Raw genomic sequence first — 57,671 nt, 5'->3', positions numbered from 1 at the left:
GCGGGTGCCCGGAGCCCGGTTCGTGGTGCTGGAGGGCGCCGCCCACCTTCTGTCGTGGACGCACGCGGCCCGGGTCAACACGCTCATCACACAGCACCTGGCCGAGGCCGACCGCCGCGAAGCCGGGACACGGGTGCGTCGCGCCGTCCTCGGAGACGCCCACGTGGACCGGGCCGAGGCCCGCAGGACCGACTTCACCGAGCCGTTCCAGGACCTCATCACCCGATACGCGTGGGGTGAGGTGTGGACCCGGCCCGGGCTGGACCGACGCACCCGCAGCTGTATGGTGCTCACCGCCATGGTCGCCCAGGGGCACTGGGACGAGTTGGCCATGCATGTGCGGGCCGCCCTGCGCAACGGCCTGACCCCGGACGAGATCGGCGAGGTCCTCCTCCAGACCGCGGTCTACTGCGGGGTCCCGGCCGCGAACAAGGCGTTCGCGATCGCCCAGGGAGTCCTCGACGAGGGCCCGACGGAGTGAACGGTACGGAGTGAGGGCCGCCGCGCGGGGTGGGCGGCGAACGGCTCGGCGCACCCTGCCCGGTTCTGTCGGCGGCCTGGTGTACAAGGGAGGGCATGGACCAGAGCGCGCAGGAACTGACGGCCCGGGGCGAACGGCTGCGTGAGCTGCACAGGGGGCCCGATCCCTTCGTGATCGCCAACGCCTGGGACGCGGGGTCGGCGCGGCTGCTGGGCGGGCTCGGCTTCGCGGCGCTGGCCACCACCAGCGCGGGACTCGCGCACGGACTGGGAAGGGCGGACGGCGCCGGCCTGGTCTCGCGCGAGGAGACCCTGCGCAACGCCTCGGTGATCGCGGCCGCCACGGACCTGCCGGTCTCGGCGGACCTGGAGGACGGGTTCGGGAAGGCCCCCGAGGAGGTGGCCCGCACCATCGCGGAGGCCGGTGCCACGGGGATCGTGGGCGGTTCGGTGGAGGACACCACCGCCGACCCCCACGCACCGATCCACGGGTTCGAGCTGGCGGTCGAGCGGGTCCGTGCGGCCGTGGAGGCGGCACGGACCCTGCCCTTCCCGTTCACGCTGACCGCCCGCGCGGAGAACTTCCTCCACGGCCGACCGGACCTCGCGGACACCATCCGTCGGCTCAGGGCCTTCGAGGAGGCCGGGGCCGACGTCCTGTTCGCTCCCGGGCTGCCGGACGCCGAGGCCATCCGAGCCGTGTGCTCCTCGGTGGAGCGCCCGGTCAACGTGCTCGCCTCCGGAGCGGCGGCGGGGATGTCCGTGGCGGAGCTGGGTGCCCTGGGCGCCCGGCGGATCAGCCTCGGCTCGGGGCTGTCGAGATCCGCGCTGGCCGGTGCCCTGGCAGCGGCCGGGGAGGTCGCGGATCGGGGGACCTTCGCACGGATGACGGAGGCGGTGTCGAAGTCCGAGGTCGACGAATGGCTCCGGGACTGACGGCCCGCCGGATCAGTGCTTGAAGGCGACCCCGGCCATCTCCCACCGCTTGGTGTCGGCGTCGTCAGGGCGGAAGAGCGGGTCGCGCTCGGGATGGCGCCAGGTGGCGCAGTCCACCGCCTGTGGTCCCTGGTCGCGCCCGTCCGTCCAGGGACTGACCAACTCCAGCCCGTCGAAGACCGTGGCCACCTCCTCGGGGGCGCGCACCCGGCCCCAGGGGGTGCCGAAGGACAGGATCTTCTCGGTCATCCACGCCCCCGCGGCGTGGTCGTCCGAGACGATGTGGGACAGGATCACGCAGGAACCCGGGGCGAGCCGGTCCACCAGGCCGCGCACCAGGCCGAAGGGGTCGCTCTCGTCGGGCAGGCAGTGCAGCAGGGAGACCAGCATGACGCACACCGGAAGATCGGGATCGATCAGCCCCTCCGCCTCGGGGGAGTTCAGGATGTCGTCGACGTCCCGGACGTCCGCTCCCAGGAACGCCGTCCCGGCGCTGTCGGTGACCAGGGCCCGGCCGTGGGCGAGCACGATGGGGTCGTGGTCCACGTAGAGGACGCGCGCCCCCGGGTTGATCGCCTGAGCCACCTGGTGGGTGTTCTCCCCCGTGGGCAGTCCGGCCCCGAGGTCGAGGAACTGCTCCACCCCCCGGGAACTCACACACTCGACGGCCCGGCCCAGGAACGCCCTGTTGTCGCGGGCGAAGGCGACGAGTTCGGGGATGCCCTCGGCCAGCGACTCACAGGCCTTGCGGTCCGCCTCGAAGTTGTCTTTCCCTCCCAACAGGTAGTCGTACATCCGCGCGATGCTCGGAGTGTCCATGTCGAGGTGTGGAGGGAAGCGATCGGCCATAGGAGAGGTACCAATCAGGACTAGTCGTGCGGGGTCATCTCCAGGCGAATCGTAACCGTGTTTCGGCGTTCTTACCGGCGTTTTCCACAAGAAAATCGATCGGACACCTCACGGGTCAGCTCCGTCTCCGAATGGCGCTTCACGGAACGGTCGAAACCGGGCAGGTGATCGGCGACACGCCCTGGGGCGACGGCCCTCACGCGGTCTCCGATTCCCTCCGGCAGCGGTGGTGGCGGGGGTGTCACGGGGTGGGACCAGAAGCCCGCAGGGGAAAGGGGATTGGTTGTTTGTGCCTGGGCGGCGAAAACGTCGATTCCGGTTTCACTGAGTTCCCGGGAATGGTCCGTCGTCCCGTCCTCCCCGAACTGCGCGCCCCCGGCCGAGGGGACCTTCGGGCCGATGGGCGGCGTCCGGACCAGTTCCACCAACGCGCGCCGTTCCCGGCCCGCCCATCGGGTGAGCACGAAGGGATCGCGGTCGGCCTCGGCCCCCAGCGCGGTCGCGACCGCAGCCAGGTGCGCGCACCGTCCGTCCCAGTGGTCGCAGGAGCACGTCGCGACCAGGCCTCCCCACCCCTCCGGCACCAGGTCCAGGCCGAGCAGAGCGAACACCTGTGCCGCGGCCTCGGGCAGTTCACCGGCGAGCAGACGCGCCCGGAACAGCGGCTGCGAGGCCAGTGCCGCGCCCACCCGCTCCCAGTCCGCGCCCTCCCACACGGTCCGGATCAGGCTCACCTCGTGCCCCCGGACCCTGGCGCCCACCTCACCGGCCCGCACGGAGAACCGCTCCACCGCCCCGGGATCGGTACCGACCGTTCCCAGGGCCCCGCTCACCAGTTCCGACCAGCTCATCCCGAGACCGCCTCCGGCGCCAGCCGCACCACCTCGCGCAGGTCCTCCACCGACAACCCGCCCAGCCACCCCTCCCCGGTGGCCACCGCGCCGTCGGCCAGCACGCTCTTGCGTTCGATCATCTCGTCCACCCGCTCCTCCACGGTGCCCACGCACACCAGCTTGCGTACCTGCACATTCCTGCGCTGACCGATCCGGAAGGCCCGGTCCGTGGCCTGGTTCTCCACCGCCGGATTCCACCAGCGGTCCACGTGCACCACGTGGTTGGCGGCGGTCAGGTTCAGTCCGGTCCCGGCCGCCTTGAGCGACAGCAGGAACACCACCGGGCCCGCCACCGTCTGGAAGTGTTCGGTCATCCGCTCGCGGTCGGCGCGTGAGGTGCCGCCGTGCAACCACAGCACGGGCACGCCCAGCCGGGACCGCAGGTAGGGCGCCAGCCGTTCACCCCAGCGCGCGTACTGGGTGAAGCACAGCGCCTTGTCGCCCTCGGCCACCGCCTCGCCCAGGATCGACTCCAGGCGGTCGAGCTTGCCGGACCGGCCCGCGAGCGCCGAACCGTCCCCGAGGAACTGGGCCGGGTGGTTGCAGATCTGCTTGAGCCGGGACATGGACGACAGCACCAGCCCCTTGCGCTCCTTCTCGTCGGCCTCGGCCATCCGCTCGGCGAGGTCGTCCACCACCGCCTTGTACAGGGAGGCCTGCTCGGGGGTGAGCGTGCACCAGGTACGCATCTCCTGCTTCTCCGGCAGATCCGCGATGATCGAACGGTCCGTCTTCAGGCGACGCAGCACGAACGGCCCGGTCAGCCTCCGCACCAGGTCAGTGCCCTCGCCCGATCCCTCCTCCGCCTCGGCCCGGTCGGCCACCGCGCGCTGGAAGTCGGCCGCCGTCCCGAGCAGCCCGGGGTTGGCGAACTCCATCACCGACCACAGCTCGCCCAGGTTGTTCTCCACCGGGGTCCCGGTGAGCGCGATCCGTGTGGCGGCGGGCAGCGAACGCACCGCCCGCGCCTGCGCCGTGGCATGGTTCTTCAGCGCCTGGGCCTCGTCGCAGACCACCCGGTGCCAGGGCATCCCCGACAGCTCCTCGGCGTCGCGCGTCACCACCCCGTAGGTGGTGACCACCAGGTCGCAGGCGCCCACGATCCGCGCCAGCGCGTTGCCGGTCGGCCGGTCCGGCCCGTGCTGGACGTGCACCCGCAGCCCCGGGGCGAACTTCCCCGCCTCCTTGCGCCAGTTGCCGACCAGCGACACCGGGCACACCAGCAGGGTCGGACCGGGCGCCGGACCCCCGGCGCGCTCGTCGGTGAGCAGGGCCAGCAGCTGCACGGTCTTGCCCAGCCCCATGTCGTCGGCGAGCACCGCGCCCAGCCCCAGCTCGCCCAAAAACCGCAGCCAGGCCGAACCCCGGTCCTGGTAGGGGCGCAGCGCCCCCTCGAACCCGGGCGGGGCGCCCATGGGACGGGGCGCGGCCTTGGCCCCGCCGTCCAACAGGGCGCCCAGCGGCCCTCCGGCCACGACATCGGCCACAGGCAACGGGGTGGGCTCCGCGCCGATCGCCGTCCGCAGCGCCTCCTCGCGGCGGATCGGGCCCCGACCGCTCCGCCGCATCAGGTCCAGGGCGGCCTCGACGCGTTCGGGGTCCATCTCCATCCACCTGCCGCGCACCTGGACCAGGGAGCGCTTGAGCCGGGCCAGTTCGGCGAGCTCGTCCAGTTCCTCCTCGTCCAGTGGCTCCCGCGCTCCGGGGCCGCCCAACAGTGCCTCGAAGGACACGTCGACCAGTTCGGTGGGGCCCACCCCGCCGCGCCCGCGCCGCTTCGGTTCCTCGCTGACCGTCATGCGCAGTGTGAGGGCACCGCGGCCGCTCCACTCGGGCAGGACCACGCCGAACCCCGCCGAGGTGAGGCGAGCGGCGGTCTGCCCGACGAAGGCCTGCGCCCGTGCGGTGTCCATGGTGAGGCGGGTCGGGGCCAGGTCGCCCAGGGCGCGCTGGAGACCGGGCATGTGGCGAGCGGCCCGGCGCAGGTCGGCCAGGGCGGTGGTGGCGACGTCCTCGGGCAGCCAGGCGGCGCCCTCGCCCAACCACACCTGTTCCAGCGGCAGGCGCAGACCGGGATCGGTGGTGGAACGCACCCAGAACTCCACCGTCCAGGGACGCGGACCGCCCTGGGCGCTCTCGGGTTCGGGTTCGCGCAGGACGAAGAGGAGCTGGGCCCGGCCGCCTCCGCGCACCCGGGACCGCCACTCCCGCAGGGGGCCGCGCAGGTCCCTGGCGGTGTCGGGGTCCACCCGGGAGTGGTCTCCGGTGAGCGCGGACGCCAGCCGTGCGGCCGCTGGTACCTCGGCGTCCGGGCGCGCGTCCCCACGGGCTCCGGGCGCGGCCGTGGCGAGTCGCCGGGCGACAGCGTCGGTGAGGAGTTCGAGCGGGGCCAGCACGCACTGGCGGGGCGCCTCCCCACGGTCCTCGGGGGCCAGGTGCGCGACGGCAGCCGGGGGAAGCGCCGCGGTGAGCGCGGACAGGTGCTCCTCCGCTGTGTCGAGGGGGGCGGGCCGCCACCGGGCACGGGGTGGGTCGCCGACCAGATCGGGCAGGACGCATCCGGCTCGGACCAGCCCTTCGGCGAGGGTGTGCACCGCCCGCAGGTGGGTCAGGGCGGGGCCGAGTGCCACGGGGAGGGCCTCCGCCGCCGACAGCAGGGTGTCGGCCCGAGCGGCGGACAGCTCCAGCCCCGGGACCGACCAGGCGCGGAACTCCGCGGGAGCGGTGTCGTCGGTGTCGGACGGGGCGGGGGCCTCCCGGGTCCCCGGCAGCCACAGGACCGGAGTGACGGAGCCGGGGGAGTCGGGGTCGATCCCGGCCTTGGCGGCCATCGCGCGCAGCTCCTCCACCCCGGCGGCGCCGGGGTGGGTCCCCGTCGCCGGGACGGCGGGGGTTTCCCGCTCCTCGGCCTCTCCCCAGAGCACCAGCGTGTCCCTGGACCACACCGCGTGCAGAACCCGCACCACACCCCCCGCACCGAACACGAACGTCGTCGGCACCCAGTATCACCGGGGCCGACGACGTTCCGGGACGTGCGGGTCAGAGGTTGTTCGGCACCGTGTTGCCCACGGACTCGATGCCCTTCCTCAGGTCGGTGCGCCACAGCAGCACACCGCCGATGATGAAGAAGACCACCAGCGAGAAGATGGCGGTACGGAATCCGCCGGTCAGGTTGACGACCAGGGTGATCGAGGCCGCGCCCAGCAGCACCGAGCCCCGGTCGGCCAGCTGGAACAGGCTGAAGTACTCCGCCTCGTGCCCGCGCGGGATGAGCAGCGAGTACAGCGCCCTCGCGAGGGACTGCGTGCCGCCCAGCACCATGCCGATGCCCGCGCCCAGGAGCAGGAACAGTACCGGATCGTCGGGCGGCAGGTAGTAGCCGCAGGTGACCAGGGCGCACCAGGCGACCAGGCTCGCCAGGACGGTGTTCTTGGTGCCGAACCGGCGGCCGATCCACCCCATGAGGAGCGCGCCCGCGAAGGCGACGAACTGGATGAGCAGGATGGTGGCGCTCAGGATCGCCAACGACAGGTTGAGGTCCTGGCTGGCGAAGCTGCCCGCGAAGTAGATGACCGCCTGGATGCCGTTGTTGAACAGCACGAACGCGATGAGGAACTTCAGCGTGTTCGGGAATCGGCGCATCTCCCGCAGTGTGCGCCAGTACTGCTTCAGCGACGCGCCCAACCTCGGCGGACCCGGCTCGGCCGCGAGCCTGCCGTAGCGGTTGCGCAGCAGACGGATACCGATCACCGAGAACACGAACCACCACAGGCCCACCGAGGCGAAGGCGATGCGGACCGCGTGCCCCTCCGAGACTCCCAGAGTGTCGGCGGAGGCGAGCAGGCCCATGTGCGCGGCCAGGAGGAGACCGCCGCCCAGGTAGGCCATCGCCCACCCCGTCACCGACACGCGGTTGCGTTCGTCGGCCGTGGCGATCTCCGGCAGGAAGGCGTTGAACACCACCAGGGACATCCCGTAGAAGGTGTTGCCCGCCACGAAGAGCAGCACGGCGACCTGGTAGTCGCTGGTGAAGTACAGCGAGCTGACACACAGGGAACCGGCGGCGGCCAGCCAGAACAGCCAGCGCTTCTTGTGCTGGGTGTGGTCGGCCAGGGCTCCCACGACCGGCAGCATCACCAGGAGGATGAGCCCGGCGACCGTGGTGACCATCGGGTGCAGGGAGTTCGGGTGCAGGCTGAACCACTCGACCCCGAGCGGGTACAGCACCAGGCCCGGCTGGGAGCAGTCGCCGGCCGCACCCGCCTCCGCACAGGCCAGCCCCGACAGGTAGGGGCCGATGAGCACGGTGACCACCGAGGTGATGAACACCTGGTTGGCCCAGTCGTAGGTGTACCAGCCGCGCTGTTCGCGTCTGCGCAGCGCGGGGTCGGACGCGGGGGAGTTGTCCGCCGCCGGAGGTGGGGGTGTGGTGGACATCGAGGGGGGCTATCCGATCTTCGTGGTTCTGGGGGGCTGGTTCCAACGGCCGCGTCGGAGGAGAACCTCGCGCAGCGCGACGGTGTTGTCGGTGATGATGCCGTCCACGCCCGCGTCCAGCAGGCGCTCCATCACCTCGGGCTCGTTGACGGTCCAGACGTGCACCTGCATGCCGATCCGGTGCGCGGCGCTGATCACGTCCCGGCTGAGGATCGGGAAACCGCCGTGGCTCATCGGGATCTGCGCGCAGACCGGGGTGCGGCTGGCGGTGGGGCGCAGGAGCGGGGAGAGCGAGGCCAGCCGGAGGCGGGCCACGTCGACGGGGCCGCAGGAGGTGGCCACGCGGGGGCCGTAGATCCGTCGGGCCCGCTCCAGGCGGTTCTGGTCGAAGGAGCCCACGCACACGCGGTCCCACGCCTGGGTGCGGCGGAGCACCTCCAGAAGCGGAAGGACGGCGCCGTCCGCCTTGAGGTCGATGTTGAAGCGTGCCTCCGGCCAGGCGCCGAGCAGATCCTCCAGGAGGGGGACGGGTTCCTTGCCCGCCACCCGGGCCCGGGCGACCTCCCGGTGGGGGAGCGCGGAGATGGCGCCGTCCCGGTCGGTGGTGCGGTCCAGGGTGCGGTCGTGGAAGGCCATGAGCACGCCGTCGCTGGTGGCGTGCACGTCCGTCTCCAGGTACGTGTAGCCCAGGTCTACGGCGTGTTGGAAGGCCACCGCCGTGTTCTCCAGCTCGGTGCGGCGCACACCCTGGTCGTCGGTGAGCCACCCGCCCCGGTGGGCGAGGGCGACGGGCACGGGGGAGGAAAGGTACGCGTGAGTCACGTCTTGAAGTATGACGGTTCCCAGGTGGGGCCGCTCGCCGAGGGGCGGCCGTGTCGACGGTCGTGAGAAACCTGGAATGCCAGGTGGCACGGGAGTGCGCCCGCCCGCTCCTTGACGGGCGTCAGGGTGTCGTCCCCCCGGAAGGAATCCGTTCATGTCGCACTCCTCTCACCGCCACCCCTGCCAGCACCCGGTCTGCGCCCGCGGCGCGGCCAACCCGTGGCGACCGGTGCGGACCCCCGCCCGCTCTCCGCGCCGTGGGATGACCTCGGGCCGGTGCGCGGCGTCCCCGCTGGCGGGCCACCGGACCCCCGGCGACGTGCACCGGCTGGCGCAGCAGATGGCGGAGGTCCTGGTCGGCAGGCGGGCTCCGGAGGTGCTGCGGAACCACGTGACGGTCCCGGTGCGGGAGGAACTGCGTCGCCTGCGCGGATCGGTGCACTGCGCGATGGCGCCCCGGCTGACCCGGGTGTTCCACCAGCCGCTCGGCGCGGGCGGGATGGAGGCCAGCGCCGTGATCGCCTGCGACAGCCGTACCCGGGTGTTCGCCTTCCGTCTCCGTCGCGAGGGAGAACGCTGGGTCTGCACCCGCCTGGAGACCGACAGGACCCGCTGACGGGGGCGCGCTGGGGGCCCGCGTGCGCGGGTGCCCCGGCGGCGGCCGCCGAGCCGGGCCCTTCCGGCCTGATCGTGGGGGACGGCTACCGGCTCGTGGGTGAGGGGAGGACCACCGGTGGATCCCGGTGCTCGCATGCGGGGGCTCCAGGGCACCTCGGGTGTCGAGGGTGTGGCGGCGTCGCCGAAGTGCGGCGGGGGAGAGGGGGAGAGCGCGGCTCCCGCGCGGACCACGGGTACCGATCGGCTCGAATACGCACCAATGGTGCAAAAGCTATGGATGCGGCCGATCGCGCGTCGATAGGGTCCGTGTGGGATGACCCCCTGACCGGGGGGCGCCTTCGGTCATCGGCATCCCCGTACCCATGGGAAGGAGAAGGCGGACCGCGCCCGCGCGCGGCCGCCACTCGTGTATGAAACCCGTTGACATCGCTCGCCTGCACAGCCTCAGCGCACCGTCACTGTCCCCGGACGGTGCCCTGGCGGTCCTCGCCGTGTCCCGCCCCGACCTGGAGGAGGACGCCCACCTCGGTTCCCTCTGGAGCGTTGCCACCGACGGCTCCGCACCCGCCCGCAGGATCACCCGGGGCACGCGCGACAGCGCCCCCGCCTTCTCGCCCGACGGTCGCTGGATCGCCTTCCTCCGCCCCGATGAGGACAAACGCCCCCAGATCCACGTCCTGCCCTCGGACGGTGGCGAGCCGTGGAAGATCACCGACCACCCGCTCGGCACCGGAGCGTTCACGTGGAGCCCCGACTCCTCCCGCCTGGCCTACAACGCGCGGGTGCCCGAGGAGAACCGCTACGTGGAGGGAGCCCCGGACCAGGAGCCGCCACGCCGGATCACCACGCTGAAGTACCGCCGTGACGACTTCGGGTTCACCAACGACCGCCGCCAGCACGTCTTCGTCAGCGCCCCCGTCGACCCGTCGGGCGAGACGGGCGAGCCGGTCCAGGTCACGGAGGGGGACGCCGACCACGGTCGCCCGTCGTGGACCCCGGACGGCACGGGGCTGGTCTTCGACGCCTCCCTGCACGGGACGCGCGACACCGATCTGGTCCGCGACGTGTGGGCCTGCCTTCCCGAGGCCGGGGCCGAACCGCGCCGGATCACCCGGGGCGACCTGGGCGCCGGGACGGCGAGCCTGTCCGAGGACGGCGCCACCGTGTACTTCCTCGGTGACGAGCTCGGCCCGGACCGCGACGACTTCGTGGGGCGGGTGACGGGCCTGTGGTCGGTGCCCTTCGACGGCTCCGAGGCTCCCCGGAGGCTGACCGGGACCGAGGACCCCCGCATGGCTCTGCGCACCCAGGTGACCGACGAGGGCGTGCTCGTCGCCGGTGAGAACCGGGGCGCGGTCGAGCTGTACCTGGTCACCCCCGGCGGCGTGCGCACCACGCTGTTCGGCGGTCGCGTGCAGGTGACCTCCTTCGACCACGCGGGCGGGGTCACCGTGGTGGCGGCCGCCGGAGAGCGCCACAGCGGCGAGCTGTACGTGGTCACCGGGGACGGCGCCCGGGCCCTGACCTCGTTCGCGGACCAGGATCTGGACCCGCTTCCGGTGACCGAGCTGACCGCCCGCACCGAGGACGGCAACGAGGTCCACGGCTGGTTGGCGGTGCCCGAGGGCGAGGGGCCGCACCCGGTGGTGCTGATGATCCACGGAGGCCCGTTCGCCCAGTACGGCTGGCAGCTCTTCGACGAGACCCAGGTGTACGCGGCGGCCGGGTACGCGGTGGTCTACTGCAACCCGCGCGGTTCGTCGGGCTACGGACAGGAGCACGGCCGGGCGGTCATCGGTTCGGTGGGCGCCACCACCTCCGTCGACGTCCTGGCCATCCTTGACGAGGCCCTCGGGGACGACCGGCTGGACGCCTCCAGGGTGGGGGTCATGGGCGGCTCGCACGGCGGGTTCATGACCACGTGGATCGCGGCCCACCACGGCGAGCGCTTCCGCGCCGCCATCAGTGAGCGCGCGGTCAACGCGATCGACAGCTTCCAGGGGTCCTCCGACATCGGGGCGTTCTTCCCGGAGCCGCTGTACGGTCCGCCGGAGACCTGGGCCGAGGAGAGCCCGCTCAGCCACGCGGACCGCATCGACAAGCCGTTCCTGATCATCCACTCCGAGCAGGACTGGCGCTGCCCCGTGGAGCAGGCCCAGCGTCTGTTCGTGGCGCTCAGGAAGCGGGGACACGAGGCCGAGATGCTGCTGTTCCCGGGAGAGGGGCACGAGCTCTCGCGCTCTGGTCTGCCCAGCCACCGGGTGGCCCGATTCGAGGCGATCCTCGACTGGTGGGACCGCCACCTGTGACGCGGCCGGGTCGGACACCCCCGGGTGTCCGACCCCCTTCCCCGTGCGGGAGTGAGACGCGTCACGGTCAAGTCCGCGCTTGGTCCGGTTTTGACTCGACGTCCACGGGAAGAACGAAGCGCCACCCGCGCCCCCGGCGGGGTTCCGGGACGGGGCGTGCCCGGTTCGGGAGGACCGGGTTGCCCATCGGCAAGTAACGAAAGGGTCGCTTCGGGTCCGGGGGATGAATTAGTGTTCCCCCAGGTCGGAACGCCCCAGTTCGTCACCACCAGGGTGACAGCGTACGACCTGCCGTTGCACCCCGCTCAGCAGCTGTCCTTGTCCCAGGAGCGGGGGCCGTCACGACGCCCGGCGAGTTCCCGCGACCCTTCCCGTCGCCGCCGGTATCCCCCCACCACGCATCCCCGCGCCGTCCCTCGGCGTGCCTTCGGGATGCCCGAGTGTCGGTAAACGGGTGTGGGAGAAAGGCAGTCGGTGCTTTGACTCGCAACCCCGAACCCACCCGTCGCCTGACGACGGTCGGCTTCGTCGCTCTCGGTGCCGTGGTCCTGTCCTCCGGCGTAGCCCTGGCCGACCAGACCGAGTCGGAGGCCCGTGAGCGCTACGAGGAGCTCCAGGAGGAGCTCTCCGGGCTGAACGCGGACTTCAACGAGGCCAAGGAGGACCACGCCGCGGCCGAGGCCGAACTCGAGGACCTCCAGGAACGCCTGGAGGACGCCGAGGAGGAGCTGGACGCCAAGTCCGGCCAGGTCTCCGTCATCGTGCAGGGCGCCTACACCGGCGCCACCCACAGCTCGATGGGCGTGCTGTTCGGCGCGGACGCCGACAACGCGCTCCAGAACATCGCCGACCTCGACTACCTGTCCGAGGGGCAGCAGGCGACCCTGGCCGACTACGTGACCGAGGTCGAGAACGCCGAGGAGCTGTACAACGCGGCGGGGGCGACCGAGCAGGCGGCGGCCCAGTCCATGGAGGCCGCCGAGGAGGCCGTGGCCCAGAGCGAGGCCGCGCTGGAGGAACAGGCCGCTGTCCTGGAGAGTCTGGGCGGTGTCGACCCGACCGTGGGCGAGGCCGCCGACACCGGCGGCGGTTCCGCCGCGGAGACCGCCGCCGTCTCCGGTGACGTCCAGGCCGTCCTGGACTTCGCCCGCGCGCAGATCGGCAAGCCCTACGTCTGGGGCGGTACCGGGCCCGACGGCTACGACTGCTCCGGTCTGACCCAGGCCGCGTGGGCCCAGGCGGGCGTGAGCCTGCCGCGCACCACCTACGACCAGGTCAACGCCGGGACCCCGGTCTCGCGTGACCAGCTCCAGCCCGGCGACCTGATGTTCTTCTACGACGTCTCGGCGCCGAGCCACGTGGGCATCTACGCCGGCAACGGGATGATGATCCACGGGTCGAACCCGTCCAAGCCGCTGGAGGAGGTCTCGCTGGCCGCCTACTGGGACGGTGTCTTCACCAGCGCCGTCCGTCCGGGCTAGGAAACGCCGCGCGCGGTGCGCCCCGGTCCGTCCTCCCCGAGGGTGGACCGGGGTTCCGCCCGAAGCGGTGCCCGCGTATCCTTCGGCGCATGGGTCGTCTCGTTCTCAGGGTCGCCGCGGGTGTCGCGGTCGTCTTCGCCCTGTTCTGGCTGCTGTCGGTGATCGTCGGCCTGTTGGTGTGGGGAGTGATGATCGCCCTGGTCGTCGGGGTCGTCCTGCTGGGCCTGCGCATGCTGCGGTCCGAGTCCTCCGACCGGCGCCGCTGACCCCTCCGCTCCGACCGCTCCGGCGCCCCCGTGCGGTCCGGGCCACTCCCTCGTGACGCCCGGAACCCGCTTCGGTGACACATCGAGGAGAGCCGACACTCACTCTGTGTGGGGAAACATCGCTATAGTGACTCTGTGTCACTGAATAAGCACGTAGGGTCTCATGTCGACGGGGTGTCGCACCGTGGCCGGGTGGAACGGGTCGCGACCCGCGTCTTCCGCAACGACTGGAGCGCGCTGACACCACCCGCAACCGGCCGCTGGACACCCGAACTCACGGTCAGCGTCATCATCCCCGCGCGGGGCGGGCAGGCCCACCTCGACCTGGCGCTGGCCTCGCTCTCCGCGCAGACCTACCCCGAACACCTCTTCGAGGTCGTGGTCGTCGACGACCACTCCGCGCCACCGCTCACGCTCCCGGCCCACCGACCCCGCCGCTGCCGCGTGGTCGCCGCGCCCGACGGCGGATGGGGCGCCGGGTACGCCCGCGCCTACGGAGCCCACGCCAGCACCGGCGACATCCTCATGTGGATGGACGCCGACATGGTCGCCTGCCCCGAGTTCGTCGAGGCCCAGGCCCGTTGGCACCACGCCCACGCCGAGTGCGTCACCCTCGGCCGCGTCCGCTTCACCGACACCGACCCCCACGGCCCCGGGGCGGTCCTGGCCGCCGCCCGCTCCGGCGACCTCCACCACGACCTGGACACCGGGGGCCGCCACGACTGGATCGAGCACCTGCTCGACCAGAGCGACGACCTGCGCGACGCGGACCACCTCGGCTTCCACGCCTACCTGGGCGCGGCGGCGGCGGTACGACGCAGCCTCTACGAAGCGGCCGGGGGCGTCGATCCCGACCTCGACCTCGGCCAGGACACCGAGTTCGGCTACCGGCTCTGGCAGGCCGGAGCCGTCATGGTCCCCGAGCCCACTGCCACCGCCTGGCACGTGGGCCCGGCCTCCACCGCCCGTACCCGCCTGCCCTCGGAACGCTTCCGCACCGCGGTCCTGGCCGAACTCATGCCGCATCCGCACGCCTACCGTGAACGGGTCCCCGAGGCGCGCCGCCGCACCCCGCTGGTCCACGCCGTGGTGGACGTGTCCGGCGCCCCCTACGACCTCGTCCGGGGTTGCGTGGACCGGCTGCTCAACGGCACCGAGACCGATCTCGCGGTGACGCTGGTCGCCGACTGGGAGGGCGCCGAGGCGGCCTCGGGAGGGTTCGACGGCCCCCAGATCGACCTGCGCCTGATCCAGGCCAACTACCTGCGGGAACCACGGATCTCCTTCGCCGCCACCGCGCCCAGGACCGGTTTCCCCTCCCCGTTCCTCCTCCAGGTGCCCGTCGCCTGGGGGCTGGGCGAACTGGCCCTGTCCCGGCTCCTGGCCAGCGCCGAACGGGCCCGTGCCGGGCTCACCGAACTCTTCCTGGCCGCCTCGCCCACCCGCGACGCCGGGGTCCGGCTCTGGCGCACCAGGGCCCTGGCCCGGGCCATGCGGGTGTGCGACGACGAGGAGGACCTGGCCGACGTGGTCGCCGAACTCCACGGCCGGTACCGCATCCACGGAGGAGAGGGCACCCTCACCGACCTCACCCTGCACCGTTCGGTCCCGCCGCCGCCCCGGGCGGCGGTCGGGCTCCGGGGGCCGGTCCCGACCGATTCCGTCGACACGGATGACCGCTCCGGTGACGCGGGGGGCGACGACGAGGACGAGGAGAGACGCGGGCGCTGGTGGCGCGGGCGACGCCGCGCCAGGCCCCGCCACCGGATCCGTTCACTCTGGTACCGGGCCTGCCGGGCCTGCGGACGCGAGATGCCCGACGAGGACGACCCCGGCCGGGGCCCGGCCGCGACCGGGTAGGTGGGGGAAGACACCGACCCGGACGGGCGGACCCGGTCGCACCGCACAGCGCTCGCAAATCACACGTGACCCAGCGCTACCCGGACAGTACGTAAGGTACCGGATCGTACGCGTGCGACGGGCGCGCCACCGTGGTGACGCGCCCGTGGACGGAGGTGCGCGCCCTAGGAGCCGATCGCCTCGATGGACGTCAGCAGGTCCTCACGCAGGGAGTCGTTGACCGGGGTCGAGTCGGTCTCCTCGGAGGCCGCCTCCTGACCCTCGGGGCTCACCACGTACCGCAGGAACGCCTTGACCCGCTCGGCCTCGCCCTGGTCCGGGAAGTCCAGGCACACGGTCTCGTAGCTGACCAGCACCAGCGGGTAGCTGCCCGGCTCGGTGGTGCCGTAGTCCAGGTCCAGCGCGAGGTCGTACTCGCTCGTGTTCTCCTCGCGGCGCGGTGAGTCGGCCACGACCTTGGCGGCCGCCTCCGGCGAGATGTCCACGAACTCGTCGCCCACACCGATGCTCGCGGCGGGCAGGCCGTGCAGGTGGGACATCTCCACGTACCCGATCGCGCCGTCGGCCCGCGAGACCGTGTCGGCGATGCCGCTGTTGCCCTGCGCGGACTCACGCGGGGTGATCGGCCACTGTCCGTCGGCCTCGTGCGGCCACGAGTCGGGGGCGGCGTCGGCCAGGTAGCGGGTGAAGTTCTCCGTCGTCCCGGAGTCGTCGGCCCGGTTGACCGGTGTGATCGCCAGGTCCGGCAGGTCGGCGTCGGGGTTGTCCTCGGCGATCTCCGGGTCGTTCCAGCGCGTGATGTCCTGGTTGAAGATCTTCGCCACGGTGTCCGGGCGCAGGTTGAGGTCCTCGATCCCGTCCAGGTTGAACACCACCGCGATCGCCACCACGTACGCGGGCAGGTTGATGGTGTCCGAACCGCCGCAGCGCGACACGGCGTCGGCGTTCTCGTCGGCGTCCATGGCCGCGTCGGTTCCCGCGAAGGTCACCGCGCCGTCGATGAACTGGTTGCGGCCGCCGCCCGAACCGATCGAGTCGTAGTAGATGCGCGCGTCCTCGCAAGCCGACTGGAAGCCCGCGATCCACGTCGTCATCGCGTTCTCCTGGGCGCTGGACCCGGAGCCGTGCAGGCTCCCCGAGAAACACTCCAGGTCGTCGGGGACCGCCGGGCCCGCCCCCTGGACGGCGTCGTCGCTGCCACAGGCGGTGGACGCGAGAAGAAGTCCGGCCAGCGCGGCCGAGGCCGCGCCCCGGTGGGCGCTCGAACGGCGCTGGGTGCGGGTGCGCTTGTTGGACGGGAGCACGCTGCTTCTATCCCCTTCGTCGGAGTCGGTGGTCCTCGTTGTCTTGACCACGGGCCGCCGGTACCCGGCGCGTCGTCGCTGGTGATGGAACACCGCCGATGAATTTAACCATTGCCGGACCGACTTCCCCAACGCGGGTGTGTGCGGAACCGGACGTGTCCGTGGCGGTACGGGGGACTCCGGGTGGACGGGAGGTGAACGAGGCGTTTTCGCCCGGTGAAGGTCCTTTGTTCCGGCCCTCGGGCACGTGTGGGATCGGGCATGTATGACACGCCGAACGACCGGGCAGTGGTCCTGGGTGATGAGCGCGCACAGCACCGACCCGAACCGGCAGCAGGCACCCACCTCGACCTACCGACTCCAGCTGAGGCCCGGTTTCGGCCTGACCGAGGCGACCGCACTCCTGGAGCAGCTGCACCGGCTCGGGGTGGGCGCCGTGTACCTGTCACCCCTCCTCGCCGCCACTCCCGGGTCGGACCACGGGTACGACGTGGTGGACGCCACACGCGTCTCCGAGGCGCTGGGCGGAGAACGTGCCCGAGCCGACCTCGTCGCCCGGGCGCACGCGCTCGGGATGCGGGTGGTCGTCGACATCGTTCCGAACCACATGTCCGTGGCCCGCCCCGACGCCAACCCGTGGTGGTGGGACGTGCTCCGGCACGGCCGCGACTCCGTGTACGCCCGCTGCTTCGACCTCGACCACGGCTCCGGGCCGATCCTGGTCCCGGTCCTGGCCGACGACGGCGACGACGGCCGCGCCGCCCTGTCCGAGCTCACCCTCACCGACGGCGACCTGGTCCACTTCGACCAGCGCTTTCCCGTGGCCCCGGGCACGTACACCCCCGGCGACGACCCGGCGGACGTGCACGAACGCCAGCACTACCGTCTGGTCTCCTGGCGGCGCGGCGACAGCGAACTCAACTACCGCCGCTTCTTCGACGTCGACCACCTCGCCGCCGTCCGTGTGGAGGACCCCGGGGTCTTCGACGCCACCCACGCCGAGATCCTGCGCTGGGGCGTCGACGGGCTGCGCGTGGACCACGTCGACGGGCTCAGCGACCCCGGCGGCTACCTCCGCCGTCTCGCCGAACGCTTCCCCGGGTGGATCGTGGTGGAGAAGATCCTCGCCCCCGGCGAGTCCCTGCCCGCCTCCTGGCCGGTCGCCGGGACCACGGGATACGACGCGCTGCGCACGGTCTGCGGAGTGTTCGTCGACCCCGACGCCGAACCCGTCCTGACCGCCCTGGCCCGCGAACACGGCGTGCCCACCGACACCGGCGCCGTCGACCACCAGGCCCGCTCCCACGCCGCCAACGAACTCCTGCGCGCGGAGGTGCGCCGCATCGCGGCGACCCTGCCCGACGCCGAGGGCAGCGAGGAGGCCGTCACCGAACTCCTCGCCTCCTTCGATGTCTACCGCTCCTACCTGCCCGAGGCCGAACCCGCCTGGGCCCGCGCGGTGCGCGCCGCCGCCGAACGCCGCCCCGACCTCCAACCCGTCCTGAAGACCCTCGACCGGACCGTCCGCGACAACCCCCACGGTGAGACCGCCCGCCGCGTCCAGCAGACCAGCGGCATGGTCGTGGCCATGGGCACCGAGAACACCGCCTTCTACCGGGCCACCCGCTTCGTCGCCCTCAACGAGGTCGGCGGCGAACCGGCCCGCTTCGGCGTGGACACGGCGGCCTTCCACGAGGCCAACCTGCGCAGGGAGGCCGCCGAGCCCCTCACCATGACCGCGCTCTCCACCCACGACACCAAACGCTCCGAGGACGTCCGTGCCCGCCTGGCCGTGCTGTCGGAGATCCCCGCCGAGTTCGCCGACGCCGTCCGCCGCTGGGGCGCGCGCGTACCGCTGCCCGAGCCCGCGCTGGACCTCCTCGGCTGGCAGACCCTGCTCGGGGCCTGGCCCCTGAGCGACGAACGCCTGGTCGAGTACCTGCTCAAGGCCGCTCGTGAGGCCCGCCTCGGCACGTCCTGGACCGCCCCGGACACCGACTTCGAGGACCGCGTCCGCTCCTGGCCCGAGCGTCTGCGCGCCGACGCCGACCTGTACGCCGAGGTCGGGGCCATGGCCGAGTCCCTGCGTGAGCCGGGGTGGAGCAACGCCCTGGGGCAGAAGGCCGTCCAGCTGCTGGGGCCGGGCGTGCCCGACGTCTACCAGGGCACCGAACTGTGGGACCTGTCCCTGGTCGACCCTGACAACCGCAGGCCCGTGGACCACGAGACCCGCGCCGCGCTCCTGGGCCGGTTGGAAGAGGGGTGGCGTCCGCCCGTGGACGGGACCGGAGCCGCCAAGCTCCACCTGGTTCGCACCTGCCTGCGCGCCCGCGAGGAGCTTCGTCCGACCGGGTACCTGCCCCTGGCCGCCCAGGGGCCGTCCGCCGCGCACGCCCTGGCCTTCGCCCGCGCGGTGCGCGGCTCCCGCGAGCCCGCCCTGGCGGTGGTGGCCACACGACTGCCGGTGACGCTGGCCGACGCCGGGGGCTGGGCCGACACCGTGCTGCCGCTGCCCTCGGGACCGGGGGAGTGGACCGACCTCCTCACCGGCCGCACGCTCGCCCCGGAGCGGGTGGACGGCCTCACCACCGCCCGCCTCTCCGAGGTCCTCGACCACTACCCGGTGGCGGTCCTGGTCAGGCGGGGCGCCGTTGGTTCGCTCGCTGACTGATCAATCAGTCAGTTGCGCATTGCTGTCGAGGTGTGCCGTTCGAACCGATTGTCCCTGCAAATACGGGGTTGTGGTCGGGTCGGAGTGGTCGGGCCGACGCGTCGGCGGCGAAGTGTTTTTCGATCACATGTTGCGATAATCGCCATGGCGTTGTTACGTTCTCATCGTGAACGACAACGTGGTCGACGACGTACGCGGCAGGGCCCGGGAGGCGATCCGCCGATCCGGTCTCTCCCAGCGGCAGTTCGCGACCAGACTCGGTATCGAGCCCAGCAAACTCTCCAAGTCACTGACCGGCACCCGGCGGTTCACCGCCCTGGAACTGGCCGGTATCGCCGACGAGACCGGGGTGACGGTCAACTGGCTCATCAACGGTGAGGACGACGCCGAGACGGTCTCGGCGGCTCCGCGCGACTCGTCGGCGGTCAGACCGCCGTCCGCGAGTCTGGCGGACCACCCGAAGGCCGCCCGGGAGCACAACCGGCGTCTCCAGATCATCGAGGCCGCCTGGACCCTCATCGCGGAGCACGGTTACCACTCGGTGCGCGTCGCCCAGGTCGCCCAGGCCTGTGGCACCTCCAGCGCCACCGTCCACTACCACTTCCCGACCCTGAACGACCTCCTCGTGGAGGCGCTGCGCCACTCGGTCAAGCAGGCGTTCGACCGCCAGGTCGCCGGGCTGCACACCATCGAGGACCCGTACGAGCGCCTGCTCCAGCTCATCGAGCTCCAGCTGCCCGGATCGGACCGCCTGCGCCTGGAGTGGTCGATCTGGCTCCAGGTGTGGACGGCCGCCGCACTGGACCCCCAGATGCGCGAGCTGCACGCCGACTCCTACCGGCGCTGGCACGAGACCATCGCCCGCACCCTCCGTGAGGGGAAGGAGAGCGGAACCTTCGGCGACCTCGACGTCGAGGAGACGACCAGACGCCTCACCGCCCTCATCGACGGCTTGGGCATCCAGGTCATGACCGGGATGCCCGGACGGTCCGTCGACCACATGCGTCACACCCTGCGCTCGGTCATCGACCGAGACGTCCTCGGGTGAGACGCCCCGTACCCGCACCACCACCGCACACGCCCAGAGACGGAGCCCCGCCTTGAGCGACCTCATGAACCCCACACCCATCCTCACCTGCGCCCTCACCGGTGCGGGGGACACCGTCGGCCGGAGCGAGCACGTCCCGGTCACCCCCCGGCAGATCGCCGCCGCCGCCGTCGAGGCCGCCGAGGCGGGCGCCAGCGTGGTGCACATCCACGTCCGCGACCCCGAGACGGGCGCCCCCTCCCGCGACAACGCCCTCTACCGGGAGGTCGTCGACCGCATCCGCCAGACCGGCGTCGACATCGTCATCAACCTCACGGCGGGCATGGGCGGTGACCTGGTGATCGGTCAGGAGGACCCGCTCCTGTTCGAGGAGGGCACCGACCTCGTCAACGGGCTGGACCGACTGCCGCACGTGGAGGAGCTGCTGCCTGACATCTGCACCCTGGACTGCGGAAGCCTCAACTTCGGGGACGGCAGCCAGGTGTACATCTCCACCCCGGACATGCTGCGCGCGGGCGCCAAGCGCATCCAGGAGCTGGGGGTCCGCCCGGAGCTGGAGATCTTCGACACCGGCCAGCTGTGGTTCGCCAAGACGATGCACGCCGAGGGCCTCATCGACGACCCGTCGATGTTCCAGCTGTGCACCGGCATTCCCTACGGGGCTCCCTCGGACCCGGGCGTGCTCCAGTCGATGGTGAACCTGCTCCCGGCGGGCGCGCAGTGGGCGAGCTTCTCCATCGGCCGCAAGCAGATGCCGTGGGTGGCGCAGTCGGTGCTGCTCGGCGGGCACGCCCGAGTGGGCCTGGAGGACAACCTGTACCTCAGTCGCGGGGTGAAGGCCACCAACGGCCAGCTCACGGAGAAGGCCGTCTCCATCATCGAGCAGCTCGGCGCCCGGGTGGCCACACCGGACGAGACCCGCGCCATGCTCCAGCTGCGCAGCGCGTCCTAGCACCCCCGACCCCCGACAGGAGAAGCACGATGACGGAGAACGCGAGAACCACCCCCGAGACCGTGCGCACGGTCGCCTGCGTCGGAGCGGGCGTGATCGGCGGCGGCTGGGTCGCCCACTACCTGGGGCGCGGCTACCAGGTGGCCGCCTGGGACCCCGCCCCCGACGCCGAGAGCAAGCTGCGCGGGCTGGTCGCCTCGGCGTGGCCCGCCCTGGAGGAACTGGGCCTGGCCGAGGGCGCCTCCATGGAGAACCTGCGCGTGGTGGGCACGCTGGCCGAGGCCGTCGCGGAGGCGGACTTCGTGCAGGAGAGCGCTCCCGAGCGCCTCGACCTCAAGATCGACCTGCTGGCCGAACTCGACGCCGCCACCCCGGAGGGCGTGGTCATCGCCTCGTCCACCTCCGGTTACAGCATGAGCGAGATGCAGGTGGCGGCCGCGACACCGGAACGGCTCGTCGTCGGTCACCCCTTCAACCCGCCCTACCTGGTGCCCCTGGTCGAGGTCGTCGGCGGTGAGCGCACCGAGCGCTGGGCCGTCGACTGGGCCTCGGACTTCTACCGCGCGGCGGGCAAGTCCGTGATCAGCATGGACCAGGAGCTCCCCGGGTTCATCGGCAACCGCATCCAGGAGGCCGCCTGGCGCGAGGCCCTGCACATGGTCGCCGAGGGCGAGGCGACCGTCGAGCAGATCGACCAGGCGATGACCAGCGGACCAGGGCTGCGCTGGGCCTTCTTCGGACCCTGCCTGACCTTCCACCTGGCCGGGGGAGAGGGCGGGATGGCGCACATGCTCGACCACTTCGGCCCGTCCCTGAAGTCGCCGTGGACCCGCTTGGAGGCGCCCGAACTCACCGAGGACCTGCGGGACCGCATGGTCGCGGGCACCGACGAGGTCGTGGCCGGGCGCTCCACCGCCGAACTGATCGCCCAGCGCGACCGCCGCCTGATCGCGGTGGCCCGCGCGCTGGAGGAGGTCGAACGGGCGGAGGCCGCCGAGCGGAACGGGGAGGCCGCGTGAGCACGACACTCACCCAGCGGCTGCGACCCGAGTGGATCGACTACAACGGCCACCTCAGCGAGGCCTACTACGTCCTGGTCTTCGGGTTCGCCACGGACGCGCTGATGGACCGGGTCGGCCTCGACGCCGCCTACCGTGACGCGTCCGGCTGCTCGCTGTACACGGTGGAGGCGCACGTGCGGTATCTGAACGAGGTCACGGCGGACGCCGAGGTCGAGATCCGCACCCGGGTGGTCGGTCCGGGGCCGGAGCGCCCTGACGCCAAGAAGGTGCGGATCTGCCACGAGATGTGGGTCGGGGACGTCCTGGCGGCGACCGAGGAACTGATGGCACTCCACGTCGACCAGGCCCTGGGACGGACGGTGCCCCTGCCCGAGGGGGTCGCCGCGAACCTCGCGGCGCTCGCCGAGCCCGCCCCCGACTACGCGGGCCGGTCCGTCGGCCCGTAGCCGCAGCCAGGGGGTCCCGTCGGCGGACGCGGGAGTACGACGGGCCCCACCCTGGTCAGACGGTAGGCTGACCGCGATCATGACGAACAAGACCGGCCCCCTGCTGCGCATGCCCGCCTCCCTGGCGGCCTCCCTGACCTGCCCCGTCTGCGCGCGCCCCCTGGACCAGGGGCTCTCCTGCGCCCACGGCCACAGTTTCGACGTCGCCAGGGAGGGCTACGCGAGCCTGCTCACCGGCGCCACCCCGCCCGGGTCCGGAGACAGCAGGGACATGGTCGCCGCCCGGCAGCGCTTCCAGGAGCAGGGGCACTACGACCCCATCGGCCGGGCCCTGGCAGAGGAGCTCGCGCAACGCCGCGTCATCGTCATCGTCGACGTCGGCGGCGGCACCGGCCACTACCTCACCCAGGTCCTCACCGCGCTCCCCGACGCGGTCGGCCTGACCACCGACGTCTCCAAGTTCGCCGCGCGCAGGGCTGCCAGAGCGCACCCCCGCAGCGGCGCGGTCACCGCGGACTCCTGGCGCCGCCTGCCCCTGGCCGACCACACCGCCGACGCCCTGATCAACGTCTTCGCCCCCCGCAACGCCGCAGAGTTCCACCGCGTCCTCCAGCCCGCCGGGGTCCTGCTGGTCGTCACCCCGGCCCCCGACCACCTCCGCGAACCCCGCGAGGCCCTGGGCCTGCTCGACGTCGACCCGCGCAAGGACGAACGCCTGGCCGACAGCCTGGGGGGCCACTTCGACCACGTCGCCACCCGTGAGTTGCGCTTCACGATGGAGCTGGCCCACGAGGACGTGCTGACCGTGGTGGGGATGGGCCCCAGCGCCAGGCACGTCACCTACGAGGAGCTGAGGGCCCGCGTGGCGGCCCTCCCGGACCCCTTCACCACCACGGCCTCGGTCCGCGTCCAGACCTACCGCAGATCCGAGTAGCGGCCCGGGGCGGAAAGCGCCGGATCCGGACCACGCCCTCCACCCCACGCTCAGCGTGGCGTCCGGGCCACCTGGGTAGGCCACCCCCGTGAACGAACCGGCCGCGCACCCCGCCCCGTCCCTTCCCGCTCCGCCCGTCACCCCCGGACGCGGCGTCCACGGTGACTTCTCCGTCTGGGCACCGCGGGCCCGTCGCGTACGCGTGCGCGCGGACGGCGCCGACCACCCCATGGAACGCTCCGCGGACGGATGGTGGCACGCGTGGGTGGAGGGCGCCGGTCCCGGATCCGACTACGCCTACCTCCTCGACGACGACCCCCGCCCCCTGCCCGACCCCCGCTCCCTCTGGCAGCCCGAGGGCGTGCACGCCCCCAGCCGGGTCCACGACCACACCGCGTACGCGTGGTCCGACACCGCCCGTCCCGTCTGGACCGGCCGACCACTCGCCGGGGCTGTCGTCTACGAGCTCCACGTCGGCACCTTCACCCCCGAGGGCACCCTCACCTCCGCCATCGAGCGCCTCGACCACCTGGCCGAACTCGGCGTCACCCACGTCGAACTCCTGCCGCTCAACGCCTTCGACGGCACCCACGGCTGGGGGTACGACGGGGTCCTGTGGTCCACGGTCCACGAACCCTACGGAGGCCCCGACGCGCTCAAGGGGTTCGTCGACGCCTGCCACCACCGCGGCCTGGCCGTCCTCCTGGACGTCGTCTACAACCACCTCGGCCCCTCCGGCGCCTACCTGCCGCGCTTTGGCCCCTACTTCTCCGGGGAGAACATCTGGGGCCCCGCCCTCAACCTGGACGGCCCCGACTCCGACCCGGTCCGGCGACTGATCATCGACGGCGCTCTGGACTGGCTCCGCCACTACCACCTGGACGGCCTCCGCCTGGACGCCGTGCACGCGCTGCGCGACGACCGCGCCGTCCCCCTGCTCGCCGAACTCTCCGCCGAGGTCGACGCCCTGGCCGCGGGTCTGGGGCGCCCGCTGTCCCTGATCGCCGAGTCCGACCGCAACGACCCGCGCACGGTCCTGGCCCGGGAGGCCGGAGGCCTCGGCATGACGGCGCAGTGGTCGGACGACCTCCACCACGCACTGCACGTCGCCCTCACGGGTGAGAACCACGGCTACTACGCCGACTTCGAGGGGCCGGAGGTGCTCGCCCGGACGCTCCGCCGGGTCTTCTGGCACGACGGGACCCACTCCGCCTTCCGGGGCCGCGACCACGGGGCCCGGGTCGACACCGCGCGGATCCCAGGAAGCAGGTTCCTCGGCTACCTCAGCACCCACGACCAGATCGGCAACCGCGCCCGGGGCGACCGCATGGGCGAGCACGTCCCACCGGACCTGCTCGCCTGCGGCGCCGCCATCGTCATCTGCTCCCCCTACACCCCGATGATCTTCATGGGGGAGGAGTGGGGGGCCACGACCCCCTGGCCGTTCTTCGCCTCCTTCACCGACCCCGCCCTGGCCGAAGGCGTGCGCGAGGGGCGTAGGCGCGAGTTCGCCGCCCTCGGCTGGGCGGAGGAGGACGTCCCCGACCCCATCGACCCGGCCACCCGCGACAGCGCGGTGCTGGACTGGTCCGAGGCCGAACACGGGGCACGCGCGCGCGTTCTGGAGACCTACCGGTCCCTGATCGCCCTGCGCCGGGCCGAACCCGAACTCGCCGACCCGCGACTGGACCGGTTCGGCGTCGACGCGAGCGAGGACGGCCGCACCCTGACCCTGACCCGGGGGTCCCTACGCCTGGTCTGCAACCTCGGAGCCGAGGAGGCCAAGGTGGAGCTGACGGCGCAGCCCCGGGAGGTGCTGCTGGAGCAGGGGCGGACGAGGGTCAGCGGGAGCACGGTCACCCTGCCGGGCGCGGCCTTCGCGGTCCTGCGAACCTGAGCCGGATCGGCTCACGGGCGGGGCGGCGGCGTTGCTCAACAGCCTCCTCCGCCGCCGCCGCCGCCCCCGCCGTCACCACCGCCTCCACCGCCCCCGCCTCCACCGCCCCCGCCTCCACCGTCACTGACGCCGCCTCCACCGACGTCACCGCCCGAGGCGGAGCGGCCCCCCGCACCGCTGCGGCGCCCTCCCCGCTGACCGCCTCTGTCGGACGGCGCGATCAGGAAGATGACGAAGAGGAAGAGGACCGACGAAATGAGGACGAGGAGGAGGGCGACGGTCTGGCCGGGAGTCTCTCCCAGGGAGCTGGTCACGGGGGAGCCGGAACCGAGGTACGCGACGAAGGTGTCCATACTCGTCGGACACCCTCGGTCCCTGGTCGGGCTGCCAAGGAGCGTGGCCGTATACGGCCACGGCCCCTGGACCGAGCGCACCGTTCACCCCACGGGGCCACGGAAGTCCGCCTCGTCCTCCCCGTTCACCACCGAGATCAGCACGGAGGAGGGGGAGTCCGGCGCCTCGCACTCCATGTCCACCGGGTGAGCCCCGGTCTCCAGCTCGCCGAGCCGCGCCTCGGAGGTGGCGGGGCCCTCCAGTTCCTCGTAGGAACACCGCACGTCCAGCAGGCCCGTACCGAAGACGCGGCCCAGCTGCGGGACCTCCACTGTCAGGGTGAACGCCACCCGCCCGGACGGGGAGAGGACGACGTCGTCCACCGTGTAGACCACGTCCTCCTCGACCCCCTCCTGGAACTCCTCCTCGTAGGCGCCGACCGGGTAAGGGAAGACCGCTCCCTCACCGAAGTGGTACTCCGATCCGTCCCCGTGGCTCCCGACGGGGGCCTCGCCTCCCTCCACTGGCTCCTCCCCCTCGTTGGTGGGCGCCTCGGTCACGGTCCCGTCGTCGGCGGAGGTCTCCGTCACGGTCGGCGGGTCCGGTGACACCTCCTGTTCGGGGGTGCCGCAACCAGTGAGCAGGAGGATCGGAAGAGTCAGGACACAGGGGAGGAATCGTCGCATCCCTCCACGCTAGGTGAGGGGCTCTCACCCTCGCCTGCCGCGCCGGGGCCCCGTCCGACCGGGACCGGACAGCGCAAGGAAGACCTCCACCCACTGGTCGGGGCGCACGAGTCCCACCGGTGCGCCCGTGTCCACCCCCGCCGACCGCAGCGCGTCGACCACGCGCCCGGCCGGAAACTCCCGGGACAGCGACGCCGACAACGAACCGCCCACGCCGCCGAAACCGAGTTCGACCATGCGCCGGTACTGCGCCCGGCGCCCCACGGGCACCAGGGGTTCGGTGCGCCTGCCCAGCACCAGTACCCCGGCGTCCACCCGGGGCACGGGACGGAAGCGCTTCCGGTCGACCCGCCCCGCCAGCCGCCACGACCACCACGGCCAACTGAGCGCGGTGACCAGGCTCCACCTCCCGTAGGCCCCGGTGCGTTTGCGGGCGTACTCCAGCTGGGTGACGAGCACGGCCGAGGTCAGCTTCGGCGCCTCCAGGCACCACCGGACGATGTCGGAGGTCCGAGAGTAGGGGATGTTGCCCACCACCGAGAACGGTTCGCACGGTGGCCGCGACCGTGTGAAGTCGCCGTGCACCACCCGCACCCCCTTGGCGGGGTCCCTGTAGCGGTCGGCCAGCCGCTCGGCCAGCCGCTCGGCCAGCCGGGGGTCGAGTTCGTGGGCGATCACCCGACGGGCGGCCGGGGCGAGGAACCGGGTGATGGCCCCCTCACCGGGCCCCACCTCGACCACCAGGTCGTCAGCGGTGACCTCGGCCAGCCGCACGACCCAGCGCGCGGTGCCGGGGTCGGCAAGGAAGTTCTGTGAGAGGCGCCGCCGGTTGTTCGGTCGGCCCCCGTCCCATCCCGGACCGCGGTCGCGGTGGGCGGGGGTCCTGCGGGAGTGGCGTGCCACGCGTGGTCCGTTCTGCCGCCTCGGAGGCGGGCTGACGTGGACGGGCAGCACGAGGGAACGCCTCACCCAGAGGGTGAGCGCGTACCGGGAGAACCGGGAAGGTCCGCGGCTGCCCGTCCGAAGGAAGGAGGACGTCGGCAGGGCCTGGACCGATAGGTGGCTGAGCGAGAACCCGTCACGGCGAGGGCACGTCAGACGAGGACGTGCCCGAGCGTGAACGCGATCCCCCTGGCACCGCCGACGTCGCCCCCGGGGAAAACGGGGCGCGGAAACGGCGGTGCGCTCGGAGGGGTTCGGCTACCGGTCCAGAGGAACGGACCGGAGGCGGATGAGGGCGTGAGCGACCACGGGCCAGGCATACTGGCCGTGGAAGATCGCGTGGAAGGCTGCCATGGACAGCACGGTAGGCGAGGGGCGGAAGGCGCCGCAACGGGTTTTTCGGCGAGGAGTTCCGTCCACGCCACCCGGGCAGCCCGGACCACCGCGCGGGGCGCCCGGGCCCCGTGAAACCCACTCGCGCTGGCGGCTCCGACCGGGCCATACTCGGCGACATGCCTGACTTCTCCGACTTCGACACCCGTCACTACCGCACGGTCGACGTGGCCACCGGCTACGACGGGTGGTCCAGCACCTACGAGGACTCCGTGCGCGACGCCATGGACCTGGCCCTGCTGGACGGGCTCACCGCACCCGACTGGTCCCGGGTCCGCCGCGCCGCCGACCTCGGCTGCGGCACCGGCCGTACCGGAGCCTGGCTGCGCGGCAGGGACGTGGAACACGTGGACGGGGTGGACCTCAGCGCCGGGATGCTCGGCCTGGCGCGGAACCGGGGCGCCCACGACACCCTCACCCAGGGCGACGTCCGGGCGACCGGTCTGCCGGGCGCCACCTACGACCTCGTCATCGCCTCGCTCATCGACGAACACCTGCCCGACCTCGCGCCCCTCTACGCCGAGGCCCGGCGCCTGACCAGGCCGGGCGGGCGCTGCGTGCTGGTCGCCTACCACCCGCAGTTCATCATGGCCTCGGGCATGCCCACGCACTTCACGGACGCCTCGGGGGAGGAGGTCGCCATCACCACCCACGTGCACCTGCTCGGTGACCACGTGAGCGCCGCCCTGGCCAGCGGCTGGCGTCTGGAGGAGCTGAACGAGGCGGTCGTGGACGACGGCTGGGTGGCGGCCAAGCCCCGGTGGGAGAGGTTTCGGGGCTTCCCGATCTCGGCCGCGTTCGTGTGGGTCCGGCCGGACTGACCGGCCCGGGTCACCCCCGCGCGCACCCTTCCCCTCCGGGGCGGGGGCTCACGGTTCGGTCAGCGCCTCGACCCAACGCGCCCGGTGTCGTTCTATGTAGTCGGCGGCCGGGCCCCAGTGGTCGGCGTGCCCCTCGGCGTGCAGGCGCGCCCAGGGCTGCCGACCGGTCCGCGCCCCCTCCGTCAGGATGTCGAACATCCCGCGCACCCTCCGCAGCGCGGCGCCGGGGAGGGCACGGCGCTGCTCGGTGTCACAGTCGTAGCCGTCCGCCAGCGCCCGCAGCCTCCGGCCGTCGACCTCGGGGTCGCCACCCTCGTGCAGGGGGACGAACCCGTGCGCGGCGTAGCCGAGATCGCCCATCCGGCTGGCCGGACCGGCCCCGTCCCAGTCGATGAGGCACCAGGACTCGGCTCGTCGCCCGCCCCCGTCGAACGCCTCCCGCGCCCCCTCCGGGTCGCGGACCAGGTTCCAGGGGGCGAGGTCGTTGTGGCAGATCACCTCCGGTTCCTCGGGTGGGAAGAGGCGTTGCCAGCCGTCGTCCTCCGGAGGTCGGAAGTCGGCGGTGAGGTCGTGCAGCCGCCGGGCCATCGCGCCCAGTTCGCGGAGCTCGTCGGTGGTCATGGGCGGCATCCGGTCGGCCAGGGTGCCGGGGACGTACGCCAGGCACTGGTGGCCCTCGGGGTGTTCGCCGTAGGAGACCGGAGCGCCGGTGAATCCGTGTCGGTGGAGGTGGTGCAGCAGGGCGGTCACGGCGGGGGAGGAGCGAAGCCAGGGCTTGCGCACGGTGGCGCCGATTCGCAGGACCAGGTCGGAGACGTTGCCGCCCTCCAGGACCTCGACGTCGTCGGAGTCGTCCGAAGGGAGAGGGGCAGGGCCGGAGGGGTGGTCGCTTGTCACACGGCCATCCTCACGACGGGGACGGACGGTGTCCACCCGGTTTCCGCGCCGTGGAACCGCTCTCCGGCCCACCCCGGCCCCGTTCCTCAGACGGTGCCGCGCTCTTCGACCGTGCTCTCCCCGGCGGCCAGGGTCGCCTCGTCCATGCGCGCCAGGGGGACCAGCAGGGTGAGCATGAGTACCCCCATGCTCAGGAAGACCACCCTGACCCCGAGGGACTCGGCGATCAGACCGCCCGTCACCGCGCCCAACGGCATGGTGCCCCAGGCCAGCAGGCGGTAGGCGCTGTTGACCCGCCCCATCAGCGCCGCCGGAGTCACACGCTGGCGCAGCGACACGGTGATGACGTTCCACACCGTGATCCCGACCCCGCCGACGAGGAAGCCGGCCCCCACCAGCCAGGCGCTGGAGGTCAGACCGGGTACCAGGACCAGCAGGGCGAACAGGGGGACGCACAGCCACAGCGAACGGGCCCGGCCCAACCACCGCTCGCACCCCTCCGCCACGAACGAACCCAGGAGGCTGCCCACGGCCGTGGCCGTCAGCAGCACGCCGAAGGCGGGTTCGGACAGGCCCATGGGGGAGTCCGGGCCCACCGCGTACAGCACCATGATCGCGAACGCGGCACTGGTGGCGAAGTTGGAGACGCCGACCATCACGGCGAACGAACGCAGGAGGCGGTGGGACCACAGGTAGCGCAGCCCCTCGGCGATGTCGGCGCGTATGCCGGTGGGCGGGCCGGTGCGGTTCACCCGGAACCGGCCACGGACCAGGAGCAGGACGCCCACGGCGGCCACCCACAGCGCGGCCGGGGTCACGAAGGCCAGGGCCACGCTCGCAGCCACGAGGGCGCCCCCGAGGGGTGGGCCGACGAACTGGTTGGTGGTCAGCTCCACGGCGTACAGCCGCCCGTTGGCCCGGGAGAGCCGGTCCCGGTGGACCATCTGCGGCAGGACCGACTGCGCCGAGGTGTCGTAGAGGGTCTCGGTCGTCCCGATCAGGAACGCGGCCGCGTACAGGAGCCAGATCGAGCCCACGTCCAGAGCAAGACCCAGGGCCAGTACGAGGACCACGGCACCGCGCACGACGTTGGCCCCGACCATCGCCCACCTCCGGTCGACGCGGTCGGCGAGGGCCCCCGCGGGCAGGGCGCACAGGAGCCAGGGCAGGCCCAGGGCCACGGCGACCCCGGCGACGAGTACGGGGGAGTCGGTGAAGCGCAGGGCCGCCAGGGGCAGGGCGACCTTCAGTACACCGTCGGCCAGGTTGGAGAGACCGGAGGAGACCCACACCCGCCAGAAGGAGCGGCCCAGGGAGTCGGGGACGGTCACGGAGCCGGACGCGTCCACGGTGCCGGGCGGGGGTTCGGGCGTGGCGGAGTCGGGGGGATCACAGGGCGTCGGCCCTTGGGGATCGGACATGCACGGAGCCTGACAGAACGATTGAGAAAACTCAATCGATTGGGGTACTCAATTAATCCACTAGGCTTCTTCTATGGCAGAACCGGCCCCAGAACCGACCGCCCGACGCCAGCGCCGACGCGCCACAGCCCGCGAGGCCAAGGCGCTCGGGCACCCGTTGCGCCTGCGCATCCTGCGTCTGTGCCTGATCAGGGACCGCACCAACCGGGAGCTCGCCGACCGGCTCGACACCAACCCGGGCACGGTGCTCCACCACGTGCGCACCCTGGTGGACGTCGGATTCCTCGTCGCGGGGCCTGTGCGCAAGGGTGCCGCCGGAGCGCTGGAGAAGCCCTACCGGGCCACCGGGGAGACCTGGTGGCTGGACGACCCGCTCCGCGACACGCCGCCCGCCGAACGGACCTCACCGCTCACCGCGTTCACCACCGAACTCGACGAGGCGGGACCCGACTCGGTCCAGATCGTCGGGCGGTTCGCCCTGCATCTCGACGACGAGGAGCTCTCGGAGTTCAACCGGCGGCTCCTCGACGTCGTGGACGAGTACGTCACCACCGACCACGAGCGCCGCGACCGCCCCCTGCGCGGCGGCGCCCTCCTGTGGCACGACATCCCCGAGGACTGATCGCGCGCGGCGGTCCTGCTCCGAGGCACCTGTGCCCAGGTCAGAAGGACTGCCACGGCCCCCTGGGCGGCCGCTGTCCCTCGCCGGGCCGCGACCAGTCGCAGACCCCGTCCGCGAACACCTCCCGGGCGCGTTCGGCCTGGTCATCGTCGAACTCCGCCGGGTGCGCGGCCTCGTCGAACTCGGTGAGCCGGCACTTGACGACGTCGGAGGCGAGCGGACCGCCCGCCCCGATCCTCGGTGATCCGTAGGTGGGAAAGGCGTCGGCGCAGCGGTCGCCGCGCCCCTCCGGCAGCGGCAACTGCGGGGCGACCACGCGTTCGTCACCGATCCAGCAGGAGTCTGTCAGCCACTCCGGACGAGAGCTTCGCAGGTGGTCGGCGGGCGTCCCCCCGGGGTCGGCCAGGGCCAGTTCGGCGGCGCCGGTCACCCACGCGTCGAGTTCGGTCAGCGCGCGACCGGCCACCGGCTGGTCGGCGGAGAACACGCCGCCGCGGTGTTCCTCCACCAGCATCACGTGGTTGTCGGCGGTGCCGTTGGCGGCCGACAGGCGTTCCCGGGTGCTGAACGAGTGGTAGCGCATGTGGATGTCACCGTCCGGGGCGTGGTCCTGGTGGGGGCGGTGGTCCACCACCGGGATGTCGGCGAGCCCGCCGCCCCCGTGGAGCAGACGACCGCTGTCATGGGCGGCCCGGACCGCCACCGGATCGCCCACGGTGCGTTCGGGCACCACGGCGCCGTCCTCGTCGAGACCGCCGACGTGCTCGTTCAGGTGCAGGAACCGGTCGACGTCGATATCGCCGTCGAGCAGGGCGGACAACCCGTACTGCACCCCCACGTTGTCCAGCGGGCGGCGCGGTAGACCGGTGTCGGGGTCGGTTCCGTAGACGTTGCGGGCGTGGGAGAAGACGTCGCAGCGGGCGCCGTCCGGGTTGTCCTGCGGGTGGTAGCGCTCCTCGGGCGGCAGCGCGGACGGACACACGCCCCGGGGGTCGAGCCGGGCGGCGGCGTCCGCCATCGCGCCGATCCCCTCCCAGGTGCCGAACCCGGACACTGCGCGTAGCTGCTCCCTGGTCAGGGCGTCCGGGTGCGCCTCGGCGTAGGAGCGCAGCAGCAGGGCGTCGGAGACGGCCGGAACGGTCGAGAAGCCGACGTCGGGGTAGCTCTGGGAGACCACGATCCCGTCGAGCAGCCCGGGATAGTTGTCGGAGATCTGGTGTGCCTGGTAGGCGCCGCCGGAGGAACCCCAGCCCAGTGTGTGGTCCGGGACGCCGTGGGAGAGGGCGAATCGCTCCTTGACGGCACTGGTGGTCTCGGCCGCCAGCAGGTCGTCGCAGTTGTGCCCGAACACGTTCAGGGAGGCGGAGGCCACCGCGTACCCCTGGGAGAGCATGCCGTGGTCCACCACCCCGGCGGTCCGCTTCCCCTGCACGAACCAGCCCCCGGGGCAGCCCCCGCCGAACTTGTACACCAGGCGGCGGTTCCAGCCCTCCGGAGCGGTCCACGGGTCGGGTTCGGGGTCGCGGGGGTCGTGCAGGACGGCCGTCTCGTACACGGCCCGGTTGGCGGTACCGGTCTCCACCCGGACCGTGTAGGGCACCTCCTCCCCGGTGGAGGTGATCGTGCGGGCGACGTCGGAGGGCAGGGACCGGCCCTCCGGCAGCGGGGCGAACCGGCCGTCCGTGGTGCGGTAGACGTAGCCCACCACGGTCTCCACCGAACAGTCGGTGTCCGAGGGGGCACCCAGGTCGCCGCCCCAGGCGAGTGCGAAGTCCTCTGTCTGGCAGACGAACGGGTCCTGGTGCGGCCCGGCGAACACCGGCCCGGTGACGGGGTGGTTGGTGACCACGACACGCACCTCGGCGGGGGAATCGGGGGTCAGCGCCGCCTCCGCCTCCCCGGTCAGCGCCGCGACCAGGGTGGTCGTCCCCTCGGGAAGGTCCGTGACCAGCCCCTCCAGTACGTGTCCGCCCTCGGGCAGGTGAACCGGGCGCAGCCCGTCGGTGACGTCGGTCCCGTCCGCCTCCAGGCGCACCTCGTGCGGTTGGGCTGTTGGCGGCGGTTCCACACGCACCAGTGCCGTCCCGCCGGTGACCGTGTCGGGACGGGAGGACAGCACACGCAGCCTCAGCCCCTCGGAGTCACCGTCCGAGGCCGGTGTGGCCGGTGCGGACGACGGGGGCAGCGTCAGCGCCGTGGCTTGATGGAGCAGCAACGGAGTACCGGAGACGGTGAAGAGGGTGGCGGTGACGGCGGCGCCCGCACCCAGGGCGACCCGCCCCCACAGGGGCCTCAACGGACACCCTCCCGGCGGGTGGACGTGTTCGTCGCCGTTCCGGAGCCGGAGCCGGAACCGTGATGGCAGTGATGACCGCTGTCGCACGAGGTGATCGTCTCCGTGCGGCGCGCGGCGGGGTCAGGGACACACCGGGGGTGAAACGGGCTTTGCGCTCCCATGTCGCCACCGATACCCCGATTGGTGCCAAACACACCAGACGTCCGGTGTCAGTACTCACCCCTGTCGTGCCCCCGGCGTCCCGTACTCAGGTGCGGTGGACCTCGCGCCCGGTCACCCGGCCCGGGGTGATCTTCAGGACCTGGTCGCGCGGCCCCTCAGCCCAGGGCTGGGGGAGGCGCCCCTGGGGGATGCGCTCCAGTTCGGCGGGGTCGCGCACCCAGCGGCAGCGACCGGAGACCAGCACGCTCCATCCCTCGCGCCGCTCCTCGTCGAAGTGGTCGATCTGGAACGCCGCGTACCCCCGCGCGTGGCGCATGATCGTCCCGGCCAGCGTGGACCGGAGGACGACGGTGTCGTTGACCATCGCGTAGTTGACCGGTAGCACCGTCGGCGCGGCGTCCCCCTCGATGGTGAAGGCGACCCGTCCGAGGTCCCGTGTGGCCAGGAGGTTGAAACAGGTCTGGCGCTCCAGGACCGTGAAGGCCGAGTGCTGGTCGTCGGCCAGGTCGGCCCCGGCCGTCAACTGATCCGTGCCGGAGAGCCGCTCGGTGCCCTCCTCGGCGCTGCGCTGTTCCGGGGGTGAGGCCTGTCCGGCCACCCAGCTCCGTTCCTGAGCGGAAGCGTCCGTACCGCCTGTTCCAGTCATCACGACCCCCGATGTGCGATGCCCTCTGTACCGGCCTCCGCCATCGTCGCCCGTCGTCCCCCTGAGCGGCAGGGGCACGAGCCCCCTGACCGACGGCGAAGGTCCCCACCTGCGGACTACCCCCCAGGACACTCGCCCCAAACAGAAAAGGACGTTCGACTCATATGCCATCAATCTGAACTGTCTAGGCTGGTAGGCGCACCGTGACGTCGCACGCCCGAGGGCACGCGCCCTCGCCCCAGTTCGCCCGTGCTCCGCCACGGGACCGGAACGGTGCGACCACGACCCCGTGCGACCCACGACCCGAGACGGCGAGGCCGTCCCCGGTCACCGCATCCAGTGCTGAGGAGATGTGCCCGATGGCCGGTGACGCAACGATCCGGGTGTTCCTGGTGGACGACCACGAGATCGTCCGACGAGGGGTCGGAGCACTCCTCGACGACGAGGACGGCATCCAGGTGGTCGGCGAGGCCGGAACCGCCGCCCAGGCCCTGGCCCGGATCCCCGCCCTCGAACCCGACGTGGTCGTGCTCGACGTCCGCCTCCCGGACGGCGACGGCGTCACGGTCTGCCGCGACATCCGCTCGACGCTCCCCGACACCCGCATCCTCATGCTCACGTCCTACTCCGACGACGAGGCCCTCTACGGCGCCGTCATGGCGGGGGCCTCCGGCTACATCCTCAAGCAGATCCACGGGACCGACCTGGTCGGCGCCGTCCGCACGGTCGCCGAGGGACGCTCACTCCTCGACCCCGAGTCCACCACCCGCATGCTCGAACGGCTCCGCGCGGAGGCCGTGCGCAAGGACCCGCTGAGCGAACTCACCGAACAGGAACGGCGCGTGCTCGAACTCATCGGGGAGGGGCTGACCAACCGGGAGATCGGCACCAGGATGTACCTGGCCGAGAAGACCGTGAAGAACTACGTCTCCCGGGTGCTGGCCAAGCTCGGCATGGCCCGCCGCACCCAGGCGGCCGCCTACGCCGTGCGGCTGTCGATGAACCAGACCGCCTGAACCCGCCGGAACCGGGGACCGGACGCCCTAGACGGTCCTCTCCTCGGCCCCGTGCCGGGCCGGAACCGACCACTCCACCTGGGTGCCCTGCTCCGGGCCGGAGACCACCGACACCGCCCCGCCCAGCTCCTGCGCGCGCGAGGCGATGTTGCGCAGCCCGCTGCGGTGGCCGCCCTCCCGAATCCCCCGGCCGTCGTCGGACACCCGCAGCACCAGCGCGTCGTCACCGACGGACACCTGGACGTCCACCGAGGCGGCCTCGGAGTGACGGGCGGCGTTGGACAACAACTCCCGCAGCACGGCGACCAGGTGTTCGCCGGTCCGTTCGTCCACCCCGTTGTCCACGGGGCCCTGAGTGAGCAGGCGGGGAGCGAACCCCAGGGACTCCGTAGCCGAGTTGACCACGGCCAGCACCTGGGAACGCAGGGACGCGGAGTCGTCACCGCCGGAGCTCTGGAGAGCGAAGATCGTGGACCTGATCTGCCGGATCGTGTCGTCGAGGTCGTCGACCGCCGCCTGGACGCGACCGGCCGACGTGGAGTCGTCGATCCGCCGCACCGTACCCATCAGGGTGAGAGCGGTCGCGTAGAGGCGTTGGATGACCGTGTCGTGCAGGTCCCGGGCGATCCGGTCCCGGTCCTCCAACACACTCAGCCGCTCGGAGTCCAAGCGGGCCTCGGCCAGCTCCAGTGCGACCGCCGCCTGGTTGGCGAACGACGACAACATGCTCAACCAACTGCTCTGGAAGGGCTCCCGGTCCTGGTCACGGGCCAGTACCAGGACACCCCTGGCACCGTCCGGCGGGCCGAAGGGCAGCACCAGCACCGGACCCATCCCCATCCGGCTCAGGAAACCCACCCCGAGGTGGTCGAACTCGACGACGTCGGTCCGCACCGGCGTCCCGCTCAGGTAGACCCGGCCCAGCAGGGTGTCGGCCTCACGGGTCAGGGTGGCGCCCCGCGCACCGGAGTCCGGGGGCGCGCACGGGTCGTCCGGGCCGTCCCACACCCGCACGGTGAGCGTCTCGGGCTCCTCACCGGGCATGGCGATCACCGCGAGGTCCGCGTGGGCCATCACTCTTGCCCTGCGGGCCACCAGTCGCAGGACCTCCTCCGGGGCGGCGCCGGACAGCAGCCGGGTGGTGATCTGCCCAGAGGCGTCCAGCCAGGTCTCCCGGCTCTGCGTCTGGGCGAAGAGCTGCGCGTTCTCGATCGCCGTGCCCGCAGCCGTTGCCAGCGCGCGCAGCAGCAGCTCGTCGTCGCCGGTGAACTCGGCGCCTCCGAGCTTGTCGGTCATGTACAGGTTGCCGAAGACCTGGTCCCGGATCCGGATCGGTACCCCGAGGAAGGTGTGCATGGGCGGGTGACCGGCGGGAAAACCGCGCGACTCGGGGTGTTCACGCACGTTCCGCAGCCGCAGGGGTCTGGGCTCCTTGATGAGGAGCCCGAGGATGCCCTCGCCCTTGGGCCAGTGCTCGATCTGGTCGATCTCGTCGGGGTCGAGCCCCACGGGGATGAACCGGCTCATGTCCCCTTCCGGGCCGATCACCCCGAGCGCTCCGTACCGGGCCTCCACCAGGCTGGTCGCGGTCTCGGTGATCCGCAGCAGGAGGGGTTCGAGCTCCAGGCCCTCGCCGATGGAGACGACGGCCTCCAGGAGCGTGCGGATGCGTTCCTGCGTCCGGGAGATCTCGGTCATCCGGGACCGGACCTCGTCAAGGAGATCGTCCAGGCGCACCTCCGGAAGCGACAGCCGGTCCTCGCTGAGGTGGCGGTGGGCGTCGCCGTCTGTCGCGCGCATGGGGGACTCTTTCCGGCAGCTGTCCTGGGGCGCCCCCGAGTCTAGGTGTGCGTCCTCGGGGCTCGTCGCTGCGTCCGCGTCAGCTCGGTGTTCCAGGTCACCCGCGCTGACCAGGCGGTTCTCCCAACTGCGACGATCAGGGACACAAGGGCCAAAGGGCCCATCCAGAGATGACCTTGGCCCCTGAGCGCGATCATTCAGTCTCGATGCTCGCTTGTCGTCTCAATAGGTAGGGAGCATCCCTGACGACCCGGGAACCCTCCCCGAGGAGTTCGGCTCCCATCACCTTGAGTGACCGGAACGCGGGAAGCTCCACCGTGAGGTCCGTCAATCCTGCCAAGGGGGTCAGGTCAACAACACCACGACTGTGAATGCGCAGGGTGCCTAGGTGCGGCAGTTGTCGAATCCAAGTGGGTGCCGCAGTGGCAATTTGAATAAAGGATTCTTGGTTCAGGGTGATTTTGTGTACCGAGGGAAGTTCAATGACAGCCTTTGTGAAATCCTGGTCACTGGCGTGGTGGAGTCCAAATTTTATTTCCTTGAGATGGGAAAGTTCCCGAATGACTGACGCGGGTAGATATTGAGGATTGGGGGTGGTGAGATCGAGTCTGGTCAAGGACTCCTTCTGGCTCAGTAGATGTCTCATGTTGATGGGGCCTCGGCAGTCGATCAATGCGATGCTGCGCAGGGAGTTCTTGGCGGTGTCCAGGTACTCCAAACAATCTGGGTCTTGCTGGGATCGGAATGTTAGAGCGAAACTTTTTTCTGCTGTGGGAAGAATGTCGCTCAGTGTGTGATATGGAAGTGAGTTGTTGAACTCAAGGTGCTCCAGATTGTGGAAATATTTCAATATGTGGAGATCGCGTATGGCTTCGGGGCGCTGAAGGGAAAGGTGTCTGATCTTGCATTCTCGAAGGGGTTCGATTCTGGAAATAATGGAGCTATTGAGGTTCGTGAACGACTCCAGCTCTGCAAGTTCGCAAAGCGGGCTTAGGTCGACCTGCCACGGTGCGTCGAAGATCCCGCCTTTGAGGGAAACCCGGGTGAGATTCGACATTGTGGAGAGTGGTGTGATTCCGTAGTCCCCCGTCCCTTCAACCAAAACGACACGTGCCCCAGGAGCGTATCGAGTCAGTAGGCCCAGATCATTGGCTGACACCGGGAAGGCGTAGCGATAGCTAGTGAGTGCGTCGTCCAACACCGCTTCTGCCAATTCGGGCGAAGACCCTCGTTGCCAGGCGTCTCTGATCGCGAAGAACACGGCTTCGCTTCGGAAGGGCAGACACCGCCCGATGATCGGAATCGACTCAGGTCCTCCGATCAGCGAGGCTGCCTCGATGATTTTCGCTGCCTGTCTCGCGTTCTGTGCCGGGGTTCTCGCGAGAAGTTGCAGAGCTGACTCACCGACCAGCCCCAAGGCGTGAACGTGCTCCTTGGTTCTGGGTGGCAGGATGCTCTGGACCCGTTTCTCCACCGCCTCCCGGAGGTGCTCGGCCAGCTGAGGAGAGGTCTCCAGGCAGGCGAAGGCCACCAACAGCAGCCGATCGTGGTGCTTCTTCACCTGGTCAGCCCGCTCCAACAGCCCGGTGACCAGTTCCTCCCTCTGCGTCGGGGTGGCGTGCCCGGCGGCCATCACCACCACCTCGTGCCACTGGTCGTCATGCGCCTTGCTGACCAGTAAGGGGAAGCTGTCCTCCTCCACGATCGCCTTGGCGGCCAGGTACTCCTCGAAGGTGCGGTGGAGGAAGCTCACCCGGTCGACCGTCGGGCTCTGGAGCAGCCCGCTGCGCACGATCAGGTGGGTGAAGACCTCTCCCGGCTCCTCCGTGACCCGGTGCATGCTTCGCAGCACCTTGGTGACCTGGCGTTGCGCGGTGGCGGTCGGTGCGTCCGAACTGCCGTTGATGATCAGCCACTTGGCCAGTTCCTGGAGTAGCAGCACCAGTTCGCTCCGGGACAGCTCCACTCCCTCGATTCCGCGCTGCTGGTCGCGGTCCTTGAGCAGCATCGCCAGCGCGGCCTCGTACACCTCCATCCGGTCCCTGGGCAGCGATGTGTGCCGATCCCGGTACAGGGCGCACAGCAGCGCGCAGAGGAGCGGCGTCGCCGCGATCGCTCGCAGGTGCCGCTGCCCCAACACCTTGCGAGTGAGTTCGTGTTCGTAGGTGTCCAGGCGTTCCAGTTCGGCCTCGTCGGCGATCTCGCTCCGTACCGCCTCGTGCCAGTGGTGAATGAAGGAGCCGACGTGGTCGTCGGTGAGGGGTTGGAGTTCGGCACTGACGAACCCGTCCGCCTCCAGCCATGTCTCCTGTGCGGCCCCGGGCCGGGTGGTGACCACGTACCGGCTTTCGGGGAAGTCGGACATGAGATCCCGCAGCCAGTGCCGGGCCGCCTCCCTCTGGGTCTGAGGGAGTTCGTCCACACCGTCCACCAGCACGATCCCCCTGCCCTCGGCGAGCACCCGGTTCGCCCACCCCACCGGAGCCTGGTCGGCCAGGTGGCGTCCGGTGTGCCGGACGAAGTCAGCGGGCTCGGGCAGCTTCTCGCCCACGTACTGACGGAGCGGAACCATGAAGGGGATCAGCCCGTTCCAGGCGGACATCGCCTCGGGGAAGTCGCCTCGGCAGGCACGCACCCCCACCCAGCGCATCAGGGTGGTCTTGCCGGTTCCGGCCGGTCCGCGCAGGAAGGTGCGCCTGTGCGAGGCCAGAGCCTGTTCCACGCGCAGGTCGCCCGAGAGAGCTGGATCAGCGTGCAGTGTCGGGTCCCACGCCTGTTCCTCCTGGTGCCAGGACACCCGAAGGCTCAGGTACGCCAGGGTCAGCGGGTACCGCTGGGTCCGCGCGTCCGTGCCGAACAGCTCCAGAACATCCCACCGCTCGGCGGCCGTCCTGCGGTAGGCGGTCACGAAGGCAGCCTCGGCGTCCTCCTCCCGGCCCTTCCCCTCCCGGCCCTCCGCCTCCGGGATGCGGTCCAGCAGTTCGTCCAGCTTGCCCAGGACCAGGCTCTTCCGGCGCAGCAGTTCGCTGAACGCCCCGGCCTGGAAGCGCGGCAGGGTCCTCAGGGTGGCCATCACGTAGGCACACGACTCCGGCAGGACCCGGTCGAAGAGGGCGACCGCCTGCCCGCTGAGGTCCCTGGTGGCGCCGGGTGCCCTGGCCCGCACGTACCGCTCCAGGTACAGGGGGTCCAGGTCCTGCTCGAACAGCACGCGGTCGGTCAGTCCGGCCCGCTCGAAGGCGTCCGCGACGGCCAGCACCGCCGCCTCGCGCTCGTTCTCGGCCAGACCCTGGAACTCGTGGTCGAGGTAGCCGACGACCCGGTCGGCGATACTCTCCTCGATCTCCGCGAACTTGCGCTCCAGCTTGCGCTGGTCGCGTCTGCCGGTGACCTTCTCCTGGACCAGGTCCACCACGGTGGTCGCGGCGTTCTCCGCGATCGGGTCGCCGATCCAGATGCCACAGGCGGCCTTGACGACCGAGACGCCCAGCTTGAGCGCGGCTTCGTACACGTGCGTACTCCGGGGGGTCGGAGGGAGAGGGGGGCGAATTCCACACTAGAACGCGAAGGGCCGGTTCGGGCGTTTTCCACAACCCGAACCGGCCCCTGTCCGAAGACGGCCTCCCGTCCCCTGACTCCGGCTGCCCTACAAGCCTTCGGTGGTGAACTCGACCGGCTCCTGGTCGAAGCCGCCGGGTTCTCCCGGGAACAGCACGTATCCCGTGACGCCCTCCGGCATGGACGGTCGCACGGTGCTCAGCAGCAGGTCCGGGTGCCCGTCACCGTCGTAGTCGGCCAGCGCGTGGTGGTGGTAGGAGCCGAGGTCGCCGCGCTCCGGGACCGTCAGGGCGGCCGCCCGCTCACCGGTCAGGCCCTCGGGGCCGCCGAACAGCAGGGTGGCGGTCTCGTGGGAGTGGAACGGTCCGGTCATGGCCACCGCGTCGTCGTACCCGTCGCCGTCGACGTCACCCACCAGGAGGCCGTTGCCGAACCCGTCCCCGTCCTCGGCTTCGCCGGGAACGCCCTCGCTGTCGAGGGTGAGGCGGCTCGGTTCGGCGTCCAGGAAGCCGTCCCCGCCCGCGTAGGCGTCCACGTACCCCGGGTGCAGTTCGTCCTCGTGCCCCGGCTCGTTGTTGGGGATGCCGCTCACCCCGATGAGCAGGTCGGGGTGGGCGTCGCCGTCGAAGTCGCCGTTCGCGTACGCGTGGCTCAGCCCCGTGTCGCCGACGACCTCCTGAGCGGGTCCGTCCGGCCCGGAACGGAGCACCAGGTGGGGTGCGGGGGACTCGTCGCGGTTGCGTACCAGCAGCAGGTCCAGCGCCGCGTCGCCGTCGGCGTCGATCACGTCGAGCTCGGCGTCCGCGGCGTCACTGGGCAGGTTCACCTCGCGGCTCTCGGCGGCGGAGCCGTCCCGCTCGAAGGGACCACGGTGGAAGGTGGTCTCGAACTCGTCCATCGGGGAGCCCTGGAGGTGGTCGAGGACGGTGACGTCGGTGTTTCCGTCCCCGTCGAAGTCGCCGACCACCAGGGACACCGCGTACATGCCTCGCGGATCGTCCATCTTCAGCCAGGGCAGGGGCTGGGCCTCTCCGGAGGGGCCATCGGGTCCGCCCCACACCACGTAGCCGCTTCCGGCGTCCACGAGCAGGTCGGTGTAGCCGTCGCCGTCGAGGTCACCGGTGTCCAGGACGGTGAGGAGCTCGCCGTCGTCGGCCAGCCCCAGCTCCTCGCGGGTCAGGGTGACGGAGCGGTCGGGGGACAGCCCGTCCGGCCCGCCGAGCAGCACGCCCACGTAGGGCTGGCCGGTCTCCGGGTCTCCGGTGCGTCCGCTGATCGGCAGGTCCGTGTAGCCGTCGCCGTTGACGTCGTCGGCGGCCGGGGTGGTGCTGCTACTGCTGGTGTTCTCCGCCTCGTCGAGGTCGGTGCTCGGGGCGCCGCAGGCCGTGGCCAGGAGCACGAGCGCCGCGCTCAGGGGAACGGTGGTTCGGTGAAGGATGGGGGCCTCCCAAGGGGTGAGGAGGACGGCGAGTCCGTCCGGTGGGTGGGCGGCACGGGGCCGCGGGAGTTCACCGGTTCAGGGGCGTGGTCCCGGGCGCTCCGGGTCGCTCGGTACACCCTTCCGTGTACTCCCCGGTGGATAAGTTCGCCGTGAAGGTCCGAGGAACACGAGGTGAGCCGTGCGGGCCGGGCGCCAGGGACAGAAGGAAGGGCCGGTGCGGCCTCTGCCGCACCGGCCCTTCCAGTGTTCCTCGGGAGGGAGCCCCGTCCGTCACCCGGTCACTTGGTCACCTTGGCCGAGATGGTGTCCAGGTCGTCGTGCCGGGTCTCACGGCTGACGATCAGCGCGCCCAGGGTGATGGTGCCGACCACGATCAGGTAGCCGCCGACCCAGGCCAGTCCGAAGGTCCCCGCGAGCCAGGTCGCGATGTAGGGCGCGAACGAGGCGCCCAGCAGGCTGGCCAGGTTGTAGGCGGCCGAGGCGCCCGTGTAGCGCACCTTGGTCGGGAACAGCTCGGGCAGGACCGCCGCCATCGGGCCGAAGGTCAGTCCCATCAGGGACAGGCCGATGATCAGGAAGGCCATCACGCCGACGGTCCCGCCGCTGCCCATGAGCGGGCCCATGGCGAAGCCGAACACGATGATCGCGGAGGTGACCGTGATCAGGACGGGCCTGCGGCCGAACCGGTCCGCGAGCAGCCCGGAGATCGGGGTGAACAGCGCGAAGAACAGGACGCCGATGAGCAGGAAGACCAGGAAGTCGGTGCGCTCGTAGCCCAGGCCGGTCTCCGCGTCGGTGCCGAAGCCCAGGGAGAAGACGGTCATGAGGTAGAAGAGCACGTAGGTCGCCAGCATGATGAGCGTGCCGATGACCACGGCGGGCCAGTTGTGGCGGAAGACCTCGACGATGGGGGTCTTGACCCGTTCACCAGAGGCGATGACCTTGGCGAAGGCGGGCGTCTCGTGCAGGGTGAGCCGCACCCACAGGCCGACGATGATCAGCACGGTGGACAGCAGGAACGGGATGCGCCAGCCGTAGGCCAGGAAGGCCTCGTCGGTCATGGTCTGGCTGAGGATCAGGAAGACGCCGTTGGCGAGGAAGAAACCGATGGGCGCGCCCATCTGCGGGAAGGTCCCGTAGAAGCCGCGCTTGCCGGGGGGAGCGTTCTCGGTGGCCAGCAGTGCCGCACCACCCCACTCGCCGCCCAGGCCCAGACCCTGGCCGAACCGGCACAGCGCCAGCAGCAGCGGGGCCGCGACTCCGATCTGCGCGTAGGTCGGGAGTAGCCCGATCGCGATGGTCGCGACGCCCATGGTCAACAGGGACGCCACCAGGGTCGCCTTGCGGCCGATCCGGTCGCCGAAGTGGCCGAACACCCAGGAGCCGATGGGGCGTGCCACGAAGGCGATGGCGAAGGTCGCCAGCGACTGGAGGCGGGCCGCCATCATGTCGCCCTCGGGGAAGAACAGGTAGGGGAAGACCAGGACCGCTGCGGTCGCGTAGATGTAGAAGTCGTAGAACTCGATGGACGTGCCCACAAGGCTCGCCGTGAGGACCTTCCGCTTCGGGTTGGTCGGTGGCGCGGCCGTCTCGGCTTGTGGCCGTTCCGGCGCCGGGTTGTCTTCGGCGACGTCCTTCATGAGTGAGTTCTTTCCAGGTCAGTGCGGGTTGTTGGAGGGATGCTAGCCGCGGTGGACGCCATATGAAACTTTTGTCTCAACATGTGGACGCTTGGGGTGAGGGTGGGCGTCCTCGTGTGAGAGCGGACGAAACGGGATCAACTGCCATGTGGGTCCTCCCGCCTCCACGGTGATCCCTCTCACCGGGCCCCTGTGTCACGTTTCAGGACACACGTCCCGTCATGTGGTCGCCACCGCTCGAAGTGTCGAGGAGGCCCCATGGCACACCAGATCCGCGTGCCCGGCGCGGACGCGCGCCGGCCGCCAACGGTGCGCCCTCGTGCGAACCGGACCGGGGGAGAGGTCTCAGCGCGCGGAGTAGCGGTCCCGCGAACCGAGCCTCGGAACCCCGCTGACCCGCACGACCCGGGTGCAGTGGTCCCGCAGCCCCTTCACCAGCTCACCGTTGGGCCGGTCGCTGCGCTCGACCCACTCCTGGGCGGCGCTCACGCTCGCGCCGCCGGCCATCTGGCGGCGACGCAGCCGACGCTCACGCACGCGGTCCTCCGCCTCCACGTACCAGAGCTCGGCGAACAGTCCGCGCACCCCGGTCCACGGCTCCTCGTCACTGGCGAGGTAGTTGCCCTCGGTCACGACCAGCCGCGTGCGGGGCCCGATCGCGTGCTGGGCGGCGATGGGCTCGTGCAGCCTGCGGTCGTAGTCGGGGACGTACACCGGGCTGTCGGTCTCGGTCAGGAGGCGGCGCACCATCGCCAGGTAGCCGTGGGCGTCGAAGGTGTCGGGAGCCCCCTTGCGGTCGCGTCGGCCCAACCGGTCCAGCTGCGCGTTGGACAGGTGGAAGCCGTCCATGGGCAGGTATCCGGCGGTGCCCGCGCCCGCCCGCTCGTCGACCGCGTGCACCAGGTAGCGCGCCAGGGTGGACTTGCCAGCGGCAGGGGCGCCGGTCAGGCCGAGAATCACGCGTGCGGGACCCTCGGGCGGGTCCTCGGGCGGGTCCTCGGGTACCAGGGAGAGCGCGTCGGCGACGAGGGATTCGAGCATGGCCTCCAGCCTAGACCCACTCCCCGTAGGAGATTCGGAGTCACGACGGCGAACGTCGCCAATCCCGGGCCCCGAGTCCGTCGCGGACACGGGGCCCAGGGTGGGCGAGGGACCGTCAGGCCGGACCGGGCGTGGTGCGCACCGCTTCGGCCCGGGAGGTCACGGGGCGTGTCCCACGTAGGCGAGCGCCTGGCGGACCAGAACGCCCTGCCCGCCGGGCATGTCCGCCCGCACCTGCGGGCTGGTGGCCTCCTCGGGGGTGAACCACACCAGGTCCAGTGCGTCCTGACGGGGTTGGCAGTCACCGCTCACCGGCACCACGTAGGCCATGGCCACCGCGTGCTGACGGGGGTCGTGGAACGGGGTGACCCCGGGGGTGGGGAAGTACTCGGCGACGGTGAACGGCTGAGGCGAGCTGGGGATACGCGGCAGGGCGACCGGGCCCAGGTCCTTCTCCAGGTGGCGCAGGAGCGCGTCGCGCACCCGCTCGTGGTACAGCACCCGCCCGGAGACCACGGAACGGTTGAAGCTGCCGTCGGGGTCGGCGCGCATCAGCAACCCCACGTGGGTCACCGAGCCCGACTCGTCCACCCGCACGGGCACCGCCTGGACGTAGAGCACGGGCATGCTGGCGCGGACGCTGTCCAGCTCCTCGGAGGAGAACCAGCCGGGCTGGGTGTCAGCGGTTTCGGTCATTGGGGTCGCGGTCGACGGTCTGCCCGGGGCAGCCGCGTGCCGCTCCCTCCCTTCGCTCTCTTCGTGTCCATGAGGGCCGTCGGTGCCCCTCCCGCAGGGGGAACGGTGCCACCGGCCGACACACGGGTGTCCAAGTACCGCTTTTACCGCACGAACGCGCGGAAAGCACGGTGCGGGGGCCGGATCGGGAGTGTCCGAGAGAAAGGAGTGGGGGTCCTGTGGACACGGGGCCCCACGACGACTCGGCCAAACACGGGAGACGGTGACACCCGGGTGACGGTCGGGTCATATCGGCGAGATTCCGGCGGATTTTCTCATGGAAACCCTCCCGGAAGCTCATGGGAGAGGTTACGATCTCGTACGCGGTTGCGTAGTGGAAAGGTTACGTCCGGTGAGAGGTGGCCCGAGTGGCGAAGGATGGCCCGTTCTCGGCCCAGGAACGTTTTCCCTGCACGGGAGTGACGGTGGTGCGCGTCCACGGTGAGGTGGACCTGGCCACCGCCGATCGGCTTCGGGAGCGACTGCTCCAGGCCGCGCAGGCCTCGCGGTGCGACTGCCTGGTCGTGGACATGTCCCGGGTCGGCTTCTTCGACGCCAGCGGAGTGCGCGCCTTGGTCGCCGTCTACCAGGTGCTGACCGGGCAGGGCAGACACGTGGTCCTGGCCGAACCCGCGCCCATCGCCGAGCGGGTGCTGGAGGCGCTCGGGATGCGGCGCCTGTTCGAGGTCTATCCCATGGTGGAGATGGCGCTCACCCACACCAGCGGTCTGCGCGTGGACGGCGAGCCCATCTTCGACAATCCCGTGCCCTGACCCGTCGAACCTCGGGCGCGACCGTGCCCGGAGACGACGCGTGTCCCGGCGCCCCGGGGAAGTGGGGCACCGGGACACGGTTCCGGACGAGCGGTGCGGGGCACGACCGCTAGGGCAGCACGGAGGTCCCGGACTCCGAGGACGCACCGTCGCCGCCAGCTCGCACCAGGAACGGTGCCAGGAGCTCGGGTACGGCCTCGTCCGCCCATCCCAGGCCCTGACCCAGACCCACGTCCAGGGCCGTGTACATCCCCTCGCCGGAGGCCGTGGTGGCCGCCACGTCGGCCAGACCGAGCCGACGCTGGAACGGCGACCGCGTGATCCGCCAACCGATCACCGCCTCCCGCTCCAGAGTCACGGTGTCGCGGGAGGCCATTCCCTTGCGCACCACCAGGTACTTGGGGTGCAGTCCGTGGCCCAGGCCCCGGTAGGAGCCGACCGCGAACCAGAACACCACCACCGCGAACAGCAGCGCCACCGCGAACCAGCCCCAGCCCGGGGTGGCCTCGACGGTCGGAGTGGCCAACGGGAACGGCATGAACTGCTCTTCCGCCGACCGCAGCGCGTCCCACCAGGCCTGGGTGGCCACCTGGTGGAGCCAGGCGAGCCCACCGGCCAGCGCCACCCCCGCGAGCGAGCACACCGCCGCCCGGGTGAACCGGCGGCGCAGGGCCGCCCTCGGGTGGCGGGCCAGCGGCACGTCCAGCGCCGAGGTCGGCTCGTTCATCAGGTCGGCGCCCAGTTCACGGGCCCGCTTCCGGGGCATGGCGGGGGACAGGCGGCTCTTGGCCTCGGCCTTCTCCGCGTCACCGGCGGACAGGCCCGTGGCCACCGCGCGGACGGAGGCCCCGCCGACCGACCTCAGCACGAAGGGTTCGTGGAGCACCACGCCGTTGAGTCGGCGGCCCTCCACCGACAGCGAGACACTGGTCAGCAGACCCCGTCGCAGCCGCACGGTGCCGTCGGGCTCACGGACGAGCCGGTAGTCCCACCAGGTCTCCACGGCGACCAGGAGCAGGACGGCCACTCCCGACACCAGCAGGGCCAGCAGCAGGCCCGGGACGACCAGTAGCAGCTTCCCCATCACGAGGCTGGACATCTCCTCGGCGCTGGGCAGGTTGGCCTGCTCGGAGATCCACCTCCAGCCGTGGCCGCCGCTCTGCGCGTTGATGCCGACCAGGGCGGCGATCACACCGAGACCGATACCGAAGGTCGCCGAGGTGGCGGGCGCGTAGGCGAACCAGCGCGGGTTCAACCGGGCGAGCTCGGTCTCCTCCTCGTCCGGGACCTCCTCCGAGCCGCTCTCGGAGTCCCCGGCGCCCACGGAGCCCGTGACCGGGGCGGCGCGGCGCAGGAGTTCCCGGCGGAGCCGCTCACCCTGTTCCGCGGTCACGTACTCCAGCTTGAGCTGGTCCCCGCCGCCGGAGCCGGCCGACTCACCGGTGCCGACGGTCACCGAGCACAGACCGAAGATCCTCGTGTAGAGGGGGGCTGCCACGTCCACGGTGCGCACGCGTTCGCGGGGGATGGACCGGTAGGCCTTGGCGATCACCCCTGAGCGCATCTCCATGCGCTCGGCGGTGACCTGGTAGCGCACCGCGCGCAGGCGCACCATGTCCAGGTAGGTCATCACGCCGACGAAGGCCAGGGTCGCCGGGAGGGGGGCCAGCGCCCACCAGGCGAGTCCCACGACCACCAGGACGATGGTGCCCACGACGGCCGCCGGGACCAGGAACACGGACGCGACGACCGCGCTGGCCCACACGCTGAGCGGGCTCAGCCCCTCCCATTCGTCCTCGGCGCCCTCCACCGGAGGTGCGGGGTGTTCCGGGTCGGCCGCGCCGCGGACGGGTTCCACGGGCGGGCCCTCCTCGGGGCGGTGGTCGTCGTGGGAGGTCATGTCGCGTCCCCCGGAATCGCCTCGGTGCTGTCGGTGAGCTGGTCGGCCACCTCGGTCGCCAGCTGGTGGTCCAGTCCGCTGATCTCGATCGGCCCGGCGGCCGAGGCGGTCGTCACGGTCACGCTCGACAGTCCGAAGGCTCTCTGGAGCGGTCCCCGTGCGGTGTCCACCGTCTGGATCCGGGACATCGGGGCGACCCGCCACTCCTGCCAGATCCATCCGCTGGAGGTGTAGACGGCGGTGTCGGTGATCTCCCAGCGGTGCACCCGGAACCGCCACTGCGGCATCACGGCGGTGATCAGGAGCCCGATCCCGCCGACGACTCCGGCGGAGACCAGGAACCAGAAGCGCACCGGTTCCCAGATCAGCGCGGGAACGACCGGGATGACGGTGAGGACGACCGTCACCGCGAGGGACCGGGTCGTCCACCACCAGATGGCACGCCGGTCCACACGGTGGTTGGGCGGTCGCAGGCGCAGAGCGTCGGTGCTCATCGCGTCCACGTCTCCTCTCAGGCAGGGCCCCGGGGGGAGGCCGTTCCTTAAAAGTGATATCACAATGCTATGCTCCAGTCATCACGCAGGAACGAGCCCCGAGGGAAGGAAGGCCGACAGATGAGCGAGACGCCGAGTGTCGTCAGGCCAGCGCCGCAGTACAGGGAACGTGAGGCCTTCGGGTCCGGCGGCATCCCCATGTTCGTCGTGTCCCTCGTGCTGTTCCTGGGCGGAGCCGCGATCGCGGCCCTGCCCCTGATCGGCCTGCACTGGTCCATGGTCGTCGTCGGCGTCGTGATCGCCGTCGTGGGCGTCGTGCTGGCCGTCGGGCTGACGATGGTCGCGCCCAACGAGGCCCAGGTCGTCCAGTTCTTCGGCCGCTACGTCGGAACCATCCGCACCGACGGTCTGCGCTGGGTCAACCCGCTCACCGTGCGCAACGCGATCTCCACACGCATCCGCAACCACGAGACCTCCGTCATGAAGGTCAACGACGCCTCCGGCAGCCCCATCGAGATCGCCGCCGTCGTCGTCTGGCAGGTGGAGGACACCGCGCGCGCCTCCTTCGAGGTGGACGACTTCATCCAGTTCGTCTCCACCCAGACCGAGGCCGCCGTCCGTCACATCGCGGGCAAGTACCCCTACGACTCCTACGGCGACGACGCCGTGCCCTCACTGCGTGACAGCGCCGACGCGATCACCGAGCAGCTGTCCAAGGAGGTCGCCGAGCGGGTCGACGCGGCGGGCGTGAAGATCGTGGAGTCCCGGTTCACCCACCTGGCCTACGCCCCGGAGATCGCCCAGGCCATGCTCCAGCGTCAGCAGGCCAGCGCCATGATCGCCGCCCGCGCCGAGATCGTCGAGGGCGCCGTCACCCTGGTCGACCGGGCTCTGGAACGCCTCTCGGACGAGGACGTCGTTGACCTTGACGAGGAGCGCAAGGCGGCCATGGTCAGCAACCTGCTCGTGGTGCTGTGCTCGGACCGCCCCGCCAGCCCCGTCGTCAACACAGGGACTCTCTACCAGTAGATCCGGGTGAGGTGCCGTGCCCGAGCGCAAGAAGGTGCTGCTGCGGCTCGACCCCGCCGTCCACGACGCGCTCGCGCGGTGGGCGGGGAACGAGCTCCGCAGCACCAACGCCCAGATCGAGTTCCTCCTGCGCCGCGCCCTGGACGAGGCGGGCCGCATGCCCAAGGAGGCCAAGGACATCCCCCGCAGGGGGCGTCCTCGCAGGGACACTCCCGAGGACCCGGAGGGACCGCGGGACCGGGGCCGTGGCGGACATGAGTGAGCCGGGTGCCCGACGGGCACCCGGCTCACTCTGCCGAGGGGAGGAGCGGACGTCGTTCCCCGGCTCCGGCGTCTCCCGCTGCGTGCGCCTCCGGCCCGGAAACGGACGGGAACGGCCCCGCCTCCCCGCCCCGTCCCCGGCCTAGCCCAGGGCGGCCGCGGCGGCCCTGCCGGCGGTACGGCCGGAGAAGATGCAGCCGCCCAGGAAGGTGCCCTCCAGGGACCGGTAGCCGTGGACACCGCCACCGCCGAACCCGGCCACCTCACCGGCCGCGTACACCCCCGGCAGCGGCGTGCCGTCGGCCCTCAGCACACGGGCGTCCAGGTCGGTGTGCAGGCCCCCGAGGGTCTTGCGCGTGAGGATGTGCAGGCGCACCGCGATCAGCGGACCGGCCTTGGGGTCGAGGATCTGGTGCGGCCTGGCCACCCGGGCCAGCTTGTCGCCCCGGTAGTTGCGGGCCCCGTGGATCGCCATGACCTGGAGGTCCTTGGTGAAGGTGTTCACCATCTCCCGGTCGCGTGCCACCACCTCGCGCGTCACCGTGTCGGCGTCGAGCACGTCGTCGCCCGCGACCTCCCTCATCTTCCGGATCAGCTCGGGCAGCCGGTCCGCGACCACGAAGTCGGCCCCGTTCTGCTTGAAGGCCTCCACCGGGCCGGGGGCGCCGGGGAGCACCCGCTGGAGGACCAGCCTGACGTCCTTGCCGGTCAGGTCCGGGTTCTGCTCGGAGCCCGAGAGCCCGAACTCCTTCTCGATGATCTTCTGCGACAGCACGAACCACGTGTACTCGTGGCCGCTCCTCATGATGTGGTCCAGCGTGCCCAGAGTGTCGAACCCCGGGAAGTACGGGGCTGGCAGCCGTTTGCCGGTCGCGTCCAGCCACAGCGACGACGGGCCGGGCAGGATGCGGATGCCGTGCCTGTCCCAGATCGGGGCCCAGTTCTGGATGCCCTCGGTGTAGTGCCACATCCGGTCCCGGTTGATGATCTCGCCGCCGGCCTCCTCGGTGATGCCGAGCATGCGCCCGTCCACGTGGGCCGGTACTCCCGACAGCATGTGCCGGGGCGCGGTGCCCAGGCGCTTCGGCCAGTTCCGGCGGACCAGCTCGTGGTTGGCGCCGATCCCCCCGGCGGTCACGACGACCGCCTGCGCACCGACCTCGAACTCGCTGACGGCGTCCCGGTTGCTGGCCCGGCCCCGTTCGGCGCCGCTGGGGGCCAGCACCGTGCCACGCACCCCGGTGACCGTCCCGTTGGTCACGACCAACTCGTCCACCCGGTGACGGAAGCGCAGCGAGACCAGGCCGCGCTCGACGGCCGCGCGGACCCGGCGCTCGAAGGGCTCGACCACGCCCGGGCCGGTGCCCCACGTGATGTGGAAGCGCGGGACCGAGTTGCCGTGTCCGTCCGCGAGGTAGCCGCCGCGCTCGGCCCAGCCCACCAGGGGGAAGATCCTGAGGCCCTGCTGGCGCAGCCAGGAGTACTTCTCCCCGGCGGCGAAGTCCACGTAGGCCTCGGCCCACTTCCGCGGCCACTCGTCCTCGGGGCGGTCGAAGGCGGCCGTACCCATCCAGTCCTGGAGGGCCAGGTCCCTGGAGTCCCGGATGCCCATGCGCCGCTGTTCGGGGGAGTCGACGAAGAACAGTCCGCCGAATGACCAGAAGGCCTGGCCGCCCAGGGACTGCTCGGGCTCCTGGTCCAGCAGGACCACCCGCTTGCCCGCGTCGGCCAGTTCGGCCGTGGCGGCCAGTCCGGCCAGCCCCGCCCCCACGACGACGACGTCGGCCTGGTCGGCTCCGGTACTCATGCGGTTCTCCTCGGGGGTCGTCCGCGCCTCGGCGGGCGCGGCGTGCTCGGTGGTCCCGACTGTGCACCCGTGTGGTCCGCGCGGCAAGACGGGTGTGTGTCCGCCGCCACATCCTTTGTCAGGGGGTGACAAACCCTGTCCGGCGCGGTCAGGCGCCGAAACGCACCAGGGACCGGCCGCCCCGTCCCCGGCGCATGCGCTCGAAGGCGTCGGGGACGCCCTCCAGCGGGATCTCGTCGGTGACCATGGCCGCCAGTCGGAGGTCGCCGGAGCGGACGGGTTCGGCGAGCAGCGGGATGTCCCGGGCCGGGTCGGAGGATCCGAACACGCAGCCCTGGAGCGTGCGGGCCTGGTGGAACAGCTCCAGGGCGTTGAAGGACACCTCGTCCCGGTGCGACCCCACACCCACGACCGTCACCGTTCCGCCCCGGCGCGCCGAGTTCCACGCGGTGCGCACCACCTCGGCCCGCCCCACCACCTCGAAGGCGTGGTCGACCCCGCGTCCGCCGGTGAGCCCCCGCACGGACCGGTGGGTGTTCGGGTCGGCGACCAGGAAGTCGGTGGCGCCCAGCGAGCGGGCCAGGTCCTCCTTGTCCGGGGACACGTCCACCGCGATCAGCGGGTCGGCCCCGGCGATCCGGGCCGCCTGGAGGAGCGACAGTCCCACACCGCCCAGTCCCAGTACGAGGGCGGACTGGCCCGGCCGCAGCTTCGCGGCGTTGTTCACCGCTCCCCAGCCGGTGAGCACGGCGCAGCCCAGCACCGCCGCGACCGCGGGGTCGACACCGTCCGGCAACGGCACCAGGGCGCGGGCCGGAACGACGGTGGCCTCGGCGAAGGCCCCCGTGTTCAGCCCCGGGTAGACGGGCGTGCCGTCGGTGAGCGCGGCGTAGGGGGAGAGCGTGCCGTCCAGGGCGTGCTCGCACAGGTGGGGTTCGCCCTGTTCGCAGAACCAGCAGGCCCGGCAGGGCGGCGCCCAGTTCAGGATCACCTGTTGGCCCGGCACGACCCCGGTTACGCCGGAGCCGATCGCCTCCACGGTGCCCGCGCCCTCATGGCCGAGCACGGCGGGCCAGGTCTGCGCCAGGGTGCCGTCGGACAGCGAGAGGTCGGAGTGGCACACTCCCGCCGCGACCATCCGGACCCGCACCTGGCCGGGGCCCGGGTCCGGCAGGACGACGTCGCGGATCTCGGGGGGTGCTCCGGTGGCGAGGAAGACGGCTGCCCTGACGGTGGTACTCATGGTGAGCTCTCCAATCGCGGAAGTCCCGCGACCCTAGCAAACCGGCCGGTCGGTCTCCTGCTCGGGTGCCGTCCCCCCAGGGCAGGCCGCGTCCCTTCATCCGGCGTCCGTCCAGATTGTGGAAAGCCTGTGTTGGCGGGGCTTCGGCGCGGGTATCTCACCTCTGTCCGCCGGAGGACGCGGTCCGGTCACTGCCCGGACCGGCGCGCACCATCCGGTCTCCGGTACGCCTCGACGGGGAGGTTCCATGGTTCGACCCCACGGCCCCACGGCCGCGCCCTCACGACGGCACTACCTGATGTGCCGCCCCACCTACTTCGCGGTGGACTACGCCATCAACCCCTGGATGGACCCGGCGGTCGGGGTGGATCGCCCCCGGGCCATCCGCCAGTGGGAGGGGCTGCGGGACCTCTACCGCTCCCTCGGACACCGGGTCAGCGAGATCGCGCCGATCGAGGGGCTGCCCGACATGGTCTTCGCGGCCAACGGCGCGCTGGTCGTGAACGGGCGCGTCTACGGCGCCAGGTTCGCCAGCGCCGAACGCACCCCGGAAGGCCCGGCCTTCCTGGAATGGTTCCGCCAGGAGGGGTACACCGAGACCCTGGAGCCCAAGTACGTCAACGAGGGCGAGGGGGACTTCATCACCCTCGACGACGTCGTCCTGGCCGCCACCGGGTTCCGCACCGAGGCCGCCGCACACCAGGAGGCCGAACGCCTCCTGGGCCGCCCGGTCGTCACCCTGCAACTGGTCGACCCCCGCTTCTACCACCTGGACACCGCGCTGTTCGCCCTGGGGGGCGACCGGATCGCCTACTACCCGGGCGCCTTCTCGCAGGGCAGCCGCAGGGTGCTGCGCTCGCTTTTCCCCGATGCCCTCGTCGCCACGAAGGAGGACGCGTCGGTGCTCGGCCTCAACGCGGTCTGCGACGGCCGGAACGTGGTCATCGCGGCCGAGGCCACCGCGCTCGCCGACCGCCTGCGGGGGATCGGCCTCACGGTCCACCCGGTGGAACTGGACGAGCTGCGCAAGGCTGGCGGCGGGGCCAAGTGCTGCACGCTCGAACTGCGGGACGCGCCCACGGAGTGACACCCGGTTGACCGGCCACGGGCGGACCCCGCGCACCCGCACGGCGTCCGCCCCCGGGGCGCGGTCCGCTGTGGGATGCGCCACGTGCCCGATCCGGCCCCGCGGTGGCCGCACAGGTCACGTACACGCCGGTCCGGCCCTTCGGGAACCCTCCCAGCGCCCCCGCACCCACGACCCGCGGCCGCCGTCACCGGCCCCCTTAGGCTCGGTTCACGTGACGACCAAACAACGCAGACTTCCGCGCGCGGTCAGGGAACAGCAGCTGATCGACGCCGCCGTCTCCGTGTTCTCCCGCGGCGACTACCGCACGGTCAGCGTCGACGAGATCGCGGCGGCCGCCGGGACCTCCAAACCGACCATCTACCACTATCTGGGATCGAAAGAGCGCATCTTCGTCGCCTGCGTGCGCCGGGAGATGGAGCGGTTGATCGAGGCGGTACGAACCGCCGTCCACGACCCCGGCGCCCCCGAGGACGACGATCCGCTGCGCCGGGGGATGCAGGCCTTCTTCACCTTCGTCGTGGACAACCGCCAGAGCTGGACCGTCCTCTACCGGCGCGCCGCCGTCCAGGGCGAACCCTTCGCGGGTGAGACCACCCGGCTGCGCGACCGCGTCACGGCGGAGGTGGCCGAGCTCATCACCTCCTGCACCCGGGACGGCTACGGCAGCCTGGAACCCCGCGACGCCCAGCTGCTGGCGCGCGTGGCGGTGAGCACGGCCGACGCCTTCGCCGACTGGCTGCTGGACCACCCGGACGAGACCCCCGACACCATGGCCGGGCACGTCACCGCGCTCACCTGGTCGCACCTGCGCGAGCGCCAGACGTCCGTCACCTGACGGCGGGGCCGCCACCGGGCGGTGACGACCTAGCCCCGGGGCTTCCGCTGGTGGTTCAGGGCCAGCAGGCTGACCAGGTCGTAGGCCACGTGTGAGGCGGCCGTCGAGGTGATCTGGGCGTGGTCGTAGGCAGGGGCGACCTCGACCACGTCCGCGCCGACCAGGTTGAGGTCGGCCAGCCCGCGCAGGATCTCCAGGAGCTCGCGGCTGGTCAGACCACCGGCCTCGGGGGTGCCGGTGCCGGGGGCGTGCGCCGGGTCGAGGACGTCGATGTCCACGGACACGTACAGCGGCCGGTTCCCGATGCGCTGGCGCAGGGCGTCGGCGACCTCGTCCACGCCCTTGCGCATGACGTCGGCCGAGGTGACGATCCCGAACCCGAAGCGGCGGTCCTCCTCCAGGTCGCGCTTGCCGTACAGCGGGCCCCGCGTCCCCACGTGCGCGATCGCCTCGGTGTCGAGGATCCCCTCCTCCACCGCGCGGCGGAACGGTGTGCCGTGGGTGTAGGGCTCGCCGAAGTAGGTGTCCCAGGTGTCCAGGTGGGCGTCGAAGTGCAACAGGGCGATCGGACCGTGCTTGCGGTACAGCGAACGCAGCAGCGGCAGCGCGATGGTGTGGTCGCCGCCCAGAGTGACCAGCCTGGTCCCCGCCTCGACGAAGGCCGAGGCGCCCTGGTCCAGGGTCTCCACGGCGTCACCGATCGAGAACGGGTTCACGGCGATGTCGCCGCCGTCCACCACCTGGAGGCGCTCGAAGGGCGCCACGTCCAGTCCCGGGTGGTAGGGGCGCAGCAGGCGGCTGGCCTCGCGGATCGCGGACGGGCCGAAGCGGGCCCCGGGCCGGTAGGAGACCCCGGTGTCGAAGGGGACGCCCACGACGGCCACGTCGGCGTGTTCGACCTGGTCGATGCGGGGCAGCCGGGCGAAGGTCGCCGGTCCGGCGAAGCGTGGGACGAGACTGGAGTCGGTGGGGCCGATCGGGCTGCTCATCAGGTCCGTTCCTGTCGAGGGTGCGGTTTCGGCCAGAGTAGGGAGCGGCTAGGCTCCACTCCAGTAGCCGAACCATACGGATCGGATCCGTTCTTTGGATGAACCATCCAAAGCGGGTGCGCGCGGACAGGGGGACGCATGGGGGAAGCAGCGGGTGGGCCCGACAGCCACGACGTGCCCCTGAGCGTGGTCACGGGCCGCCGTGACCTCGCCCTGACCACCGTGGTCCAGGCGGGGGACCCCGGCATCACCTGGGCCGTGGCCAGCGAGATGGTCGAACCCGCCGCCTACCTGCGCGGCGGCGAACTCCTGCTCACCGCGGGGGTCAACCTGCCCGACACCCGCGACGGGGTGCTCGCCTACGTGGGCTCCCTGGTCCGCGCCGGGGTCGGAGCCCTCGGCTTCGGGGTGGCCCCGGTCCACGCGGCCGTTCCCCCGTTCCTGGTCGAGCAGTGCCGCGCCCAGGGGCTGCCGCTGTTGGAGGTACCCGGCCCCACCCCCTTCGCGGCGGTGAGCCGCGCGGTCGGCGAGGAACTGGAGGAACGCCACCTGCGCGACGTACGTCGGCTCGGCGAGGCCCACCAGGCCCTGGCCCGAGCGGTGGCCGCCCCCGCACCCGTGGAGCGGGTCCTCAACGTCCTGGCCCACTCCCTCGGCGGCTGGGCGGCCCTGGAGCCCTCCGACCCGGCCGCTCCCGCGTATCGGACACCCGGTGCTCCCAGCGTCGCGGACCCCGCCCTGCGCCCCCTCCTGGACCGCCTCACCACTCCGGAGGGGCCACGGAGCGCCAAGGCCCCCAGCGGCACCGACGAGGTCTTCCTGCACACCGTCGGTTCCCCGCCCGAGGAGGCTGGGGTGGTCCTGGTGGGCCGCCGCACGCCCCTGGGCATCACCGACCGCGCCGTCCTGCGCACCGCCACCGCCCTGCTCGACCTGCTCTCCCGCACGGCCGACGACACGTCCGCGCTCCCGGGGAGGCTGCTCACCGGCCTCCTCCTGGACGGCGACCTCGACGAGGAGACCCTGCCGCTGCTCACCGAACTCACCGACTCCCGTGGCAGGGGGGACGGGTCCGGGCTCCACCGCGTGCTGCGTGCCCGGGCCCCGGGCACGGGGGATCGCGTCGAGTCGGCTGACCCGCCCCTGGGCACGCGACTGGTGGACCGGGTGCGGGCTGACGGGGACGGCTCCGCCACCGGGGACACTGTGCGTGCCGTGCTCGCGGACCGGGGCGAGGACGCCCACCGCGCGCACCTGGACCTGCTGCGGTCGCACGGGTGGACCGCCGCGCTCAGCCCGCCCGTTCCCCCGGGCGAACTGCCCCGGGCCGACCGCCAGGCGGCCGCCCTGCTGGTCCGCGCACGCGCCCTGGGGACCCCGCTGCTCTGGGACGACGACACCGACCCCTTCGACACGCTCCTGGACCCGGCCGACGCCGACGACCTCAGCCGGGTGCTCCTGGGACCGCTCGCGCGGGAGACCAGGGCGGCCCGCACCCTGCGGGAGACCCTGCGCACCTGGTTGGCCCGCCACGGCAACTGGGACCGCGCCGCCAACGACCTGGGGGTGCACCGC

47 protein-coding genes (1 of these 47 running past the window's edge) are annotated in these 57,671 nt (G+C 71.6%); 23 read left to right on the top strand and 24 right to left on the bottom strand.

The annotated features are described in order from the left end of the window. Together pcaDC and D452_RS0107305 are read left to right on the top strand one after the other, a co-directional pair. Nucleotides 1-481: the 3' end of a bifunctional 3-oxoadipate enol-lactonase/4-carboxymuconolactone decarboxylase PcaDC gene (gene pcaDC, locus D452_RS0107310; protein WP_017543501.1), read on the top strand. Its footprint begins 659 nt before the window's first position; the window shows 481 of its 1,140 coding nt (coding positions 660-1,140); its start codon lies off the left edge, out of view; the stop codon is at nucleotides 479-481. 95 nt (nucleotides 482-576) lie between these two features. Next, nucleotides 577-1,416, top strand: a complete 840-nt coding sequence (locus tag D452_RS0107305) for an isocitrate lyase/PEP mutase family protein (protein ID WP_017543500.1) — start codon at nucleotides 577-579, stop codon at nucleotides 1,414-1,416. A gap of 12 nt (nucleotides 1,417-1,428) precedes the next feature. Here D452_RS0107305 and D452_RS0107300 read toward each other — a convergent pair whose 3' ends face one another. From D452_RS0107300 to D452_RS0107280, 5 genes are all read right to left on the bottom strand, one after another. After that, nucleotides 1,429-2,265: an SAM-dependent methyltransferase gene (locus D452_RS0107300; protein ID WP_017543499.1), complete on the bottom strand. Its 837-nt coding sequence runs from the start codon at nucleotides 2,263-2,265 to the stop codon at nucleotides 1,429-1,431. A 71-nt stretch (nucleotides 2,266-2,336) separates the two neighbouring features. Beyond that, complete coding sequence (locus tag D452_RS0107295; RefSeq protein ID WP_017543498.1) at nucleotides 2,337-3,116, bottom strand: SWIM zinc finger family protein; 780 nt, start codon at nucleotides 3,114-3,116, stop codon at nucleotides 2,337-2,339. Continuing rightward, nucleotides 3,113-6,121, bottom strand: coding sequence for a DEAD/DEAH box helicase (locus tag D452_RS0107290; RefSeq protein ID WP_026129059.1), 3,009 nt, complete (start codon nucleotides 6,119-6,121; stop codon nucleotides 3,113-3,115). Before D452_RS0107290 ends, D452_RS0107295 begins: the two co-directional genes overlap by 4 nt. A gap of 76 nt (nucleotides 6,122-6,197) precedes the next feature. After that, nucleotides 6,198-7,595, bottom strand: coding sequence for an MFS transporter (locus D452_RS0107285; RefSeq protein WP_017543496.1), 1,398 nt, complete (start codon nucleotides 7,593-7,595; stop codon nucleotides 6,198-6,200). 9 nt (nucleotides 7,596-7,604) lie between these two features. After that, nucleotides 7,605-8,417 (bottom strand): glycerophosphodiester phosphodiesterase, encoded by an 813-nt coding sequence (locus D452_RS0107280; protein WP_026129058.1) that lies wholly within the window; start codon nucleotides 8,415-8,417, stop codon nucleotides 7,605-7,607. A 154-nt stretch (nucleotides 8,418-8,571) separates the two neighbouring features. On the opposite strand from D452_RS0107280, the gene D452_RS0107275 reads away from it, so the two are divergent. The 5 genes from D452_RS0107275 to D452_RS27855 all read left to right on the top strand — a co-directional run bounded on the left by D452_RS0107275 (nucleotide 8,572) and on the right by D452_RS27855 (nucleotide 14,951). Then, nucleotides 8,572-9,033 carry an Rv3235 family protein gene (locus D452_RS0107275; RefSeq protein ID WP_026129057.1) on the top strand — a complete coding sequence of 154 codons (462 nt, stop codon included), beginning with the start codon at nucleotides 8,572-8,574 and terminating at the stop codon, nucleotides 9,031-9,033. Between the two features lie 412 nt (nucleotides 9,034-9,445). After that, nucleotides 9,446-11,344, top strand: a complete 1,899-nt coding sequence (locus D452_RS0107270) for a S9 family peptidase (RefSeq protein ID WP_017543493.1) — start codon at nucleotides 9,446-9,448, stop codon at nucleotides 11,342-11,344. Nucleotides 11,345-11,823: 479 nt separating this feature from the next. Further along, a complete protein-coding gene (locus D452_RS0107265) occupies nucleotides 11,824-12,825 on the top strand; it encodes a C40 family peptidase (RefSeq protein ID WP_017543492.1) in 1,002 nt (333 codons plus the stop codon). A gap of 89 nt (nucleotides 12,826-12,914) precedes the next feature. Beyond that, nucleotides 12,915-13,091, top strand: a complete 177-nt coding sequence (locus tag D452_RS30830) for a hypothetical protein (RefSeq protein ID WP_017543491.1) — start codon at nucleotides 12,915-12,917, stop codon at nucleotides 13,089-13,091. Between the two features lie 192 nt (nucleotides 13,092-13,283). Next, the gene (locus D452_RS27855; RefSeq protein WP_239646335.1) at nucleotides 13,284-14,951 is read left to right on the top strand and encodes a glycosyltransferase; all 1,668 of its coding nucleotides are present in this window, start codon (nucleotides 13,284-13,286) and stop codon (nucleotides 14,949-14,951) included. A gap of 164 nt (nucleotides 14,952-15,115) precedes the next feature. On the opposite strand, the gene pstS is transcribed toward D452_RS27855, so the two are convergent. Then, complete coding sequence (gene pstS / locus D452_RS0107250) at nucleotides 15,116-16,255, bottom strand: phosphate ABC transporter substrate-binding protein PstS (RefSeq protein ID WP_017543489.1); 1,140 nt, start codon at nucleotides 16,253-16,255, stop codon at nucleotides 15,116-15,118. A 301-nt stretch (nucleotides 16,256-16,556) separates the two neighbouring features. On the opposite strand from pstS, the gene treY reads away from it, so the two are divergent. From treY to treZ, 7 genes are all read left to right on the top strand, one after another. Beyond that, nucleotides 16,557-18,926, top strand: coding sequence for a malto-oligosyltrehalose synthase (gene treY / locus D452_RS0107245; RefSeq protein WP_017543488.1), 2,370 nt, complete (start codon nucleotides 16,557-16,559; stop codon nucleotides 18,924-18,926). A gap of 166 nt (nucleotides 18,927-19,092) precedes the next feature. Continuing rightward, a complete protein-coding gene (locus D452_RS0107240; protein ID WP_017543487.1) occupies nucleotides 19,093-19,974 on the top strand; it encodes a TetR/AcrR family transcriptional regulator in 882 nt (293 codons plus the stop codon). A gap of 52 nt (nucleotides 19,975-20,026) precedes the next feature. Then, nucleotides 20,027-20,926 (top strand): BKACE family enzyme, encoded by a 900-nt coding sequence (locus D452_RS0107235; RefSeq protein ID WP_017543486.1) that lies wholly within the window; start codon nucleotides 20,027-20,029, stop codon nucleotides 20,924-20,926. Nucleotides 20,927-20,955: 29 nt separating this feature from the next. Continuing rightward, a complete protein-coding gene (locus D452_RS0107230) occupies nucleotides 20,956-21,945 on the top strand; it encodes a 3-hydroxyacyl-CoA dehydrogenase NAD-binding domain-containing protein (RefSeq protein ID WP_017543485.1) in 990 nt (329 codons plus the stop codon). Beyond that, a complete protein-coding gene (locus D452_RS0107225; RefSeq protein WP_017543484.1) occupies nucleotides 21,942-22,394 on the top strand; it encodes a thioesterase family protein in 453 nt (150 codons plus the stop codon). The genes D452_RS0107230 and D452_RS0107225 overlap by 4 nt, the downstream gene beginning before the upstream one ends. A 79-nt stretch (nucleotides 22,395-22,473) precedes the next feature. Beyond that, nucleotides 22,474-23,328, top strand: coding sequence for a putative RNA methyltransferase (locus tag D452_RS0107220; protein ID WP_017543483.1), 855 nt, complete (start codon nucleotides 22,474-22,476; stop codon nucleotides 23,326-23,328). An 88-nt stretch (nucleotides 23,329-23,416) separates the two neighbouring features. Next, the gene (gene treZ / locus D452_RS0107215) at nucleotides 23,417-25,225 is read left to right on the top strand and encodes a malto-oligosyltrehalose trehalohydrolase (protein WP_017543482.1); all 1,809 of its coding nucleotides are present in this window, start codon (nucleotides 23,417-23,419) and stop codon (nucleotides 25,223-25,225) included. 35 nt (nucleotides 25,226-25,260) lie between these two features. Here the strand turns inward: treZ and D452_RS27850 are convergent, their stop codons facing one another. From D452_RS27850 to erm, 3 genes are all read right to left on the bottom strand, one after another. Continuing rightward, nucleotides 25,261-25,578 (bottom strand): hypothetical protein, encoded by a 318-nt coding sequence (locus tag D452_RS27850; RefSeq protein WP_017543481.1) that lies wholly within the window; start codon nucleotides 25,576-25,578, stop codon nucleotides 25,261-25,263. 84 nt (nucleotides 25,579-25,662) lie between these two features. After that, a complete protein-coding gene (locus D452_RS0107205) occupies nucleotides 25,663-26,244 on the bottom strand; it encodes a YajG family lipoprotein (RefSeq protein ID WP_017543480.1) in 582 nt (193 codons plus the stop codon). A gap of 24 nt (nucleotides 26,245-26,268) precedes the next feature. Then, nucleotides 26,269-27,147 (bottom strand): ErmE/ErmH/ErmO/ErmR family 23S rRNA (adenine(2058)-N(6))-methyltransferase, encoded by an 879-nt coding sequence (erm, locus tag D452_RS0107200; protein ID WP_017543479.1) that lies wholly within the window; start codon nucleotides 27,145-27,147, stop codon nucleotides 26,269-26,271. A gap of 551 nt (nucleotides 27,148-27,698) precedes the next feature. Here erm and D452_RS0107195 point away from each other — a divergent pair. Then, nucleotides 27,699-28,400: a class I SAM-dependent DNA methyltransferase gene (locus D452_RS0107195; protein WP_017543478.1), complete on the top strand. Its 702-nt coding sequence runs from the start codon at nucleotides 27,699-27,701 to the stop codon at nucleotides 28,398-28,400. Nucleotides 28,401-28,448: 48 nt separating this feature from the next. Here the strand turns inward: D452_RS0107195 and D452_RS0107190 are convergent, their stop codons facing one another. Continuing rightward, on the bottom strand, nucleotides 28,449-29,297 hold the full coding sequence (locus tag D452_RS0107190; RefSeq protein WP_017543477.1) for a phosphotransferase enzyme family protein: 849 nt from the start codon (nucleotides 29,295-29,297) through the stop codon (nucleotides 28,449-28,451). An 86-nt stretch (nucleotides 29,298-29,383) separates the two neighbouring features. Continuing rightward, nucleotides 29,384-30,718, bottom strand: a complete 1,335-nt coding sequence (locus D452_RS0107185; protein ID WP_193374217.1) for an MFS transporter — start codon at nucleotides 30,716-30,718, stop codon at nucleotides 29,384-29,386. 73 nt (nucleotides 30,719-30,791) lie between these two features. On the opposite strand from D452_RS0107185, the gene D452_RS0107180 reads away from it, so the two are divergent. Next, nucleotides 30,792-31,340, top strand: coding sequence for a winged helix-turn-helix domain-containing protein (locus tag D452_RS0107180; protein WP_026129056.1), 549 nt, complete (start codon nucleotides 30,792-30,794; stop codon nucleotides 31,338-31,340). Nucleotides 31,341-31,380: 40 nt separating this feature from the next. Here the strand turns inward: D452_RS0107180 and D452_RS0107175 are convergent, their stop codons facing one another. Continuing rightward, entirely contained in the window at nucleotides 31,381-33,636 is a 2,256-nt protein-coding gene (locus D452_RS0107175) for a DUF6351 family protein (protein ID WP_017543474.1), read from the bottom strand. A gap of 247 nt (nucleotides 33,637-33,883) precedes the next feature. Next, entirely contained in the window at nucleotides 33,884-34,444 is a 561-nt protein-coding gene (locus D452_RS0107170; protein WP_026129055.1) for a pyridoxamine 5'-phosphate oxidase family protein, read from the bottom strand. A gap of 359 nt (nucleotides 34,445-34,803) precedes the next feature. On the opposite strand from D452_RS0107170, the gene D452_RS0107165 reads away from it, so the two are divergent. Continuing rightward, nucleotides 34,804-35,460: a response regulator gene (locus D452_RS0107165; protein WP_017543472.1), complete on the top strand. Its 657-nt coding sequence runs from the start codon at nucleotides 34,804-34,806 to the stop codon at nucleotides 35,458-35,460. A gap of 27 nt (nucleotides 35,461-35,487) precedes the next feature. Here D452_RS0107165 and D452_RS0107160 read toward each other — a convergent pair whose 3' ends face one another. The 6 genes from D452_RS0107160 to D452_RS0107135 form a co-directional block, all read right to left on the bottom strand. Beyond that, entirely contained in the window at nucleotides 35,488-37,260 is a 1,773-nt protein-coding gene (locus D452_RS0107160; RefSeq protein ID WP_017543471.1) for a sensor histidine kinase, read from the bottom strand. Between the two features lie 193 nt (nucleotides 37,261-37,453). Continuing rightward, nucleotides 37,454-40,771, bottom strand: a complete 3,318-nt coding sequence (locus D452_RS0107155; RefSeq protein ID WP_017543470.1) for an NACHT N-terminal Helical domain 1-containing protein — start codon at nucleotides 40,769-40,771, stop codon at nucleotides 37,454-37,456. Between the two features lie 135 nt (nucleotides 40,772-40,906). Continuing rightward, a complete protein-coding gene (locus tag D452_RS0107150; RefSeq protein WP_017543469.1) occupies nucleotides 40,907-42,217 on the bottom strand; it encodes an FG-GAP repeat domain-containing protein in 1,311 nt (436 codons plus the stop codon). Between the two features lie 320 nt (nucleotides 42,218-42,537). Beyond that, nucleotides 42,538-43,899 (bottom strand): MFS transporter, encoded by a 1,362-nt coding sequence (locus tag D452_RS0107145; RefSeq protein WP_017543468.1) that lies wholly within the window; start codon nucleotides 43,897-43,899, stop codon nucleotides 42,538-42,540. A 345-nt stretch (nucleotides 43,900-44,244) separates the two neighbouring features. Beyond that, entirely contained in the window at nucleotides 44,245-44,940 is a 696-nt protein-coding gene (locus tag D452_RS0107140; protein WP_017543467.1) for a nucleoside/nucleotide kinase family protein, read from the bottom strand. Between the two features lie 159 nt (nucleotides 44,941-45,099). Next, the gene (locus tag D452_RS0107135; protein ID WP_017543466.1) at nucleotides 45,100-45,636 is read right to left on the bottom strand and encodes an NUDIX hydrolase family protein; all 537 of its coding nucleotides are present in this window, start codon (nucleotides 45,634-45,636) and stop codon (nucleotides 45,100-45,102) included. Between the two features lie 458 nt (nucleotides 45,637-46,094). Here D452_RS0107135 and D452_RS0107130 point away from each other — a divergent pair, with 458 nt between their 5' ends. Next, nucleotides 46,095-46,448: an STAS domain-containing protein gene (locus D452_RS0107130; RefSeq protein WP_017543465.1), complete on the top strand. Its 354-nt coding sequence runs from the start codon at nucleotides 46,095-46,097 to the stop codon at nucleotides 46,446-46,448. Nucleotides 46,449-46,557: 109 nt separating this feature from the next. On the opposite strand, the gene D452_RS0107125 is transcribed toward D452_RS0107130, so the two are convergent. Both D452_RS0107125 and D452_RS0107120 read right to left on the bottom strand, forming a co-directional pair. Continuing rightward, nucleotides 46,558-48,348 (bottom strand): PH domain-containing protein, encoded by a 1,791-nt coding sequence (locus tag D452_RS0107125; RefSeq protein WP_017543464.1) that lies wholly within the window; start codon nucleotides 48,346-48,348, stop codon nucleotides 46,558-46,560. After that, nucleotides 48,345-48,842 (bottom strand): PH domain-containing protein, encoded by a 498-nt coding sequence (locus D452_RS0107120; protein ID WP_026129053.1) that lies wholly within the window; start codon nucleotides 48,840-48,842, stop codon nucleotides 48,345-48,347. Before D452_RS0107120 ends, D452_RS0107125 begins: the two co-directional genes overlap by 4 nt. Nucleotides 48,843-48,962: 120 nt before the next feature. Here D452_RS0107120 and D452_RS0107115 point away from each other — a divergent pair, with 120 nt between their 5' ends. Then, entirely contained in the window at nucleotides 48,963-49,871 is a 909-nt protein-coding gene (locus D452_RS0107115) for an SPFH domain-containing protein (protein WP_017543462.1), read from the top strand. 16 nt (nucleotides 49,872-49,887) lie between these two features. Further along, nucleotides 49,888-50,133 carry a hypothetical protein gene (locus D452_RS0107110; protein WP_017543461.1) on the top strand — a complete coding sequence of 82 codons (246 nt, stop codon included), beginning with the start codon at nucleotides 49,888-49,890 and terminating at the stop codon, nucleotides 50,131-50,133. A gap of 141 nt (nucleotides 50,134-50,274) precedes the next feature. Here D452_RS0107110 and D452_RS0107105 read toward each other — a convergent pair whose 3' ends face one another. Next, nucleotides 50,275-51,939 carry an FAD-binding dehydrogenase gene (locus D452_RS0107105; protein ID WP_017543460.1) on the bottom strand — a complete coding sequence of 555 codons (1,665 nt, stop codon included), beginning with the start codon at nucleotides 51,937-51,939 and terminating at the stop codon, nucleotides 50,275-50,277. Nucleotides 51,940-52,087: 148 nt separating this feature from the next. Beyond that, the gene (locus tag D452_RS0107100; RefSeq protein ID WP_017543459.1) at nucleotides 52,088-53,182 is read right to left on the bottom strand and encodes an alcohol dehydrogenase catalytic domain-containing protein; all 1,095 of its coding nucleotides are present in this window, start codon (nucleotides 53,180-53,182) and stop codon (nucleotides 52,088-52,090) included. 247 nt (nucleotides 53,183-53,429) lie between these two features. On the opposite strand from D452_RS0107100, the gene ddaH reads away from it, so the two are divergent. Both ddaH and D452_RS0107090 read left to right on the top strand, forming a co-directional pair. After that, the gene (gene ddaH, locus D452_RS0107095) at nucleotides 53,430-54,269 is read left to right on the top strand and encodes a dimethylargininase (RefSeq protein WP_026129052.1); all 840 of its coding nucleotides are present in this window, start codon (nucleotides 53,430-53,432) and stop codon (nucleotides 54,267-54,269) included. 214 nt (nucleotides 54,270-54,483) lie between these two features. Beyond that, entirely contained in the window at nucleotides 54,484-55,107 is a 624-nt protein-coding gene (locus D452_RS0107090; protein ID WP_017543457.1) for a TetR/AcrR family transcriptional regulator, read from the top strand. Between the two features lie 29 nt (nucleotides 55,108-55,136). On the opposite strand, the gene speB is transcribed toward D452_RS0107090, so the two are convergent. Then, a complete protein-coding gene (gene speB, locus D452_RS0107085) occupies nucleotides 55,137-56,096 on the bottom strand; it encodes an agmatinase (RefSeq protein ID WP_017543456.1) in 960 nt (319 codons plus the stop codon). Between the two features lie 138 nt (nucleotides 56,097-56,234). On the opposite strand from speB, the gene D452_RS0107080 reads away from it, so the two are divergent. Beyond that, nucleotides 56,235-57,671 (top strand): PucR family transcriptional regulator ligand-binding domain-containing protein (locus D452_RS0107080; protein ID WP_040693297.1); only part of this gene is annotated, 1,437 nt, incomplete at its 3' end.

Origin of the sequence: Nocardiopsis prasina DSM 43845 (assembly GCF_000341265.1) — a bacterium.
GTDB lineage: Bacteria > Actinomycetota > Actinomycetes > Streptosporangiales > Streptosporangiaceae > Nocardiopsis > Nocardiopsis prasina.
This window is presented reverse-complemented; position numbering and strand designations above follow the sequence as displayed.

Bases quoted from the DNA above. Each gene is read 5' to 3' on its own strand.
- D452_RS0107305 (WP_017543500.1), top strand. From the start codon at position 577: ATGGACCAGAGCGCGCAGGAACTGACGGCCCGGGGCGAACGGCTGCGT.
- D452_RS0107300 (WP_017543499.1), bottom strand. From the start codon at position 2,265: ATGGCCGATCGCTTCCCTCCACACCTCGACATGGACACTCCGAGCATC.
- D452_RS0107295 (WP_017543498.1), bottom strand. From the start codon at position 3,116: ATGAGCTGGTCGGAACTGGTGAGCGGGGCCCTGGGAACGGTCGGTACC.
- D452_RS0107285 (WP_017543496.1), bottom strand. From the start codon at position 7,595: ATGTCCACCACACCCCCACCTCCGGCGGCGGACAACTCCCCCGCGTCC.
- D452_RS0107275 (WP_026129057.1), top strand. From the start codon at position 8,572: ATGTCGCACTCCTCTCACCGCCACCCCTGCCAGCACCCGGTCTGCGCC.
- D452_RS0107270 (WP_017543493.1), top strand. From the start codon at position 9,446: ATGAAACCCGTTGACATCGCTCGCCTGCACAGCCTCAGCGCACCGTCA.
- D452_RS30830 (WP_017543491.1), top strand. From the start codon at position 12,915: ATGGGTCGTCTCGTTCTCAGGGTCGCCGCGGGTGTCGCGGTCGTCTTC.
- treY (WP_017543488.1), top strand. From the start codon at position 16,557: ATGAGCGCGCACAGCACCGACCCGAACCGGCAGCAGGCACCCACCTCG.
- D452_RS0107230 (WP_017543485.1), top strand. From the start codon at position 20,956: ATGACGGAGAACGCGAGAACCACCCCCGAGACCGTGCGCACGGTCGCC.
- D452_RS0107220 (WP_017543483.1), top strand. From the start codon at position 22,474: ATGACGAACAAGACCGGCCCCCTGCTGCGCATGCCCGCCTCCCTGGCG.
- D452_RS27850 (WP_017543481.1), bottom strand. From the start codon at position 25,578: ATGGACACCTTCGTCGCGTACCTCGGTTCCGGCTCCCCCGTGACCAGC.
- D452_RS0107205 (WP_017543480.1), bottom strand. From the start codon at position 26,244: ATGCGACGATTCCTCCCCTGTGTCCTGACTCTTCCGATCCTCCTGCTC.
- D452_RS0107195 (WP_017543478.1), top strand. From the start codon at position 27,699: ATGCCTGACTTCTCCGACTTCGACACCCGTCACTACCGCACGGTCGAC.
- D452_RS0107185 (WP_193374217.1), bottom strand. From the start codon at position 30,718: ATGTCCGATCCCCAAGGGCCGACGCCCTGTGATCCCCCCGACTCCGCC.
- D452_RS0107180 (WP_026129056.1), top strand. From the start codon at position 30,792: ATGGCAGAACCGGCCCCAGAACCGACCGCCCGACGCCAGCGCCGACGC.
- D452_RS0107170 (WP_026129055.1), bottom strand. From the start codon at position 34,444: ATGACTGGAACAGGCGGTACGGACGCTTCCGCTCAGGAACGGAGCTGG.
- D452_RS0107165 (WP_017543472.1), top strand. From the start codon at position 34,804: ATGGCCGGTGACGCAACGATCCGGGTGTTCCTGGTGGACGACCACGAG.
- D452_RS0107160 (WP_017543471.1), bottom strand. From the start codon at position 37,260: ATGCGCGCGACAGACGGCGACGCCCACCGCCACCTCAGCGAGGACCGG.
- D452_RS0107145 (WP_017543468.1), bottom strand. From the start codon at position 43,899: ATGAAGGACGTCGCCGAAGACAACCCGGCGCCGGAACGGCCACAAGCC.
- D452_RS0107140 (WP_017543467.1), bottom strand. From the start codon at position 44,940: ATGCTCGAATCCCTCGTCGCCGACGCGCTCTCCCTGGTACCCGAGGAC.
- D452_RS0107135 (WP_017543466.1), bottom strand. From the start codon at position 45,636: ATGACCGAAACCGCTGACACCCAGCCCGGCTGGTTCTCCTCCGAGGAG.
- D452_RS0107125 (WP_017543464.1), bottom strand. From the start codon at position 48,348: ATGACCTCCCACGACGACCACCGCCCCGAGGAGGGCCCGCCCGTGGAA.
- D452_RS0107120 (WP_026129053.1), bottom strand. From the start codon at position 48,842: ATGAGCACCGACGCTCTGCGCCTGCGACCGCCCAACCACCGTGTGGAC.
- D452_RS0107115 (WP_017543462.1), top strand. From the start codon at position 48,963: ATGAGCGAGACGCCGAGTGTCGTCAGGCCAGCGCCGCAGTACAGGGAA.
- D452_RS0107105 (WP_017543460.1), bottom strand. From the start codon at position 51,939: ATGAGTACCGGAGCCGACCAGGCCGACGTCGTCGTCGTGGGGGCGGGG.
- D452_RS0107100 (WP_017543459.1), bottom strand. From the start codon at position 53,182: ATGAGTACCACCGTCAGGGCAGCCGTCTTCCTCGCCACCGGAGCACCC.
- ddaH (WP_026129052.1), top strand. From the start codon at position 53,430: ATGGTTCGACCCCACGGCCCCACGGCCGCGCCCTCACGACGGCACTAC.
- speB (WP_017543456.1), bottom strand. From the start codon at position 56,096: ATGAGCAGCCCGATCGGCCCCACCGACTCCAGTCTCGTCCCACGCTTC.